The sequence below is a fragment of the Cryobacterium sp. TMT4-10 genome (assembly GCF_004403275.1).
GTDB classification, from domain to species: domain Bacteria; phylum Actinomycetota; class Actinomycetes; order Actinomycetales; family Microbacteriaceae; genus Cryobacterium; species Cryobacterium shii.
This window is the reverse complement of sequence record NZ_SOGU01000026.1, coordinates 1-57671: the sequence shown is the minus strand read 5'-3', so window position 1 is coordinate 57671 and position 57671 is coordinate 1. Positions and strand designations below refer to the sequence as shown.

Below are 57671 nucleotides of genomic sequence, written 5' to 3'. Positions count from 1 at the left end.
CGGTCCAGTGTGTCCAGGCTGGGGATCAGCCAGAGCAGCCCCGTTCCGGCCCCGAACACCAGGGTCAGGGCGGCCAGCAGCATCCCGAAGCCGGCGAGGGGCATCAGCGCGGCGCTCAGCCCGAGGCGGCGCAGCCCGGCCGACCCCAAGAGCACGACGCTCGACACGATCGCCATCAGCCACCACCAGCCGGTGCCGAGCAGCAGGGGGCCGAGAGCCCCCTGGGCGATCAACAGCAGCACCAGCACCGCGATCACGAGCGGCCAGTCGGCGGAGGCGCGGCGCCGGGACGGGCGCGCCGGCAGGGGGGCAGGAGCGGGGCCAGGCGCGCGGGCCGGCAGCCGGGCCTCAGGCGCCGTCATCAGCGGCCTGCCTTTCCCCGACGGCGGCCACCCAGGCGCCCGGGATGTCCCGCGCCGTTTGCAGGCGCACGCAGCGCCAGCCGGCGTCCCGCAGCCGCGCCACGGACTCCGGGTTCATGGGGTCCAGCACGAAGGCGACGGAGGACCGGCTCCGGGAGGCCAGGTGAGCGAGTTCGTCCGTGTCCTGCGCGTCGATGTCGACCAGCACCGCGAAGGTCGGCAGCATACGGCCGAGCGGGGACAGGGGCATCCGTGGCCTCCCCGTCGCCCCGGCCGCATCCGCCGGGCGCGTCGCCCCGGCCGCACTCGCCGGTCCGGGGGTGGCCGCCGGCTCGTGGGTGTCCGCCGGCTCATCCGGGTCCGGCGGCTCATCCGGGTCCGCCGGCTCATCCGGGTCCGGCGGTTCGATGCCGGCCAGCAGGACGAGCAGGGACCGAACCTCCCCCGGTTCGCGGAACACCAGTTCCCGCACGTCGCCGGGGTCGCCGCGCAGGCCGCCACCCGCGCGGGCGCTGGCCGGGGCAAGCCGGCCGGGGCCCAGCTCGATCAGGTCCAGCTGGTAGCCGGCCTCGAGCAGGTGGGCGCCGACGGATGCGACGAGCTCGACGGCCACATCGAAGGCCGGGTCGTGGCGGAGGACCTGGTGCCCGCCCGGGCCGGGCATCCGTTTCCGTCGTCCGTGCAGGGCCGTATCGAACACGAGACGGGCCCGCGGCTTGCTCTGTTCCTCCTCCTGCCGCACCATGATCTCGCCGTGGCGCGCGGTGGCCGGCCAGTTCACCCGGCGCAGCTGGTCGCCCGGCCGGTACTCGCGGGCGATCAGCTGATCCGAGTTGTGGTGCACGTGGCGCAGCCGCTCCGGCACCTCGCCGTCGCCACGGACGCTCTCCAGGCCCCGACCGGCCAGGTCGGTGACGCGGGGCGTGACGACCAGGTCCTGCGGCTCCCCCACCGTCCACTCGCCGACGGTCAGGCCGAAGGGATCGGGCTGCCCGATCAGGGCCGGCCCACAGGGGTAGACGCCCCGGCGCCGGGGCGTCACGCGGTAATCGAGGTGCACGGTGTCGGCCCCGTCGGCCGCGCCGCCCTCGAATCGGTCGAGCCCCGGCAGCGTCGCTCCGGGCGGCACGGCCAGGGCTTCCGGGGCCGCATCCCGCCACCGCAGGCCGGTCACGGCCCGGGACGAGAGATTGCAGAGGGTGAGCGCCACGGTGGTTTCCCCCCCGGCGGCCACGACGGGCGGGTGGAACGTGCGGGTGACCTGGAGCCGCACGGGTCGCACGGAAACGTAAGCGACGGCGACGACCGGGACCACCAGAAGCAGACAGGCGACGAACAGGAGATCGCGTTGATTGCTGACCAGCGAGTAGAGGAGCAGCGGGGCCCCGGTGACGAGGAACATCCCCCCGCGGACGGTGAGCCGGGGGAACCAGACCGGTCGGCCGCGCCGCTGCTGGGCTGGCATCGGAATCAGTGGAGTCCGGCGGGACCGAGCGGCACGGGGGTCTCGGCGATGATCCGCCGCACGATCTCCTCGATCAGAGGCCCACTGTCCTGGTGGTGACCGAGCACGCGACCGCTGGCCATCAGCCGGTGGCTGAGCACGGCCAGAGCCAGCGAGTCGATGTCGTCCGGAAGCACGTACTCACGTCCCTGCAGGGCCGCCTGGGCCTTGGCCGCGCGAATGAGCTGCAGGGTGGCCCGGGGGCTCGCCCCCAGACGCAGGTCGCGGTCGTCGCGGGTGGCCCGAACCAGGCTGACCGCGTATTCCTTGACCGCGGCGGACGCGAACACGGCGCGGGCCGCCGTCATCATTCCCCGCAGCTGCGCGCCGGACACGACGGCCTCGATGCCGTCCAGCGGGCTCGTGGCGTCCCGGGAATCGAGCATCATCAGCTCCGACTCCGTGTCGGGATACCCCATCGAGATGCGGGCCATGAACCGGTCCCGCTGGGCCTCCGGCAGGGCGTAGGTGCCTTCCATCTCGATCGGGTTCTGCGTCGCGACGACCGTGAACGGCACCGGCAGCAGATAGGTGAAGCCGTCCACGGTGACCTGGCGTTCCTCCATGCACTCCAGCAGCGCCGACTGGGTCTTCGGACTCGCCCGCTTGATCTCGTCACCGATCACGATGTTCGCGAAGATGGCGCCGGGCTTGAACTCGAACCGGCGGTCCACCTGGTTGAACACCGACACGCCGGTCACGTCGGACGGCAGCAGGTCGGGGGTGAACTGGATCCGGCTCACGGTGCAGTCCAGCGATTTGGCGAGGGCCTTGGCCAGCATGGTCTTCCCCACGCCGGGGACATCCTCGATCAGGAGATGGCCCTGGGCCAGGAGAACCGTCAGCGCCGTGGTCACGGCCTCGTGCTTGCCGTCGATGACCGTCTCGACATTACGGATGATGGCGCGAGCCGCGACCTCGACCATCGGAAGGTCCATCGGGGTCTCCTCGTCCGGAACGGCGGCGGCGCCGACCGCGATCCCCGCGACCGCCGGGACCGTCCCTATCCGAACGGGATATAAGTTCACACGGGTGCCTTTTGCAGGAACTCCGCAACCGCTTCGGGGACGTACGGGGCGATGTCGCCACCGAGGGCGGCGACCTGGCGCACCAGTGAACTGGACACGTGGGCGTGGGCCGGGTCCGGCAGCAGGAAAACGGTTTCGACAGCGGCCAGGTTGCGGTTGACGATCGCCATCGGGGTCTCGTACGCCACGTCCACCTGGGAACGGATGCCCTTGATCAGCACGCTCGCTCCCACCTCGAGGCAGTAGTCGACCAGGAGTCCCATGCTCCAGGAGGCGACCACGATGTTGCCGGCGATCCCGGCGTCGCGGATCGACTTCTGCAGGAGCTCGACCCGGCGGCTGATCGGCAATAACGCCGTCTTGCCCGGGTTGTGCACGACGAGGACATGCAACTCGTCGAAGAGACCGGCCGCCCGCTCGATCACGTCGAGGTGACCCAGTGTGACGGGGTCGAATGATCCGGGGACGACGGCGATCCTGCGCATGGATTCACCCTAGCCCGAGACCGGGAACCTCGCCCCGCCACGCACCAAGTCGGCGGCAGGCCCCCGCAGATACTCAGCCCGTGCACAGGGAGCGCCGGCCGACACGGCTCGTCAGGCACGGCTCGGTGCACACGGCTCGGTGCACACAGGTCAGCTCTTGGTGAGTGATGCCCGTTCGGAATCGTCGAGGCGCCGACGCACCGCCTCCCGCAGCGCCGGGACGCTCTCGAGGAGCGGGTCCTGGTCGCTCAGTCGCTGGGCGTAGCCGCGGGCCTCGCCGATCAGGACCCCGTCGGTGGCCACCCGGAGCAGGCGCAGTGAGGAGCGGCCGCCGGACTGGTTCAGGCCGAGCACGTCGCCTTCCCGGCGCAGCTCGAGGTCGACCTGCGCCAGTTCGAAGCCGTCCAGGGTGGCCGCGACCGCCTCGACCCGCTCCCGGGCCAGCGACTCGGCCTCCGCGGACGTGACGAGCAGGCAGAGCCCGGGCACGCCCCCGCGGCCCACCCGGCCGCGCAACTGGTGCAGCTGGGACACGCCGAACCGGTCGGCATCCATCACCACCATCGCGGAGGCGTTGGGCACGTCGACGCCGACCTCGATCACCGTCGTGGCGACGAGCACGTCGATCTCCCCGGCGGCGAAGGACCGCATGGTCTGGTCTTTCTGTTCGCTGGTCATGCGGCCATGCAGGGGCTCGATGCGGGCGGACGCGAGCACCGGGTTGCGGCGGAGTTCGGCGAGCACGGTCTCGACGTCGGCCGGTGCCGACACTGACGCCGATGCCGATGCCGACGCCTCGGGGTCGGCGATCTCGCCCTCCTCGAGCTGCTTCGGGGAGATCGCCGCGCAGACCACGAACGCCTGGCGTTTCTGGGCGAGCTCTTCCGCCAGCCGGCTCCACACCCGGGTGACCCAGGCGGGTTTCTCGAAGAGCGGCACCACGAACGTCTCGATGCCCTGCCGGCCCTCGGGCAGCTCCGCGATCGTGCTCACGTCGAGGTCGCCGAACACGGTCATGGCCACGGTGCGCGGAATGGGCGTGGCCGTGAGCACCAGCACATGGGGCGGGAGGGCGCCCTTCTGCCGAAGCGCCTCACGCTGATCGACGCCGAATCGGTGTTGCTCATCGACGACGACCAGGCCGAGGTCGAAGAAGGTGACCTTCTCGCCCAGTAGCGCGTGAGTGCCGATCACGATCTGAGCTTGCCCGGACACCGTGCGCAGCAACGCCTTGCGGCGCTCCGCGACGGGCAGCTGCCCCGTGATCAGGGTGGGCATCAGCTCGACCGACAGTTCGGGGCCGAGCGCGCGCGCGATCGAGCGCAGGTGCTGGGCCGCCAGGACCTCGGTGGGGGCGAGCAACGCGGCCTGACCGCCGGAGTCCGCCACTGCGAGCATGGCCCGCAAGGCCACGACCGTCTTGCCGGAACCGACCTCCCCCTGCACGAGCCGGTTCATCGGGGACGTCTGGGCGATATCGTCGGCGATCTCCGCCGCTACGTTCTGCTGGTCGTCGGTGAGGGTGAACGGCAGCGCGGCGTCGAACCGGTCGAGGAACCCGCCGGGCGCGGGAACGCGCGCGACGGTCTTCTGCGCCCGCGCCTCGTTTCGCTGCTGCACCAGGGCGCTCTGCAGCACGAAGGCCTCCGTGAACCGCAGGGTGTCCCGGGCGCGGCGCCAGTCCGAGTCGGTCTCCGGCTGGTGGATGAGCTCGAGCGCCCGGCCGTGCGGGAGCAGCCCACGCTCGGAGCGCACCTCGGTCGGGATCGGGTCCGGAACGGGGCCGAGGCTGTCGAGCACAAGCTCGATCGTCTGGGCGATCTGCCAGCTGGCCACCGTGTTCGTGGCCGGGTAGATGGCGATGGGCTGCTCGATCCAGAGTTTGGCGGCCGCGGCATCCGTGGGCATCTCGGGCTCGTCTTCGGCACCTGGGCCGAACAGCCGGTAGGTCGGGTGGGTGAGCTGCAGGTGCCCCCGGTAGTCGGTGACCTTGCCGGCGAACATGCCGCGCATGCCGGGCCGGAGCTGTTTAGCCCGCCAGGACTGGTTGAACCAGGTGAGGCTGAGGATTCCGCGACCGTCGGAGATCTTCACCTCGACGATCGACCCCTTGCGGGCCTTCATCGGGCGCTCCTCGACCGTGCGGATCTCGGCGACGATCGTCACGTTCTCATCGAGTGGCAACAGGCTGATCGAGGACAGCTCGCCGCGGCGGGCGTAGCGGCGCGGGTAGTGGCTGAGCAGGTCGCCGACGGTTTCGACGCCGAAGGCCTTGACCAGGGCGACGGCCGTCTTGCCGCCGACCACGTTCTGCAGCTTCGTGTCGAGGGTCACCGGGGGCAGGGCGTTCTCCGCGGCCTCCGAATCGGTCATGCTTCGATCGTAGACAACACTGCCGACACCGGTCACCGGTCACCGGGCCGGCCGGGGGACGGGGACGATAAACTCGATCCCGTTATGACGCGAATCGTTGCCGGTTTTGCCGGTTCCCTGCCCCTGGCGGTCCCCCGGACCGGCACCCGACCCACCAGCGACCGCGTGCGCGAGGCGATCTTCTCCGCGCTCGACGCGCGCGACATCATCCGTGGCACCCGGGTTCTCGACCTCTACGCGGGGTCGGGCGCGCTGGGCCTGGAGGCGGCCAGCCGGGGAGCGCGGATCGTGACGCTGGTCGAGAACGGCTTCGGCGCCGCCGCGCTGTGCCGCAAGAACGCGGAGGCCGTGCTGCGGGCCGCCCCGAAGAAGGACGCCCCGAAGATCAAGGTGACGGCGCAGGCCGTGCAGTCGTTTCTGGCCAGCACCGGCGACGGCTTCGACCTCGTCTTCCTCGACCCGCCGTACGACCTCCCCGAGGCCGAACTCGGCCACAACCTCGCTGCGCTGACGCCCCTGCTGGACCCGGATGCCCTCGTGGTCGTGGAGCGGAGCTCGCGCTCGCCCGAGCCGGAGTGGGGCCCCGGCCTCGAGGCCGACCGGCGCAAGGACTACGGCGACACCACCGTCTGGTACGCGTCACTGGCGCGGCCCGCGACCGACTGAGCGGGTCGCCGGCGTCCGTCACGGGCCTCGCGGCGCAGGTTGTGGCCGGCGGCGCAGGTTCCAGCGTGCGCCCGCGGGCACAGGGTGCGCCGCGACGCGCTCGGGGTCGCGGATGCCCGGGTCGCGCTCGGGGTCGCGGATGCCCGGGGTCGCCGGCTCAGCGGACGGAGCCGTCCCAGCCTCGGTAGGGGTCCCAGCCGCCCTGGCCGTGCGGGCGGCCATCGAGCAGGATCGTGCCGGCGGCATCCGTGACCGTGCCCAGCGCCCGGAAACCGTCCGGAAGGTCGGTGCCGGCCGGGAATGTCGCGAGGAGGCCGTGGTCCTCGCCTCCGCCGAGGGCACGCTCGACGTTCTCGCCGAGGGCGGCGCGGTCGAAGTCGATGCCCACGCCGCTGGCCCGAGCGAGGCGGCCGGCGTCGATCGCGAGACCGTCCGACACGTCCAGCATGGCCGTCGCGCCGGCGAGGGCGGCAGCCGGGCCCCGGTCGATGGGCGGCACCGGGGCGAGCTGGGCGGCGACTTCCTCGGGATGCTGCGCCCGCAGCGCCGCCGCGAGCTCGGCATCCGGGACCCCGTCGGCGTCCACGGCGAGCCGGAACAGCAGCTCGAGGCCCTGTGCAGCCTCACCGAGACGCCCCGCCAGCGCAACGACGTCGCCTGGCCGCGCCCCGGAGCGGAGGACGGGCCCGCGCCCCTCCAGGTCGCCGAAGGCCGTCACGGCGAGCGTCAGGGCGTCCGAGGCGGACAGGTCGCCGCCGACGACCCCGCAGCCGGGCGCCAACGCCTCGCAGCAGTCCCGCAGGCCGTCCGCGATGCCCTCGATCACGCCGATCGGCGTCGACGGGGGTGCGGCGATCGCCACCACCAGCGCGGTGGGGCGTGCGCCCATCGCAGCGACATCGGACAGGTTCGTGGCCGCGGCCTTCCAGCCGAGGTCGTGCGGGCTCGACCAGGCGAGACGGAAGTCCGGCCCCTGGATCATCATGTCCGTGGTGACGACGTAGCGGCCGTCCGGGGCCGACAGCACGGCGGCGTCGTCCCCCGGGCCCAGGAGCTGGGCGGCCGCGCCCGGCAGCCGGGGGAAGATGCGGGCGAGCACCTCCCCTTCGCTCAGATCGGCCAGGGTTTCTCTCGCCGGCGTCTCACTCGTGGGGAGCATCGCGCCCGCAGCATTCGTCATGCATCAAACGGTAGCCTGAATGCAATGACCTCCCGCATCCGCCTCCTCCGTGCCGGCCTCACGATCACCCTCGTGACGGGCAGCGTGCTGCTCACCGGCTGCACCGCCATCGTGCCGATGGAACCGGCGACGGATGCCGTCAACCCCACCTGCGCCGACCTGATCGTGCGCCTGCCGACCACGGTCGCATCCCTGCCGGAGCGGGAGACCAACGCCCAGTCAACCGGCGCCTGGGGCACCCCGTCGGCCGTGCTACTGCACTGCGGCGTGGACGTGCCCGCCCCGACCACCCTGCCCTGCCTCACCGTCAACGGCATCGACTGGATCGAAGACGACACCGACGCCCCCCTGTATCGGTACACCACCTACGGCCGCGACCCGGCCACGGAGCTGGTGATCGACTCGGACAAGGTCAGCGGTTCGACGGTGCTGGTGGACCTGGCCAACGCGGTGGAGAACATCCCCGCGACCGGCAAGTGCCTCGGCGCCGAAGACCTGCTGCTGCCGACCGACGGCGAGACCGCGGCCCCGGCCCAGTAACCGCACGCCCGGCCCGCAGAGCCCCGGCAGCCCCGCCGGCTCGCCGGCTCGCCAAGCCCGCCGAACCGTGAGTTCGGCCCCACTTTCGTGCCGGCGGAGGGGCGGAACTCACGGCTCGACGAGGTTTCGCGACGAGGTTTCGCGGAGCGGCAACGGCACCTTGGCCGCCGCGCCTGCCTCCTGCCTCGGCAACGGGGGCATTGTCAAGTGTTACGTCTCATGCCGTCACGCCGCGACGTCCGGGAGCGCGGCCACCGGTGGGCACGTAACGTCTCCGGGGAGTCGCCGCCGGTTGGCTGCGGCCACTGATGGACGGGGACACGACATGCTTCTGACCGGACTCGGCCTGGGCGTCGCCCTGGGCTTCACCATGCAGCGGGGCAGGTTCTGCGTGACCGGAGCATTCCGGGACCTCTGGATCACGGGCAGCACCCGCTGGCTGACCGCCTTCCTGATCGTCATCGCCGTGCAGAGTGTGGGCGTATTCGCCCTCGACGCGGCAGGTGTCATCACCCTCGACCCCCAGCCGTTCGCCTGGCTGGCCACGATCCTCGGCGCGTTCATCTTCGGTTTCGCCATCGTGCTGGCCGGCGGATGCGCCACGGGCACCTACTACCGCGCCGGCGAGGGTCTGGTGGGCAGCTGGTTCGCCCTGATCTTCTACGCCCTCTTCGCCGCCATCTCGAAAACCGGCGCGCTGTCCGCCCCGGTCGCGGCGCTCCGCGGCATCACCGTGGAGGGTTCCACCATCCACGGTGTCCTCGGCATCTCACCGTGGGTGCTGGTCGCGCTGCTCGTCACCGGCGTCGGACTGCTGGCCCGGTATCACCTGCGTCGGCGGTCGCCCCTGACGCTCGCGTCCCTCCCGGCCCGCACCAGCGGCATCCGTCACCTCCTTTTCGAGAAGAAGTGGGGCGCGTTCACCACGGCACTGATCATCGCACCGCTCGCCATCCTCGCCTGGCCGCTCAGCTGGGCAACCGGCCGCGAGTCCGGGCTCGGCGTCACCGGGCCGTCCTCGAACATCGTCAACTACCTCGTGCGCGGCGATCCCCAGGCGATCGACTGGGGCGTCTACCTGGTGATCGGCATCCTGCTCGGCTCCTTCATCGCCGCCAGAGGCAGCGGCGAGTTCCGCGTGCGGCTGCCCGATGCCACCACGACCATCCGCAGCATCATCGGCGGGGCGCTGATGGGCGTCGGAGCTAGCCTGGCCGGCGGCTGCACCATCGGCAACGGCATGGTCGACACCGCCACCTTCGGCCTCCAGGGCTGGGTATCGCTGGTCTTCATGATCATCGGCACCGGCGCCGCGACGCGCCTCTTCATCACCGGGTCCGCGCGGGTCGGGGTCTCCCCCGTCCGCATCCCGGTCCCCCGGTAGCTACCCGCATCAACCAGCATCACCCCGCATCACCCAAGAAAAGGAAGCCCGACATGGCACAGTACGTACTCGAAACCGACGGTCAGGTCTGCCCATTCCCGCTCGTGGAGGCCGGTGACGCCATCCTGAAGCTCGACCTCGGCGACGAACTCACCATCAACTTCGACTGCACCCAGGCGACGGATGCCCTACCGCGCTGGGCCGCCGAGAACGGCTACCCGGTCACCCATTTCGATCGCGTCGGGGACGCCCACTGGACCATCACGGTGCAGAAGGCGTAGCCCCGGCAAGAGCCCCAAGACCCCGCCGAGCCGTGAGAAGCGCCCCTGAAAAATCAAAAAACGGGGGCGAAACTCACGGCTCGGCGGGACCGAGCCCGGGCCTTTTGGGGGTGGGGGTGGCGGGACGGGCGGGGACAGCGGGACGGGCGGGGACAGCGGGACGGGCGGGGTGCGGCTGGTTAGACCGACAGGCGCAGTGCGGCGGGAAGGGCGCGGCGGGCCAGCGCCACCGCGATCAGCTCGTCGATCAGCTGCGGGTAGGTGTACCCGGTGGCGAGCCAGCAGGTCGGGAACATCGAGATCGGGGTGAACCCGGGCATGGTGTTGATCTCGTTGATGACCCAACCGTCCCCGGTCAGGAAGAAGTCCACCCGGGCCAGGCCGGCGCCGTCGATCGCGTCGAACGCGCGGATGGCGAGGTCCTGCATCTCGGCCACTTCCCCGGCGCCGAGAGCCGCGGGGCAGACGAGTTCGATCCCGTCCGCGCCGAGGTACTTGGCGGCGAAGTCGTAGAAGTCACGTCCGGTGACGCGCACCTCTCCCGGCACGGATGCCCGGGTCGGCTCCCCCGGACGGCCCTGCAGCACGCCGATCTCGAGTTCGCGTCCCGACAGGCCGGCCTCGATCAGTACCTTGCTGTCTTCGGCGAGGCCCACCCGCATCGCCTCGGCCAGCTGGTCCAGGTGCGCCACGCGGCTGACGCCGACGCTCGACCCGGCCCGGGCGGGCTTCACGAACACGGGCAGCCCGAGCTGCTCGGCGGCGGCGAACGCCATGCCGGGCGCCTCGGCCCACTCGGCCGCCGTGATGGTGCGCCACGGGGCCACCGGCAGGGCGGCCTGTTGGAAGACGGTTTTGGTGAAGTGCTTGTCCATGCCCAGCGCCGACGCCAGCACGCCCGAGCCGACGTACGGCAGGCCGACCAGTTCGAGCAGCCCCTGCACGGTCCCGTCCTCGCCGAACGGACCGTGCAGGATCGGGAAGACCACGTCCACGTTGCCGAGCGAACGGTACCCGGCGCCGTCGCTGACGGTCAGCTGGCGGCTGAGGCTGCTCTCCGGCCACCGCACCCGGGTGCCGTTGTCGAACACCTCCGGCAGTTCCGCGGCGTCCAGGGCGAACCGGACCGGGTCATCCGCTTCGAGCACGAAGGCTCCGTCGCGGGTGATCCCGATCGGGATGACGTTGTAGCGGTCGCGGTCAATCGCCGCGAGGACGCCCCCCGCTGTGGCGCAGCTGATCGAATGTTCGCTTGAACGACCCCCAAAGAGCAGCGCTACCGTGAGCTTGTCCATCATTCGTCCTTTCGCCCTGCGGCTCAGCCGAGTCCGTGGTGAGGTGCGGGGCGAGGTCCCGCGGTTTTAGAGTACCGGCCAGCACCTGGCGGACCTGCTCGACGATGGGCATGTCCACCCCCTTGGCACGGGCGAGATCGAGAATAGGGCCGACGGATGCGAGGCCTTCGGTGGTCTGCTGCATCTGCTTGACGACGTCGGCGATGCCGTAACCCTGGCCGAGGAGGCGTCCGGCGGTGTTGTTCCGCGAGAGCGGCGACTGGCAGGTGGCGATCAGGTCGCCCAGGCCGGCGAGGCCGGCCAGCGTCTCCGGATGCGCGCCGTACGCCACCGCGAAGTCGGTCATCTCGACCAGGCCCCGGGTGATGATCGACGCCTTGGTGTTCTCGCCGTAGCCGACGCCGTCGACGATGCCGATGGCCACGGCGATGAGGTTCTTGAGCACGCCGCCGAATTCAGTGCCGATGACATCCGTGTTCACATACGACCGGAAGTAGCGGTTGCGGGCCAGCATGGCGACGGCCTGGGCGGTCTCGAGGCTGTTGGAGGAGACGACGGCGGCCGTCGGCTGCTCCTTCGCGATCTCGAGGGCCAGGTTGGGGCCGGAGATGGCCGCGATCAGGTCAGGGTCGATCGGGAGGAGCTCGGCGATGATCTGGCTCATCCGAAGCCCGGAGCCGCGCTCGACGCCCTTCATCAGCGACACCACGATCGCGCCGGGGGCCAGGAACGGTTCGGCCAGGATCAGGTTCTCGCGCAGCGACTGGCTCGGCACGGACACGAACACCTGCTCGGCGCCGGCCAGGGCCAGGTCGAGCCTGGACGTGGCGCGGAGGCCGACCGGCAGGTTGATGCCGGGGAGGTAGTCACTGTTGCGCCGGGCCTCGGTGATCTCCCGGGCGAGTTCGGGGCGCCGGGCCCAGAGCACGACATCCGCCCCGCCGTCGGTGAGGATCTTCGCGAACGTCGTTCCCCAGCTTCCGGCTCCGAGAACGGCGACGCGTTTGCCTGGCAGGATCTTAGGCTTCAAAACGGCCGGTCTCTTTCTGGTCGTGCTCGGCCGGGTTCCAGCGCTTGGTCGGCGCCGTTTCACCCCGAAGGTCTTCGAGCAGCTGGGTGATGGCGTCCATGACGACCTTGGTCGCCTCGTTCAGGGTGGCCGAATCGAGGTTGCGGCCGCGGAACTCGGCGAGGTCGAGCGGATCGCCGATCTTGACGAGCACGGTCCTGCGCGGGAACAGGCTCAGCTTCTTCGAGTAGCGCGGCATGATCTGCTGGGCACCCCAGTGGGCGACGGGGACGACCGGGATGCCCCGTTCCAGGGCTATCCGCACGGCGCCGGACTTGCCGCGCATCGGCCACAGGTCAGGGTCGCGGGTCAGCGACCCCTCCGGGTAGACCACGACCATCTGCCCGCGTTCGACGAGACGCTCGGCGGCCTTGACCGGCTCACTGCCGCGCACGCTGCCGCCGCGCTGCACCGGGATCTGCCCGGATTTGCGCAGCAGCCAGCCGAGCCCCGGGAGCGTGAAGACGGATGCCTTCGCCAGGAACCGCGGCGCCCGCCCCAGCTTCCAGCTGAGCACGCCCATCAGGACCGGGTCGATCTCACTGAAGTGGTTGGGCGCCATCACGAATGCTCCGGTGCGCGGGAACTTGCCGACATCGGTGACCTTGAACCGCACGGCCAGGTTGATCACCGGGAGGATGATCAGCGCCAGCGCCCAGAACACGGATGGGCGCCGGGTCTCCGAACGCTCCCGGCCCGGGTTCACGGCTGGGGTGGAGCTGTTGTTCCGGGGCGCTGGATCTGATGCTGGCACGGCCCCATTATCCTTCGAGATCGAAGTCAGCTCCCAACAGTTGAAGCTTGGTGATGAAGTTCTCGTAGCCGCGGCTGATGATGCCGACGTTGCTCACGGTGGACGTGCCGGACGCGGTGAGGGCCGCGATCAGGTGGCTGAAGCCGCCGCGCAGGTCAGGAACCTCGATGTCGGCGCCGTGCAGCTTCGTCGGCCCGGTGATGACGGCCGAGTGGTTGAAGTTGCGCTGGCCGAAGCGGCAGGGGTGCCCGCCCAGGCATTCGCGGTGGATCTGGATGGTCGCGCCCATCTCGACCAGCGCGTCGACGAAGCCGAACCGCTGCTCGTAGACGGTCTCGTGCACGATCGAAACGCCGTGCGCGTGGGTGAGGGCGATCACGAGCGGCTGCTGCCAGTCCGTCATGAAGCCCGGGTGGACATCCGTCTCGATGATGACGGGCTTGAGGTCGCCGCCCGGGTGGTAGAAACGGATGCCGTCGTCTTCGATGTCGAACGCCCCGCCGACCTTGCGGAACACGTTCAGGAAGGTGAGCATCTCGGGCTGGCGGGCGCCGCCGACGAAGATGTCGCCGTCGGTGGCCAGGGCCGCGGCCGCCCAGCTGGCGGCCTCGTTGCGGTCGAACAGGGCGCGGTGGTTGTAGCCTTCGAGCCGTTCGACGCCCTCGATCCGAATCACCCGATCGGTGTCGACCGTGATGACAGCGCCCATCTTCTGCAGGATGTTGATCAGGTCCATGATCTCGGGCTCGATCGCCGCGCCCTTGAGCTCGGTGATGCCCTCCGCGCGCACGGCGGTGAGGAGCACCTGTTCCGTGGCGCCGACGCTCGGGTAGGGCAGGGACACCTTGGTGCCCTTGAGCCCGTTGGGCGCGGACATCCGGATGCCGTTGGGCTGCTTCTCGACGACGGCGCCGAACTTGCGCAGCACGTCCAGGTGGTAGTCGATCGGGCGGTCGCCGATGCGGCAGCCGCCGAGGTCGGGGATGAATGCCTCGCCGAGGCGGTGCAGCAGCGGGCCGCAGAACAGGATCGGGATGCGCGAGGAGCCGGCGTGAGCGTCGATCGCGGCGAAGTGCGCGCTCTCGACGTCCACCGGGTCGAGCTGCAGCTCGCCCGGTTCGGCGCCGTCGGTGACCTTGACGCCGTGCACCTCGAGGAGCTGGCGCACGATGCGCACGTCGCTGATGTTGGGCACGTTCTTGAGCACGCTGGGCGTCTCGCCGAGGAGCGCCGCGACCATGGCCTTGGTGACCAGGTTCTTGGCACCCTTCAGCTCGATCCGGCCGACCAGCGGGATGCCGCCGCGGATGGTGATCCGGTCGCCCTGCAGGCCGACGGCGGCGCCCCAGTTCTGGGCGTTCTCCCGGTTCTGGGCGTCGTCCCTGCTCTGGTCGTCGTCGCGGTTCTTGGCGATTTCGCTGATGGTGTTCACTGTGTTACCTGCTTTGCGGGGAGAGTGCGGGGCCGCCAGGGCTCCCGATAGGATTCGAATTCTTCGATCCGCGCCTCGTCGCGCAGGGTCAGGCCGATGTCGTCGAGGCCTTCGAGCAGGCGCCAACGGGTGTAGTCGTCGATCTCGAACGCAACGCTGAGGTCGCCGACGCGGGCCGTGCGGGAGACCAGGTCGACCGTCAGCTCGATGCCCGGGGCTGCCTCGATGATGTCCCACAGACGCTGCGCGTCGGCCTCGGAGATCTGGCCGGCCAGGAGACCCTGTTTGCCGGCGTTGCCGCGGAAGATGTCACCGAACCGGGGGCTGAGCACCACGTCGAAGCCGTAGTCGCGCAGCGCCCACACGGCGTGCTCGCGCGAGGAACCGGTGCCGAAGTCCGCGCCGGCCACGAGCACGCGGGCGCCCTGGTATTCCGGCCGGTTCAGCACGAAGTCCGGATCGGTGCGCCAGCCGGCGAACAGGGCGTCCTCGAAGCCGGTCCGTGTCACGCGCTTGAGGTACACGGCGGGGATGATCTGGTCGGTGTCGACGTTGGAGCGGCGCAGCGGCAGCGCGATGCCGGTGACTTTGGTGAATTTTTCCATTACTGGTTGTCTCCGTCCTGGACCAGGTCCCACGGGCTGGACAGCGTGCCGCGAATTGCGGTCGCCGCGGCGACGAGCGGCGAAACGAGGTGCGTGCGACCGCCCTTGCCCTGCCTGCCCTCGAAGTTTCGGTTGCTGGTCGAGGCGCACCGCTCGCCCGGGGCCAGCTGGTCGGGGTTCATGCCCAGGCACATCGAGCAGCCCGCGAAGCGCCACTCGGCGCCGAAATCGGTGAAGATCTTGTCGAGGCCCTCGGCCTCGGCCTCGATCCTGACGCGGGCGGAGCCGGGCACGACGAGCATGCGCACCCCGGCGGCCAGGGTGCGGCCCTTGACGATCTCTGCCGCGGCGCGCAGGTCCTCGACCCGGCTGTTGGTGCAGGAGCCGAGGAAGACGGTGTCCACCCGGATCTCCTTCATCGGGGTGCCGGCTGCCAGATCCATGTACTCGAGGGCCCGTTCGGCCGCGGACCGTTCGTTGGCGTCGGGGATGACGGACGGGTCCGGCACGGTCTCGCTCAGCGAGACGCCCTGGCCGGGGTTGGTGCCCCAGGTGACGAAGGGCTCCAGTGCGTAGGCGTCCAGGATCACCTCGGCGTCGAAGGTGGCTCCCTCGTCGGTGGCGAGGGTCTCCCAGTAGGCGACCGCGTCGTCCCAGTCCGCACCGGCCGGCGCGTGGGCGCGGCCGTGCAGGTAGTCGTAGGTGGTCGCATCCGGGGCCACCATGCCGGCGCGGGCACCGGCCTCGATCGACATGTTGCAGATCGTCATGCGCCCCTCCATTGAGAGGGCACGGATGGCGCTGCCGCGGTATTCGAGTACGTAGCCCTGGCCGCCGCCGGTGCCGATCTTCGCGATCACGGCGAGGATGATGTCCTTGGCCGTGACGCCGGGGCGCAGGGTGCCGTCCACGGTGATGGCCATGGTCTTGAACGGCGTCAGCGGCAGGGTCTGGGTGGCCATGACGTGCTCCACCTCGCTGGTGCCGATGCCCAGCGCCATGGCCCCGAAGGCGCCGTGGGTGGAGGTGTGCGAGTCGCCGCAGACGACGGTGATGCCCGGCTGGGTCAGGCCCAGCTGCGGTCCGACGACGTGCACGATGCCCTGTTCGATGTCGCCGAGGGAGTGCAGCCGCACGCCGAATTCCTCGCAGTTGCGGCGGAGGGTCTCGATCTGGGTGCGGCTGGTGAGGTCGGCGATGGGCTTGTCGATCGCGAGCGTCGGAGTGTTGTGGTCTTCCGTGGCGATGGTGAGGTCGGGTCGGCGCAGTCGGCGCCCGGCCAGGCGCAGCCCGTCGAAGGCCTGCGGGCTGGTGACCTCGTGCACGAGGTGCAGGTCGATGTAGATCAGGTCGGGGGTGCCGTCTTCGCCTTTGGCGACGAGGTGCTTGTCCCAGACCTTCTCGGCCAGGGTGCGCGGTCGAACGGCGCCCGGGCCGGCCGTGAATGGTGCGACGGTGTTCGATGCGGCCGCGGGCAGTGTTGCTTCAGTCATGGGTGTGCGTCTTCCTCAACAGTGGGTAATCAGCCGACAACAAACCCCACGACGAGAGAGGCCTCAGAACTGGCACTCGTCGCGGCAGAGAAGGAGGATTCGACCGGGCAGCACCCGAACAGGCTAACACTTCGCGTCTGCACGGTTGCAGTGCGGCGCTCATTCGAGGGCGACCTGGACCGTGAATTGGCCCAGCATCAGCACAGAACCCGGCAGAAGATTCTGCGTCGCCCCCGGCTCGAGATCGGTCCAGGCGCCGTCGGGAACCGTCGCCGACACGCCGTTGGTCGAGTCCAGGTCGGTCACCGAGAGGCCGTGGTCCGCGATGAAGACGACGGCGTGGGTCTTCGACACCGACCGGGCCGGGTCCTGCACGGAGACGAGCCGGGCATCCGGGTGCCCGGGGACCGGGGCCGGGCTGCGCCCCAGCACGACGGCCCCGGCCACGTCGACCGCCTGGCCGTCTTCGAAGGTCAGCAGCCAGCGACGTGGCCGCCTCGGTTCCGCCTGGATCGGCCGGAACGCCGGGAAGGAGGCGCGCATCGTGGTGCTGTCGGTCGCGACCTCGTCGTCCGGGTCCGACTCGTCGGCGGCCGGTGCCGGGCTCAGCCACGGCGGCGGGAGGATGAATCCGGGTTTGTCCACCTCGCCACTCTATCTGCGGTGCGCTGCTTCCTGCGGTGGGCTACTTCGACAGGTCGACCCGGCTCCAGTCCCGTCGGGAGCGGATCCGGAACCGGCTGAACAGGCGGCGCAGCCGGCCGACGGACGTTTCCGCGCGGTGCAGCGAGTCCAGCGCCTCGTTCCAGCTGCGCTCCACCAGCTCGTCGTCGATCTGCTCCCCGTTGAAGACGGCGTGGTCGCAGAGCTCAGCGAGCGGCATCAGACGGATGTCCCCCGTGGCCGGTCCGGCCTGGCCGACCAGCTGGGACTCGACCTCGGTGGCGATCAGCCGCCGGGTGGTGCCCCGCGGCACTTGGAAGCCCAGTTCGGCGTAGCCGTCGGTGACCTCGTCCCAGGCCCCGGCGACCCGGGTGTCCCCGCTGCCGCGGGTGCGGCGCCGGCGACGCCGACGGCCCTTGAGTGCGCCGATGACGAGCACCGGACCCAGGATCAGCAGCATCGGGATCCCGACGATCCCGCCGAGCGCCCAGGCCCAGCCGGGCAGGGTGAAGGCCTTGTCCTTGTCGTCCTTCTTCGTGTCGTCGATCTCGACGGCGGTCAGCAGGTCGTCCGACTGGTTGTCGGACCGCGGGGGCTGGCGCACCTGGGGCTGCGGCACGGACTTCGGTTTCGGAGTCTGGTCCTGCGGCACATCCGTCTGGTCGGGGGTCGGGAAGAACGGGACCCAGCCCACGCCCTCGAACGCGACCTCCACCCAGGCCGTGACGTCGGAACCGGTCACCTCGACGCTCGTGGCCCCGTCGGGCACGGCCGGGGCGAACCCCATCACCACGCGCGCCGGGTAGTTCAGGCTGCGGGCCATCAGCGCCATGGCGGCGGCGTACTGCTCCTGGTCGCCGACCATCTGGCTGCGGGTGAACAGCTCGTCGATGCGGTCCGCGCCGTGCCCGGCCCGGGACGGGATGCCGTCGGAGGCGAGGCCGTGGCTGAGGAATCCCTGCGTTTTCAGGGCCTTCTGGATGGCGCGCAGCTTGTCGATCGGGGTGTCGGCACCGCCGGTGTACTCGGTGGCCTTGGCCACCACGACGTCCGGGATGTTCTCCGCCGCCGGCAGGGACACGGTGGCGACCGGGACCTTCTCCAGGTCTTCGTCCTTGTAGGACTGCTGCACGGCGGCGCGGGTGGTGTACGTGTAGCCGTTCTTCACGCCGCTGGTGAGCACGGAGGTGCCGGTTCCCGCGTTGTAGCGCAGGTTCTCGGCCTCTGCGCTGCTCTTCGAGTCGTCGAAGTCGACCGTGGTGGGATAGCCGACGCCGGGGAGCCAGACATCCGCGTAGCCGGAACCGGTGACGGTGACCGTGCTGAACGCGACGCTGGTGACCAGCGGCGGGTCGGGGATGGTGCGGCCGACCAGGCGGAAGCCGGCCTGCCCGCCCTCGGAGCCGGCGACGCCGGCGACGCCGGCCACGTTCCACAGTTTGCCGTCGTAGGAGTCCATGCTGGCCAGGCGCAGGAGCTGCCCGGTCTGCAGGCCCTCGACCGTGAACAGCGGGGTGTCGGCGAGGGTCTTCGTGTACTGGCGGAACCCGGCCAGCGGGCTCGGGAACTGCAGCGGGTCGAACGGGGGCTGGATCTCCTCGCGCAGCACGAAGCGCTGCGCCTGCACGGGGGCGAGCGCAGCGCCGGCGAGGGCGCCGATCAGCACGGTGCCGAGGATGAGCGTGCCGGTGCCGACCAGCTTGCGCCGGAGCAGCCGGGAGGAGCCCACCCGGTCGGCGGTCGCCAGCTGCGACCGACGCCAGCCGAGCCAGATCAGGGCGATCACGGCGAAGGCGACCCCCCGGATGCCGGCGTAGTAGGCCTCATCCGTTCCCATCAGGATGCCGGCCAGGTAGAGGAGCACCGGCCCGGCCAGGAGCGCGCTCGAGCGCCAGACCGTGCGGGGGCGCAGCGGCAGCCAGCGGGAGGCGAGCATGGTGCCGACGAGGGCGATCAGCCAGGCCGCGAAATAGGGCAGCACCGGCATGTAGTACGGCGCTTCGACCGGGGTGCCGAGGGTGACGATGTCGGCCCAGCCGAACACCGCGCCGAGGGCGAGGCCGGCCGAGGAGGCCAGGCTCGGGAACAGGAGGAGCAGCCCCTGCTGCGGCATGGTGAAGGGCGTGCCGAGCAGGAAGTAGGCGAGGACCGCGGCGAGGACGCTGACCAGGGTGCCGAGGCGGAGCAGGTAGGCCAGGACAGCGATCCCGGTTCCGACGAGGAGTCCGCCCAGGCCGGCGAGGAGGAAGTTGTAGTCCCCGAACGAGGTTTCGAAGCCGAGCACACCGAGCAGGGACAGGGCGCTGAGCACAGCGATGTCGGACCAGGCGCGGGCGGGCAGTCTCTGGGCGGGCACCGAGCGGAGGCGGCTCATCCGTTCACCCGCCGGAGCAGTGCGGGCAGGTCGGTGAGCTGGCCGAGGGTGATCACGGTGAGCCCGGACACGCTGGTGAGCCGGGGGGTCGAGCCGAGTTCCATCCGGAAGGCGAGCGTCTTGGTTTCGGGCCCGAAGAGCGTCTGCACCGCGCGGAACTCGCGCAGTTCGAGCAGCGACCCGGCCACGATCATCACGACGCTGGGGGCCGGCAGCCGGCGGGTGGCGTCGCGGGCGAAGTCGCGCAGCGTCGGGTACAGGTCCGTCACCGGGGCGATCCGGCAGGAATCGTCGAGGAGGGCCACCGCGGTCTTGGTGGTGAGCAGCCGGTCCTCGGTCACCACGCTGACCCGGGTGCCGTCACGGATCACCTGCAGCGCCAGCGAGGCCGTCGCCGACACACCGAGCTCGAATTCCTCGTCCGAGGCGTAGTGGGCGGTTTCTGAGGTGTGCACGATGGTCAGCTGGGACCGGCGGGTCTCCTCGAACTGCCGCACCATCAGCTGGCCGGTGCGCGCCGAGGTGCGCCAGTGCACGTTCCGGAGCGCGTCGCCGGGCACGTAGGCGCGCAGCGCGTGGAAGGAGATGTCGTTGTTGGTGATCTTGCGGGTGATCTCCCCCTCAAGGTCGCGCACCAGGCCCGCCGCGGAGGACTGCAGCCGGGTGGTGACCGGGTGCACGAACAGTTCCACCGGGTCGGTCCACCGCACCGTGCGGCGCAGCAGCCCCAGCTGGTCGCCGCGTACCGACACGGCGGGGCCGGCCACGATGACGGCGCGATGGTGGGTCGGCACGGCGAACAGTTCCTCGTGCCGGACCGCGGGTGCCAGCCCGGGGATCACGAATTCGGCGACCCCGGTGCCGACCGACAGCTCCATCCGCACCGGGAGCAGACTCTTCTCCCCCGAGTTGGCCACGGTCATCTGGCCGAGGGCACGCTCCCCCGCGACGACCCGGTGCGGGTTCAGCGCCACGTCGACGGCGTAGGTCGCGCGTCCGAAGATGAAGACGACCGCGACCAGGAGGGCCGCCAGCAGGGTGGTGGCGAGGTAGGTGAACTCGGCCCACCCGGACAGGCCGCTGATCAGGAAGGCGGCCACGGATGCGGCGAGCGTCAGCCAGCCGACCGGGCCGACGAGATCCGTGACCGGTTTCGCGGCCTGCCAGGCGCGCCGGGCCAGCTGGCCGAGCAGCCGGAAGACCGTGCGCCGGGAGTCGCCGAGGGCTCGCCGGAGCGACACCACGGCGTGTTCCGCCGGGGACACGGGGCGGGGAACCTTCTCGGCGACGCGGGTCATGCGGCGCGGTAGGCGGGTGGTGCGACCTCGACCAGGATCCGGCTGACGATGTCCTCCGCGGTGACGCCGGCGAAGTCGGCCTCCGGGTCGACCATGATGCGGTGCGCGAGCACGGGCACGGCCAGGTCGCGGATGTCGTCGGGGGTGACGTAGGTGCGGGCCTGGGACAGCGCCCACGTCTTCGCGGCGCGGGCCAGCGAGAGCGCGCCGCGCATGCTGACCCCGAGCGTCGAGGACGGATCGGTGCGGGTGGCCGTGACGATCTCGTTCAGGTATCCGAGCACCGATTCGTCGACGAAGACCTCCGAGGCCAGCTGCACCATCGAGTTCACCGAGCTGGAGGCGATGATGGCCGAGATCTTCGAGTCCCTGGCCCGGTTGGACGAGTCGAGGAGCAGGGCGACGGCCGTGTCGTGGTCGGGATAGCCGAGCGAGGTCTTGATCAGGAACCGGTCGAGCTGGGCTTCCGGCAGCGTGTAGGTGCCGGCCTGTTCGACCGGGTTCTGGGTGGCGATGACCATGAAGGGGCTGCCGACCTCGTGGCTCACGCCGTCGACCGTGACTCGTCCCTCCTCCATCACCTCGAGCAGGGCGGACTGGGTCTTCGGGCTGGCCCGGTTGATCTCGTCCGCCAGCACGATCGATGCGAAGATCGGGCCCTTGTGGAACTCGAAGAGTCCCTTGCCCTGGTCGTAGATGGTCACTCCGGTCACGTCGGAGGGCAGCAGGTCCGGCGTGAACTGGATGCGCGAGTTGGTGCCGTCCAGCGTCTTGGCCAGGGCCTTGGCCAGCACGGTCTTGCCGGTTCCGGGGAAGTCCTCCAGCAGCACGTGCCCGCTGGTGAGCATCGCCGCCACGACGAGGCGCACCACCTGGTCCTTGCCGAGGATCGCCTCGTTGACGTTGCCGACGAGGCGTCCGAAGGCCTCGGCGAACCAGTCGGCCTGCTCCTGTGTTACTGCCATTGTGTCTCCTAAGTGCGTACGTGATGAGCTCGTGTCGGCGAGGCGCCTAGGGAGCCGTGGCCCACCGTTGCCAGGGGCTGTTCAGACTGATCGGACCGGATATCTCGACTCGGACGTCCTGGTTGCCGTACTGTCCGGCGACGGCCGTCGACCGGTCCATGTAGCTGCCGGTGCGTTGGGTGCCCGCTCCGGAGAGGGTGAAATTCTGGGCCGTGAAGCGGTAACCGCTTCCCGTGACGATCTGCACCGTGTACGTGCCGTTCGGAATCCGGGCGTAGTCGAACGCGATCCAGTTCCCGACCGGCGCTCCGCCGCCGCCGTCACGAATGGCGAGCGTCGGCGGCGCCGGCGGCGGGGGCGGCGGCGCGGGCTGGGGCGTGGCCACGTTCGACTGGGTCCACCCGCTGCACCCGCGCGCGTTGCAGGCCTGCACCTGGTACTGGTAGGGGGTGTTCACCGTGCCGGTGGCCGAGGCCGTGCGAGCCCCGCCGGTGGACCCGGTGCCGTTGCTGCCCTGGATCCACTGGTAGTTGTAGCTCGTGACACCGCGGCCGCCATCGCTGGACGGGGCGGACCAGGCCAGGCTCAGGGCCCCGGTGCCCTGTCCCGGCGCGTCCAGGTTCGCGCTCGCCGGTGCGCCCGGCACCCCGAAGGGCGTGACCGTGTTGCTCGCCCCTGAGGCGCTGCCCTGGCCGATCGCGTTCCAGGCGGAGACGGTGAATAAGTAGTTCGTCCCGTTCCGGAGGCCGCCGATGGCATGGGTGCCTGCCGACATCACGTCGAGGCTCCCGCCGCCGCCGGCGGTCCAGCTGATGGTGTACCTGGTGATCGGCGAGTTGTTCGACGGCGGAGCGGCGAACTTCACGGTGGCGCTGCCGTCGCCCTCGACCGCGGTCGGGGTGTTGGGGGCATCCGGAACGTTACGGATGACGAGCGTGACGCGTCCCTGCGTTTCGCGGCCCGGGTCCCGCGTGGCGTCCTGGATCCGGTAGACCACGGTCAGGGTTCCGGTGGCGCCCGAGCCGGTCTTCACCGTGACCCCGGAGGCGGTGTGGCTGACCGTCGCAGTGCCGACCTGCTGCTCGATGGCGGCCGAGATCACCGTGAGGGGCTTCCCGTCCTGCGCGTAGGGGTTGTAGTCGTTGTCCAGCACGGGGATGGCGACGGACTGGCTCGGCCGGGTCTCGATGCCGGTGCCGTTCGGCCCGGAATCGTCGACGGCCTGCGGCTTGGCCCGCGTGGAGGACACGACCGTCACGTTCACCGACCCCGGAATCGTGAACTCCTTGTAGGTGACCGTGAACGAGAGGGTGACCTTCTTGCCCGGCTGCACGCCGAGCGGCGCCGAGATCGAGAGGTCGGCGCCGCTCAGGGTCGCCGCGACATCCGCCGAGGTGCCCCCGGGCGGACCGTAGCTGAGCTGCTGCACGATCTGGGGGTTGGGGTGCCCGCTGGAGGTGCGCAGGTTGACGACGAGCGCCGGCTCCCCGGCCTGGATCGTCACGTTCGGGGGTGTGAAGGTGGGCGGCACATCTTCGGAGTTCGGGTCGCCCACGGTGACCGGGATGGTCAGGGTCGCCTGGTTTCCCTTCGGGTCGCCGGCGGAGGTGCCGTCGGTCACCACGAAGGTGACGGAGGCCGGTCCGCGGTAGTCCTGAGCCGCGGCGAAGGTCAGGGTGCTCGGGTCGACCAGGGGCGAGGACCCGGACGCGTTGGTCGCCGTCGCGGAGAGGATCAGGGCGGGCCGCCCGGAGGGGACCTCCACGATGTCGGCCAGGTTCCAGGTCTTCGAACCGTTCATCCGCACGAGCTGCTCCGGCAGCGCCTTCAGGAAGGGCGGCGGGAAGGCCTGCTCGGCGGCCGGCTTCTCTTTCTCGTCCGGATCCGGTTTGGCGGGAACGATGATGAAGGCCGTGGCGCTGAGCTTGTCGACGTCGTTGGTGAGGCGGTAGGCGATGGCCTGCCGCACGTTCTTCGGGGTGACGGTGACGGTGCCATTGGGCAGGATCGTGCCGGATGCCGCGTTCGGGCCCTCGAGGCTGATCACGAGGTCTTCGATCAGGCCGCTGGGGTTCTCGGCCTTGTCGAGCACCTTGACGTCGACGCTCTTCTCGGTGAGCACGTCCTTGGGCTCGATGACGTGGTCGATGGCGCTCGGGTACTGGGCCTTGGCGTCGGCGGTCACCTTGACCTGCACGAACGCGGTCGCCGCGCCGCCGTGGCCATTGGTGATCTCGTAGCGCAGGGTGTAGCTGCCCTCGACCGCGGGGGCATCGATGATGATCCGGCTGCCGTTCACCTTCGCAGTGATGCCCTCCTGGACCTCCGGCAGCTTCTTCGAGAGGGTCAGCTTGTACCCGTTCGGGTCGGAGTCGTTGAGCACGACCGGGATCGATCCCGCGCGGCCCGGTTTGATCTCGATCGCGTCGTCGACGGCGTTAGGCGGGAGGAGGGCCACCGGCCGGGGGATCACGCCGATCCGAACGGTCCCGGTCGCCGTGGCGCCGTAGGTGTCCGCCACCTCGTAGGTGAAGGAGTCGGTGCCGGCCGTGCCGGGGTAGGCCTCGTAGACGAAGAAATCACTGCCCCGCTTGGTGATGCGCCCGAGGGCCGGCGGCGTCGTCACGTCGGTCAGGTAGACGGAGTCGCCGTCGGGGTCGATGCCGTCCAGGGGCACCTGCACCTTGATGATCGAGTCTGCGAACGTGCGCATGGTCAGCGGCAGCGGCGTCGGCGCCCGGTTATTCGCCTTGTCCGGCCCGATCACGGTGAAGCGCACGACCGCGGTCGCGGTCTCCAGGTACGGGTCGGTGATGGCGTAGGCGATGCTGTACGCGCCGGGTTCCTTCGGGGCCTGGTAGCGCACCTGCTTACCGGTGACGAACGCGAGCCCCCCGGCGTTGGCGGTGTCCACGAGGTCGGGCGAGAGCGTCATCGTTCCCGAGTCCGGGTGGTAGTCGTTGTCCAGCACGGGCACGCTCACGATGTCGCCCGCGCGCACGCTGACCGAGTCGTCGACGGCCACCGGGGGCTGGTGCTTCACAAGCGGCGGCACCGGGACGATGGTGATGCCGGCCGTCGAGGTGCCCTGTCCGTCGCTGATCGTGTAGGTGAACTGCACCTGCTGGGTCAGCGCCGCCGAGGCGGTCACCCGGAGCACGGTGTTGGTGAGGATTTCGACCGAGACCAGGTCCTGGGCGCCCGAGGTGTCCACGGATTGCACCGCCAGCACCCGGCCGCTCGGGGACACGTCGTTGCCCAGCACCGGCACCGTGAGCGGTTCGCCGGCGCGCAGGTAGGCGGTGTCCTTGACCGCGATCGGCGGTAACACCTCGGTTGGATTCTCGGTCACGTCCACCCGGATCAGGCCGACGCTCGACGCGGCCCCGGCGCCGAGGCTGTAGGTGAAGACGTAGCTGCCCGCCTCGGGAGCGGAGACGGCGACGGTGCCGCGGTCCAGGTTCGGCACGGCGGTCACGTTTTCGGGCACATCGTTGACCCCGATCAGGGCCAGGGGCTCGCCGGACGGGGACACGTCGTTGGCGAGCGGTTCGACCAGCACGGTCTCGCCCACGAAGGTGGTGGCGAAGTCGGGGGTGCCGACCGGGTTCAGGCTGCCGGGGGCCTTGACCTCGACGGTGAGCACGCCGGTCGAGGTGAGCGTGCCGTCCGACACGACGAACTGCACCTCCTTGACCCCCAGCTCTGAGGTCTTGCTCTCGAAGGTGATGAAGCCCTCCGGTCCGAACCGCACCCCGTCTCCGGTGGTCGGCGAGGCGGATACGAGGTAGATGTCGTCGCCGTCGGGGTCGATCCAGTCGCTGAGCACGTTGTAGCTGACGATCTGCCCCTGCTCGACGGAGATCGCGCCGGCCCGGTTCGACACCGGGGCCTCGTTGAGTTCGAACGGGCGCACGGTCAGGTTCACGCTCGCCTCGGCGACGGCCCCGCGGCCGTCGGCGACCGTGTAGCGGAAGCTGACGGTTCCGGCCAGGTCGGCGGCCGGGGAGAACTGCAGCGCCCGGCCACCGTCGATGTAGTCGAGCCGCCCCTGCGCCTCGTTGAACCCGTTCGTGTTGACCACGGTGAGCACGTCGCCGTCGGGGTCGGTGTCGTTCTCGAGCACGGGCAGCACGGTGGTCTTGCCGGGTCGGATCCCGTAGTTGTCGTCGTGGGCGAGCGGGGCCCGGTTCTGCGGGGTGCGCTCGGCCAGGGTGTCTTCGAAGGACTGCTGGGACGCCTTCTCGTCGCCCTCCTCCGAGTCCTCCTCCTGGGGCGGTGTCACCTCATCCCAGTTCTCCACCAGTCGCATGTTGGCGTCGACGAGCCACACGTTCCCGTTGGACAGGTTGTTGAGTGCGATGACGTTCCGGTTCACCCGGAATTCCAGCGTCGAGCCCTGCGTCGCCTGGGCGATGGTCTGCCGATTCGGTTTCTTGTCGGTGCAGGCGGCCAGGTACTGCTGGGCTCCGGCCCAGGCGCCGTGCGCGCATCCGTTCAGCCAGACCGGTGTCGACACGTCCTTCGGGTCGGTCAGGGGGGTCTTGATCCCGGCCGGCACCGTGGTGATGTCACCGCCGCCGAGGGGGACCTCGAGCAGGGAATCGCCGGTTGCGACCACGGCGAAGGCGTTCTCGGCTCCGCTCTGCTGCAGCTTCAGCGCCTGCCCCGGGAGGTCGATCGGGGCTCCGCCGTCGACGATCAGCCGGTCCTTCTCGGTGTCGAGCACGACCGGCGTCTCCCCCACCGCGGCCAGTTGGTGCGCGCCGAGGCGGGGCAGGTCGCTGCGCTGTGGCTCACTGCCGGGCTCGGCGATGGTGACCAGCTTCTTCTTCGCCGGCGAGGTGCCGAACACGGCGCCCGCCCGGGAGACGGCGATGTGAGCGCCCTTGCCGAGTTTGAGAACCGGATCGGTTTTCTTGGGGTCGAAGCTCAGTTCCTGCGCTGCGTTGATCACCCAGACCTGGCCGGTCCCGGGCGCCAGGACCGCGATCGTGTCGCCGCCGTAGGCGATCTCCGAGCCGACCGGCACGTCGACGCGCTGGCCGAGGGTGGTGAAGGAGGGGTCCACCCGCTCGAGGGAACCCACGCTCTCGTCGTAGAGGAAGACGTCGTCGCCGTCCTGCAGCACGGTGAAGGCGTTGGATGCCGCGTTCACGGAGCCGTTCAGCTCTTCGATCTGCCGGTTGAGCCGACCCGCGAGCAGCTGTTTGCCGTTGGTCACCCAGACGTCCCGGGCGGTGAGGTCGACGTCGGTGACCGGGAAACCCTGGTGCAGCACCGCGAACGTCAGCGGGATGCCCGCCATGACGGCGATGGCGACGACGGATGCCGCGGCCTTGCGGGCACGAAGCCACCGGCTGAAGGACCCCACCCTGTTGCCCCTCGCCCAGTTCGTTTCGCCTCGCAGAAGTCCTCGACGGACCTCTCCCCGGGGAATACGCTAACACGCCGGAGGCGCATTCTCACCCCACACGGGTCAGCGGTTGCAGACCCGGTTGGCCTCGGAAAGTTTGCCGTCGCCGCGTTGCAGATACAGGTCGACGCACACCCGTTCGCCCGGGGTCACCTCGTCGACGGCGATGTCCGCGGTGGAGCTCAGTTTCGGCTGGTTCGGCGTTTCTGCTCGCGCCCACCGGTACACGTCGCCTTCCTCGGGGTCGGGGCTGGCCACGGTGAACGTCACGACGGTGCCGTCGACGGAGGTGGCCGTGCCGGTGAGCGTGAGAACGGGCACGCCCGACTCCATCGCGGCGTCTCCGCTGTCGCTGGACGGCGTCTTGACCGGGGCCACTCCGGGGGTGGTCTGGCTTCCCGTGACGACGACCGCGGCAACGACAGCGCCGATCAGTGCCACGCCGGCTGCTGCCGAAATCAGCAGGACCAGGCCGCGCCGGCAGCGAGCGGCGGGCTCGGCCGGGTCCGCGTTCGACGCGTCCGCGTTCGGCGGGTCCGCGTTCGGCGGGTCCGTCTGGTGCGGCAGGCTCTCCCCCGTCGGCACGACCGGTTTCCGCGGCCGCAGGACGGTGTCGGACGCCCGCCCGCGCATCACGGTGGCGTCGCCGGACTCGGGCGTTGCCGGGTTGCGCGGGGACTGGGGGCGGATGACGACGGCCCCCCTGACCCGCGTTTCCCCGCCGTCCGGGGAGGGAGCAGAGGGGACGGGTGCTACGCCGGCCGGCTGGGCGGCGATGCTGACGACGGAGCGCGCCCGGGTCTCATCGGCACCGGCCGGTGAATCCGCCGACGCGCGCGCCGGACGGCCGGAGGGGTCCGTCCCGGACGGGGCCAGGCGCGGGACCTCGATCGCGGTCGCCGAGTAGCCCAGCTCGAGCTCGATTCGCTGCAGGGCCCTGGCGAAGTCCACGGCGCTCGCGTAGCGGGCCGCCGGGTTCTGCGCCATCCCCTTCGCCAGCACGGCTTCCAGCGACCGGGGCACGTCCCCCCGCCCGATCGGCGTGATCGCGCCGCGTTCGATCCGGCCGATCAGGTCGAGCGTGCCGTTGGACCGGCCGCGGATTTCGAAGGGCGTGCGGCCGGCGAGAAGCGTGTGGATGGTGGCGGCCAGTGAGAACACGTCGCTGCGGACATCCGGCACCGGGTCGTCTTCGAACATCTCGGGCGGCGACCACGGCACGCTCATCCCCACCGACTGGGTTTCGGCGGCGGCGCCGGCAGCGAGCACGGCTGCCGGGCCGCCGGCCTGCGCCTGCACGGGGAGGTCGCTCTCGAGCGTGGAGGAGATGCCGAAGTCGGTCAGCGCGGGCCCGCCGAAGTCGTTCGTCAGGACGTTGCCCGGTTTGATGTCGCGGTGCAGGATGCCGGCGGCGTGTGCCGTGGCGACCGCGCCGGCCAGGCGCACTCCGATGTGCAGGGAGTCCTCGACCGTGAACGGGTCGCGCTTGTACCGCTCCGACAGGCTCGGGCCCGAGCAGTACTCCATCACGAAGTAGGGGCGCCCGTCCCCCGCGACGCCGGCGTGGTAGATCGTGACGATCGACGGATGCGTGGACAGCCGGGCCATCAGGTTCGCCTCGTCGACGAACCGGGCCCGGGTGGACTCGTTCAACTGCTCGGTCAGCAGCACCTTGACGGCCACGCGGCGGCGCGGCAGCTGCTGGTCGTAGAGGAAGACGTCAGAGAAGCCGCCGGAGCCCAGGGTCTGCACGTAGTCGTAGCCGGGCAGTTCGGGTGGGAGGGATACGGCGCGGCCCATCATTCCTCGCTCACGGTGAGGGTCAGGCCACTGCCCAGATCGATGACGGTCCCCACCAGGACCGACGCCGATTCGCCCCTGCGCAGTTTCTGCGGCGGCCGGCCGGGAAGCACGATCACGGTGCCGTTGCGGGACTGGAGGTCGGTGACGACGACGGTGTCACCCTCCACCGTGACCCGCACGTGGTTGCGGGAGATGTCCTGGTCGCGTCCGCCGAGGCTGACCAGGCGCGGCAGCCGGCCGCCGGGCACCTGGCTCACGCTGGGGGCGCGTCCGATCAGGACCGGCTGCGGTCCGAGCGGTTCGCGGCCTCCGCCGGGCAGAAGCAGGAACAGTGCGGGAAGGGCCGGCGCGGGCACGACCGGCGCTGACAGGACCGGCGCGGGCGGCCCCGGCTCGGGCCGGGCCACGCCCGAGGCGCTCCTCAGCTTGTGGAGGTCGCCGCTCATCACCGTCAGCCCGTCATGGTGGTCGGTGTCCACGGAGGATTCGGGCGCCCCGCCCGGCGGCCGACCCACGGATCGACGGAGATTCACGACCGTCTCATCGCTGATGGCCTCGTCCGGGACGGGGATCACCGGAGCACTGACCGGCGGGACGATGATCTGCGGATCGCTGATCTGCGGAACGCTGACCTGCGGAACGCTGACCGGCGGGGCCGCGACCGTTGCCGCCACGGGCACGACCGGCACGACCGGTGCGACCGGCACGACCGGTGCGACCGGCACGACCGGTGCGACCGGTGCGACCGGGACGACCGGAGCGGTGGGCGCGATGGGCGCTACCGGCGCAACCGGGACAACCGCCACGACCGGTGCGCCGGGCCGCGATGCGGCTCCGCGCGGGTTCAGGACGATCCAGCGGGACCTCACCATCCCGCAGGAAAGGGGAAGCGCGGCGCGCTCGAGACGCCCGTTGAACTCGTCTGTGGCGGGTCCGCACTCGAGCAGGAAGGCCGTCACCGAGGCGACGGACTGTTCCCGCCAGGTGGCCACGCCGGCGCCCGACAGCAGCACCTCGCCGGCACCGGTCGACAGCCGCAGTGCCACGTCGCCGCGCACGATGGCGTGCACGGTCGCCCCGTCGCCGAGGTCACCCTCCCACGTCAGCAGCACGAACGGAGGCGCCGTGAACACCCCTTCGGACGTCAGGGCATCGAGAACGCCCTGCACGCCGCCGTCGAGGCCGGACCACAGCCGGTCCACCGTCCGCTCGGAATCCTCCGTGCGCACCACAACCAGCCGCCCGGCCTGCGTCGCCGCCAGCCAGTCCCCCGACTCATCGTGTTGATACGAGAGCATGTGTCATCTACCCCTGGCTTCTCGGCCTCGTGTCCTCGAGGTGCTCGTGCATCCCCGTCGCACGGTCCCGTGTGCTGTCGTCGTCCGCATCCTGCCCCGGATCATCCAGGACCGACTCGATGTATACGACCGTAACGTTATCGTGTCCGCCCCGTGCCAGCGCCGCGTCGACGAGCACGTCCGCCAGGGACCTCTCGGTCTCGGCGGTCCCGTCGTAGGCGGCCAGCAACCGGGCGATCTCGGAGGTGCCCAGTTCCTTGGTCAGCCCGTCGGAGCAGATCAGGAAGGAGTGCCGGCCCCGGGCCGGCAGCAGCCAGACGTCCGCGTCGACTGACTCGTCGGCGCCGATCGCCCGGGTGATCACGTTGCGTTCCGGGTGGTGTTCGGCTTCCACTGCGGAAATGAGTCCGGCATCCACCATTTCCTGCACCGCCGAGTGGTCGACGCTCAGCTGGGTGAGCGTGCGCCCGTCCCAGGTGTAGACGCGGGAGTCGCCGATGTTGAATGCCATCCAGTGGAAGCCCACATCGTCGCCCGCGTCCACGAACGCGACGCCCGCGAGGGTGGTCCCGGAGACGGCTGTGCCGTAGTCGTCCACGGCGCTGAGATCCCGCACCGCGTCGTTCGAGGAATGGATGGCGTCCAGGATGCGTTCCGGCGTCGACGGCGTGTCACGGGCGATGTGTTCGTCGAATACCCGGACGACCGTTTGGCTGGCCACGTCACCGTGGGCGTGGCCGCCCATGCCGTCGGCCACCAGGAAAATCGGCGACTGCGCCAGAAAGCTGTCCTCGTTGATCTTGCGCTCACGGCCGACGTCGGTTCGGGCGCTGAACACGAAGCGCGCGCGACTTGCCGGGAGCACGATCTCGATCTCACTCTGCATGGCCACGTCTGCTCCAGTGTTCAGTTCCGATTGCCGCACGTCGACGGGGTCACTCCTCGGCGAGGTGGGGGATCTCTTCGGCGAGGGTGTGTCCGCGCCGGCGGGCGTCCCGTGACGCCTTGATCACGCTGGCAATAGTAGCGACAGCCATGGAGACCACGATCACGCCGAGGGAGGTCCAGGTGTCGATTTCCGGCGCCCACTCCACGCCCTGGCCGCCGTTGATGAACGGCACCTCGTTGGTGTGCAGGGCGTGCAGGACGAGCTTCACGCCGATGAAGAAGAGGATGAACGCGATCCCGTACTTGAGGTATTCGAGGCGTTCGAGCAGGCCGCCGAGCAGGAAGTAGAGCTGGCGCAGCCCCATCAGGGCGAAGACGTTGGCGGTGAAGACGATGAACGGGCTCTGGGTGATGCCGAAGATCGCCGGAATCGAGTCGAGGGCGAAGACCAGGTCGGTCGTGCCGATCGCGAGGAGCACGATCAGCATCGGGGTGAAGACCTTCTTGCCATCGATCAGGGTGCGCAGCTTCGAGCCGTCGAAGGTCGAGGAGACGTTCAGGTGGGTGCGCAGGAAACGGATGAAGGCGTTGTCCGCCTCGTCCTCTTCCGGTTCCTTGGCCAGCGCCTGATGCACGGCGGTGTAGAGCAGGAACGCACCGAAGATGTAGAAGATCCAGCTGAAGTTCTCGATCAGCTGGGCGCCCAGCAGGATGAAGATGCCGCGCAGCACGAGCGCGATGATGATGCCGACGATCAGTACTTCCTGCTGGTATTTACGGGGCACCGAGAACCTCGCCATGATGATGACGAAGACGAACAGGTTGTCGATGCTCAGGCTGTATTCGGTCAGCCAGCCGGCCAGGAACTGGCCCGCGTGCTCGGCGTCGGCCAGGAGGAGCATGAGCAGGGCAAAGACCAGGGCCAGGGCGACGTAGAACACCACCCACAGGGTGGCTTCCTTCATGGATGGCACGTGAGGGCGTTTGAAGACGATCAAGAGGTCGGCGAGCAGGATCACCGTCAGGATGACGAGGGATCCGACTTCGAACCAGAGCGGGAGAGCAAGTTCCATGGGGGCGGGGGGCCTTTCACTAGCGGGATGCTGACGGAGTGCAGCACGAAACCCGAAAGTCTCTCCCGCATCGATCACTCGATGCTGCCGCGCCGGGGCCCCGGCACCGCGGCCCGTGTTGACGTTCACGGCACAGGACCCGAATCGGGCCCACAGGGATACTCCCCTTCACTTGGAGGAGTCTACCGGGCCGCGGCGGCTTTCTCGTCCCGTTGCACGCCGTCTGCCACCGGTCACCGGCCGACGGGTGCCGGGTGCCGGGTGCCGGGTGCCGGGGCCGTTAAAGCAAAAACTCCCCCGGGGTTGCCGGGAGAGTTTCAGGTTGTGACCCCAGCGGGATTCGAACCCGCGTTACCGCCGTGAGAGGGCGATGTCCTAGGCCGCTAAACGATGGGGCCGTTTGCAACTCGTCGAGTATGCCACACGGATGAGCGGGAAACCAAACTGAGCGCCTCAGGCGCAGACGAAGAGGGCTCCGGGCACCACGTCGACCTGCACGGGAAGGGCCCCGATCCGCTCCCCGTCGGCATACGCGAACACGCCCTCGGCGTCCATGCGCACGCTGCGGCAGCGGGTGATCTCGACCTGCGGCAGGCCTGTATGCGTTCCGGAGAATACCTTCGGGAACACGCGCAGGAAACCGATCCGGGACAGCGGGGTGACGACGAACAGGTCGAGCAGACCGTCGTCGATGACCGCGTCCGGGGCGATCCGCATGCCGCCGCCGATCGAGACGTTGTTGGCGACGGAGATCAGCATCGCGCGTTGGGTGCGCTCCACGCCGTCGACCGTGAGGCGGTAGGTGAGGGGCTTGAACGTGGCGAGCACCAGCAGCATGGCCAGGGTGTACCGGCTCTTGCCGCGGGGGCGGCGCATCCGGTTGGCCCGTTCGTTGACGACGGCGTCGAACCCGGCCGAGAGCACTCCGGCGAACCAGGTCGTGACGTCCCCGCACGTTGCCCGGCCGCAGTCGATGGCGCGCGGCGCCCGGGCGAGGGCGGCGAGGAGGTGACGGATGGCGGCATCCGTGTCGTCGACGGGGATGCCCAGCCCGCGGGCGAGGTCGTTTCCCGTGCCGCAGGGCACGATGGCCAGCGGTATCGTCCGTCCGGCCAGGAGGTTCGTGCCCAGGCTCACCATCCCGTCTCCGCCCACGACGACGAGCACGTCGACCCCGGGGACCAGCAGCGCCAGGACCTCGAGGCGCAGCAGCTCGAAGCTGACCTCGCTCCGGACGGTCACGTCGTGGCCTGCCGCTCGAAGGGCGACGACGACCCGCGGACCGACGTCGCTCCGGCGGCCGAAAGAGGCGTAGGCGTTGATCGCGACGACGAGGCGGAGAGTCGGGCTGGGGGGTGCGGCCCGGGGAGGAACAGAATTCACCGCTCCAGTATCGCGCCTCGCCAAGTTGCAGCGCGCCGTAATTGGGTATTAGCTCGACCCATGAAACTGACGAAGCTGGAGCATGCGGCACTCATCGTGGACAAAGCCGGTCACAAGTTGTTCATCGATCCCGGCTCGTACACGAGCCCGCTGACCGAGACGGCGGGCGCCGTGGCCGTCGTGATCACCCACGAGCACCCGGATCACTGGACTCCCGAGCAGCTCGACCGCATCCTGGCGCTGAACCCGGAGGTTCCGATCTTCGCTCCGGCCGGGGTGGCCCACGCTGCAGCCGGGTATCAGGTGACCGTCGTGTCGGCCGGTGACACGGTCGAGGTCGGGCCGTTCACCCTGAGGTTCTTCGGCGAGAAGCACGCGGTCATCCACGAATCGATCCCGGTGGTCGACAACATCGGGGTGCTCGTCGACGATGAGCTCTACTACGCCGGAGACTCGTTCACGGTCCCCGACGGAGTGGCCGTGGACACCCTCGCCGTTCCGGCCGGGGCCCCCTGGCTGAAGATCAGCGAGGTGATGGACTACGTGCTCGAGGTCAAGCCGCGACGCGCCTTCCCGACGCACGAGATGCTGCTCTCCCGAGCCGGCAAGGAGCTGTCGAACGCGCGCATCCGCTGGGCCACCGAGCAGAACGGCGGCGAGTACTTCCCGCTCGAGCCCAACGAGTCCCTCGACCTGTAATACATCGCACTCCTTTCGGGGGTAGCTCTGTAGGAATCCCACAATGTTCACGGGGCCAGCCCGGAATGTGTTGGCCTCAGTCCTGAACTTTTTCGCGCCTTCGATTCTGCGTCCGGCCCACTGCTACGTTCGTGACACTCCGGCGCGCCACCGTGCCGTGCGGCCTTCGACCAGCGGCCGCCACGCCGGAGTCAGTCCGCGCACCGCACACACACCACGCGAGTTCCGGTATGCCCGCATGCCCGCTCACGTCTTTCGAGGAGCCTCAATGATGAGATCTGACCGTGCCCTGTCCCGCCGAAGCACTCTGGGCATCCGTTCCACCCTGACCGGGCTCACCCTGCTGCTGGTCTTGCTGCTGACCTTCTTCTTCCTCACCACGGGGCGGCTCGCCAGCGGCGCCGGAGAGCTCTCCGCCGGTGCTGTCCAGGTGCAGAACGGCTCCGTGAAGGTCGCCGGTGGCGCGGCGAAGCTCGCCGAGGGCGCCGAGGCCCTGTCGGTGGGCGCGGCCTCCGCGGCATCCGGAGCGACCGACCTCCAGGCCGGGGTGAGCCGGGCCAACACGGGTGCCGGCAGCCTGGCGACGGGCGCGGAGAGCGCCTCGGCCGGGGCAGGCACGCTCCTGGAGGGAGCGCTCACGAGCGTCAGCGGCAGCACCAGGCTCATGCTCGGCGCCGAGTCCGCCGCACGGGGCGCGGAGAGCCTGTCCACCGGCGCCGCCAGCGTCGCCACCGGAGCGAGCACTCTCGCCACCGGTGCCGGGGCGGCTGCGACCGGTGCGGCGACTCTCGCCGCCGGCGTCACCGCGGCCGGTACCGGCGCCACGAAGGTCTCCGCCGGCGCGACGACAGTCTCCGCGGGTGCGGCAAGCCTGGCCGGCGGCGCCGGCCAGGCTGCCGCCGGCGCAACGACGGCTCGTGACGGTTCGATCCTGCTCGCCGCCGGCACGGCATCCGCTGCCCAGGGCGCGGACCAGGCCCGGCGCGGGGCCGAGGCACTCGCACAGGGAGCAACCGGGCTCTCTACCGGGGCCGGCAGCGTGGCCGCGGGCGCCACGAAGCTGGATGCCGCCCTCGCCACCCTCGCCGGCCAGGTTGAGGCGGACACGATCAGCCGGGACGCCCTGCTGGCCACCCTCAAGGGACTGAGCTCTGCTGCCTCCACCCTGCGCACGGGCACCACGGGACTCGAGTCCGGGGCCGTGGCCCTTCGGGACGGTTCCGCCGCCCTCCGCGACGGATTGACGCCGCTGAGCGCGGGCACAGCGGTTCTGCAGACGAAATCCGCGGAACTGCGGGACGGACTCACCGCCCTCGCCAGCGGCATGGCCCAGGTGTCCGGCGGAGCCGCCCGACTGGCCACGGGCGCCGGCGCCCTCGCCACGGGAGCCTCCGAACTCCAGGTCGGCACGCAGGCGCTCACCGTCGGATCCGAACGGGTCGCGGCAGGCACCAGCGCGGTTTCCACCGGTGCGAGTTCCCTTCAGGGCGGCGTCGGCCGAGTGGCCGCCGGCGCCTCATCGTTGTCCGAGGGAGCGACGACCCTGGCAACGGGCGCCGTGAGCCTCGCCGACGGCGCAACCCGCATCTCGGTCGGCGCCGGATCACTGGCCGAGGGCACGCAGACCCTCGCGGCGGGGGCATCCACGCTGGTCCTCGGAACCACCGCACTCGAAACCGGGTCCACCGCCCTGGCCACGGGCACCGAGAAGGTATCGGCCGGATCCGGGACGCTCCTCGAGGGCGCGAACACGCTCGCTGCGGGCACCGCCGAGCTGAGTGACGGCAATGAGAAGGTGGCCGCGGGTTCCGGCCGGCTGGCCGATGGTGCCGAGACGGTGAGCTTCAATCGTGCGGCACCCTGGATCATCATCGTGGTCGGACTGGCCCTGGCGGGAGCAGCCGTCTGGCTGCTCCGCCGCCTGAGAATGGCTCGCCTCGGAATGGCGCGCTGACCGACGACAGGCAGGCGGCGGGGCCCGGATCAGTCGATCCGGGCCCCGCTCTGTTCGTTCCGCCACGATTTCGATGCAGTTACTGTATTTTTGTCTGTGTACCCACGGAATGCCCACCTCTCCCCCAAAAGGATCCCGACTCCCATGACAGTTCCCGTTCTCTCCGCCCAGAACATAGGCAAGTCCTATGGGAGCGGGTCCAACCGGTTCGACGCGCTCAAGGGCGTCTCCCTGGACATCCACGCGGGCGAATCGATCGCCATCGTGGGTAAGAGCGGGTCGGGCAAGTCCACGTTGATGCACCTCCTCGCACTGCTGGACAACCCCGACAGCGGCGCACTCCTGGTCGAGGGCACCGACGCCAGAAAGCTCAAGGGCAAGGAGGTGAACCGGCTGCGCAATCAGGACTTCGGCTTCGTGTTCCAGCAGTTCTTCCTCACCGCCAATGCCACCGTGCTCGAGAACGTGGTGCTGCCGCTCAAGATCGCCGGCGTCAGCCCCCGGGAACGCAAGGCTCGCGGAATGGCCGCGCTCGAGCAGCTGGAGCTGGCCGACAAGGCGAAGAACAAGGCGATGAACCTGTCCGGCGGACAGAAGCAGCGTGCCGTCATCGCCCGCGCCCTGGTCAACAACCCGAAAGTGATCTTCGCAGACGAACCGACCGGCAACCTGGACACGGCCACCGGAGCGGTCGTCGAGGACATCCTCTTCTCGCTGAACCAGGACAAGGGCATCACCCTCGTCATCGTCACCCACGACATCGAACTCGCGGCGCGCTGCGACCGCCGAATCTTCATCCGCGACGGACTCGAAGACACCGCCGCCCGACCGACCGGCCGCAGATCAGCAGGAGCACACGCATGAAGTTCATCGACATCGTCAAGACCGCGATCGCCAACAGCTTCCGCAGCAAGCTCCGCACCGGCCTGACCGTGATCGCGATCTTCATCGGCGCGTTCACCCTCACCATCACCAGCGGGATCGGAACCGGGGTCACGAGCTACATCAACACCCAGGTCTCCTCGATCGGGGCCGCGGACGTGCTGACCGTCTCGAAGACCAACGACGCCGCGGCGTCGGGCACGGGTCCCGCCCCCTACGACCCGGAGAAGGCCACCACGGTCAGCCTGGGCAACGGATCACGCCCGGGCAGCACCATCCAGGCCCTCACCACCAAGGACCTCGAGGCCATCAAAGACACCAAGGGAATCCTCGGCGTCGACCCGTCCGTGCAGGTGACGCCCGACTACATCCAGCACGACGGCGGCGGCAAGTTCGAGTTGACCGTCAATCCGACCGCCACGCTCACCACGGCCGATCTCGCCGCCGGCGCGCAGCTGGACAACGACAGCAGCACTGACCAGATCCTGGTGCCCACGACCTACCTCGACACGCTCGACTTCTCTTCCGCGAAGGCCGCCATCGGCCAGACCGTGACCATCGGCATCCGGGACTTCGCGGGGACCGTGCAGGAAGTCCCGGCGACCGTCGTCGGCGTGCAGAACGAAACCCTTCTCGGCGCCGGCGCCGGCCTCAACCAGCCGCTGACCGACCGGCTGCACGCCATCGAGGTCGACGGCGCACCGGAGGCTTCCTCCCAGAGCTACGCGACCGCGACCGCCCGGTTCGACCCGAAGGCGTCCGAGGCGAAGATCACCGCGATCAAGGCGGACCTCGCCGACCAAGGCTATGCGTCGCAGACCGTGGCCGACCAGATCGGGTCATTCGAGACCGTGATCAACGTCATCATCGGCGTGCTCAACGCCTTCGCCGTGATCGCCCTGATCGCGGCCGGCTTCGGCATCATCAACACGCTGCTGATGAGCGTTCAGGAGCGCACCCGCGAGATCGGCCTGATGAAAGCCATGGGCATGAACGGCGGCCGCGTCTACACCCTCTTCAGCACCGAAGCGGTGTTCATCGGGTTCCTCGGCAGCGCACTGGGCGCACTCGTGGCGGTGGGCGTCGGTTCGCTGGTCAGCAACATCCTCGCGGACACCGTCTTCTCGAATCTCCCGGGCCTACAGGTCGTGCAGTTCGCGCCCAGTTCGATCGCGATCATCATCGGCGTGGTCATGCTGATCGCCTTCCTCGCCGGCACGCTGCCGGCCAGGGCCGCGGCCCGGCAGAACCCGATCGACGCTCTGCGGTATGAGTAGTCCCGTGCCCGATGGCCCGGCCGGGGCCGACGAGGGGCTGCGCGCCCGCAAGCGCGCAGCCACCCAGTCGGCCCTGGAACGGGCGGCGGTCTCGCTCGCTCTGGAGCACGGCTACGACAACGTCACCGTCGACATGATCTGCGAGGCCGCCATGGTCTCGCCGCGCACGTTCTTCAACTATTTCGGCACCAAGGAAGGCGCGTTCCTCGGCGGCACTCCGCCCGCGCCGACGGATGCCGAACACCAGGCGTTCGTGCACGGCACCAGCCGTGATGTGCTGGGAGACCTCGTCGGAATGATCGCCGACGCGATGGCCGACCACTCCCCCGACACGGACCTGCTCCGCCGGCGGAGGATGCTGATCGAGCGCACCCCGGAACTCCTCACCGGCGAGACGTCCCGCATCGCGGAGCTGGAGGAGCACCTGGTGAAGCTGGTGTTGGAACGCTTCGCGGTGCAGGGGCGCACCGAGGCCCGCACCCCCGACCTGGCCGACGAGGCGCGGATGGTCGTCTCCCTCGCCGGCAGCGTGATGCGCTACTCGATGCAGAAGTGGTTCTCCGGCGGTTTCACCGGCACCCCCGTCGAGCTGCTGCACCACTCCCTCGCCCTGGTGCGGCGCGTCGCCGGATCGATCGCTCCCGCCGCCCGTTGACGCCACCTCCCCACCGGACTCCCGGCGTGGAAGGTTCGTGGCGCACCCTGTGGACGCGGGCGCAGGGTAGAACCTGCGCCCGCGTCACCAGGGTGCGCCACGACGGATGCCGGCACCACGGCCGAGCCCCGGGGTGGCGAGGCTACGCGGTGACCAGCTCGCGCCAGTCGGCCAGGGGCAGGCCGTGCGCTTCGGAGACGGAACGGTTCGTGACCCGCCCGGCGGCGATGTTGAGGCCGAGGGCCAGGGCCGGATCGCGCTCGAGGGCCGCCTTGACGCCCAGGTTGGCCAGCGCCAGCGCGTAGCGCAGGGTGACGTTGGTCAGCGCGTAGGTCGAGGTGTTCGGCACCGCGCCGGGCATGTTGGCCACGCAGTAGAAGATCGAGTTGTGCACGCGGTAGGTCGGGTCCTCGTGGGTGGTCGCGTGGGTGTCCTCGAAACAGCCACCCTGATCGACGGCGATGTCCACCAGCACGGAGCCGGACTTCATCCGCGCCACGAGCGCGTTGGTGACCAGTTTCGGGGCCTTGGCGCCGGGGATCAGCACGGAACCGATGACCAGATCGGCATCCGTCACCGCGATCTCGATCTCGTAGCTGTTGGACGCGACGGTCTTCAGCCGGCCCTGGTACTGCGCGTCGAGCTGGCGCAGGCGGTCGATGTTGATGTCGAGGATGGTGACGTCGGCGCCGAGGCCCATGGCCATCGCTGCGGCGTTCGTGCCGGCCACGCCGGCGCCGAGCACGACGACCTTGGCGGGACGCACCCCGGGAACGCCGCCCAGCAGCACCCCCTTGCCGCCGGCGGGTGCCATCAGGGACTGCGCGCCGACCTGCACGGCCAGCCGGCCGGCGACCTCGCTCATCGGTGCGAGCAGCGGCAGGGCCCGGTTGGCGGTCTGTACGGTTTCGTAGGCGATGGCGGTGACGCCGGCCTCGGTCAGGGCGCGGGTCAGTTCCGGCTCAGCGGCCAGGTGCAGGTACGTGAAGAGGATCAGGCCCTCGCGGAAGCGGTGGTACTCGGCCTCGACGGGCTCCTTGACCTTCATCACCATGTCGGCGCGGGCCCAGACCTCGTCGGCGGACGCGACCAGCTCGGCGCCGGCGACGTGGTACTCGTCGTCGTTGATACGCGAGCCGAGACCGGCACCCATCTCGATCAGCACGGTGTGGCCGTTTGCCAGGAACTCCTGCACGCCGGAGGCGGTGATGGCTACGCGGAATTCGTTGTTCTTGATTTCCTTGGGTACACCGATGATCATGATCGACTCCGTTGCTCGGGGAACGCTGTGGCTGAGGCCGCCGGGCCCGGTTTCGACGTCGGACCAGCGGCGGGGTCAAGACTAGAACCACGTTCACTCCCCCGGCCGGCCGGCGTCCGGCCCGGACCGAGTGCGGAGCCCGTCCCAACCGGCCCGATCCGCGCGGAAAACAGCGAATTTGCCTTTTTGTTCAGGGGTTTTTCTGTCATCTCCGCTGGAAGGGAACGGCCGTTCCGGCGCAAACCGAACGACCGCCCGGATTGTCACTCGACAAATGTCGAACGTCGGGACGGCAAACGTCGCCTGATGTCCGTTCCACGCCCCGTCGGGCATCTAGCATTGACCCACATGAACAGCGCGGAGATCGAAGACCTGGTGGAGGCCCTCGCGGCCGCGCTCGACCGCGCCCTCTCGCTGGAAGACCTCGACGGCGGCCTGCTGGCCTACAGCCGGGACCAGCCGCTCGCCGACAGTGTGCGCGTCAACTTCCTGCTCAGCAAGAAGGTCCCGGCGGACGTCAGCGCCTGGCAGCTGCACCACGGCATCGCGACCGCGGTGCGCCCGGTCGTGGTCCCGGCCAACGTCTCATTGGGCATGCTGGGGCGGGTCTGCGTGCCCCTGATGGTGCGCGGGTTCCGCGTCGGCTACCTGTGGGCGATGCAGGGCTCGCACGACGAGTCCCCGGCCGAGATCCTCGGGGCGTTGCCTGCCGTGCGCGGCCAGCTCGACCGGCTGGCCGAGACGCTGCTGGACACGAAGACCGCCGAATCCGAGCACCGCCGGCAGCGCGAGGCGCTGTTCCTGGCGGCCTGCGACGCCGACACGGCCGCCATCGAGGAGCTCGCCGGCTGGCCGCAGGTGCATGCCGCCGGGCCCTGGCACCTCGCCACCCTGTTGCCGCGACCCGACGAGCCGGCGACAGCACGGGACGGCACGGCGGTCGACCCCGCCGCCGCGGTCCTGCTGCAGCGCATCTCGGCCCTCCAGGCCACCGTGGGCATCGACGCGGCCCGGTTCAGCGCCGGCACCGAGACGCATACCGTGGTGCTGCTGCGGGATTCCCCGGGAAGGGTGGTGCACACCGAGATCCTGCACCGGTACCGGGCCGAACTGGCCCGGCGCGGCGGCCGGGCCCAGCGCCCCGACCTGCTGGGGTTCAGCGAAGCGTTCCACGACCTCCGACGCTTTCCGGATGCCTACGTCCAGTCCCGCAAGGCGGTGCAGGCCGCCGCCGTTGACGCCCGACTGGGCACGATCGCCGACTTCCGGCAGATCGGCGTGTACCAGTTCCTCGCGGCCAGCAGCCGCAACCTCTCCCCGGTGGAATCGGTCTACTTCGCGGAGCTGCGGGACTTCGACGCCAACCATGAGCTCCTGCCGATGCTTGAGCTGCTCTACGACACCGACGGTTCCGTGCAGGATGTCGCGGCAACGCTGCACCTGCACCGCAGCAGCATCTACAACCGGCTTGCGAAGATCCGCACCCTGATCGGGGTCGACCCGCTGGGCGGCCAGGTGCGGCTCGAACTGCACCTGGCCATGAAGGCCGCCCGCTGGTCGCGCCGGCCCCGGATCTAGCCGACGAGCGCCGCCTTCTCGGCGCGGGCCTCCGCCCGCCACTCCTCGATCCGGGCCTGCTGCAGCGGAGCCTTGCGGTTCACGTACCAGGCGCCGCCGAGCCCGAGGAACCAGAGCGGGGCCACGACCAGGGCGAGGCGCGTGTCATCCGCCTGACCGAGCGCCCAGAGCATGAAGGCGAAGAACGCCAGCACGACCCAGGGCATGAACCGGGCGCCGGGCATCCGGTACGTCGAGGCGGCGTGCAACTGGGGACGGCGGCGGAGGAAGGCGAGGTAGCTGACCATGATGATGGACCAGACGAACATGGTCAGCACCGAGGCCACCGAGGTGACGAGAGTGAAGGCGCCCATGAACGAATCACCGGTGTAGAGCAGCACCAGCCCGGCGAGCAGGAAGATGCACGAGAACAGCAGCGCGTTCCGGGGAACCTGGCGGCTGCTCAGCGTGCCGAACGCCTTCGGGGCGTTGCCGTCCTGCGCGAGGCCGTAGACCATCCGGGAGGTCGAGTAGATGCCCGAGTTGGCGCTGGAGGCGGCAGAGGTGAGCACGACCAGGTTGACGACGATGGCCGCGACTCCCAGCCCGGCCAGGGCGAACATCCCGATGAAGGGACTGCTGCCGGGGTCGATCGTGCGCCACGGGTTGACCGCCATGATGATGACCAGGGCGCCCACGTAGAACAGCAGCAGGCGCACGGGGATGGTATTGATGGCCCGGGGCAGGTTCTGCTCCGGGTCCTTCGTCTCCGCCGCCGCCGTGCCCACGAGCTCGATGCCGGCGAACGCGAAGATGGCGATCTGGAAGCCGAGCACGAAGCCGGCCACGCCGTGCGGGAACATGCCGCCGTCGTTCCAGATGTTGTCGAGGCCGGCGACCGCGCCGGAGGGCGAGGTGAAGTGGGTCGCGATCATGACCACCCCGGTGCCGATCAGGGCCAGGATGGCGAGCACCTTGACCAGGGCGAACCAGAACTCGGCCTCGCCGAAGGCCTTGACGCTCGGGAGGTTGAGCAGGATCAGCACGACCGGTGTGAGCAGCGCCGGGATCCACAGCGGAGTGCCCGGCGCGAGCACGTCGACGTACCCGGAGATGGCCACGATGTCGGCGACGCCGGTGACGACCCAGAACGCCCAGTACGACCAGCCGGTGAAGAAGCTCGCCCACGGCCCGAGCAGGTCGCCGGCGAAGTCGCTGAAGGACTTGTAGTCGAGGTTGGACAACAGGATCTCGCCCATCGCCCGCATCACGAAGAACAGCATGAAACCGATGGTCATGTAGACGAAGATCACGGATGGCCCGGCGAGGGAGATCGTCTTGCCCGCCCCCATGAACAGGCCCGTGCCGATCGTGCCGCCGATGGCGAGCATCTGGATGTGCCGCCGGCTCAGGGAGCGGGCGAGGTGGGGAACGCCGTGGGAGTCAGGGGCTTCGTTGTCGGTACGTGTGGTTGCGCCTGGCGCGGCGGTGCGTTCGGTCATGTGGAGCAACACTAGGGCCTTTCGGGGCACCTCCGGTGCACTTCGTGTGCCGGACGAGTCCCTACGAGAGGATGTCCTTGGTGGCGAATCGGCTGTAGGCGAGCGCCCCGAACACGGCGATGTACCCGGCCTGGAGCAGCGCGTTGTCGCCGAACGATGACAGGTCCATCGGCTGCCGCAACAGGTCGGCGAAGCCCAGCCAGTAGTGGCTGAAAAGCCACGGATGCAGCCACGCCAGCTGCGGCAGCACGTCCAAGATCTGGGCGAGAACCGACACCACGACGGTGGCGGCCATGGCGCCCACGGGCACGTCGGTCAGGGTCGAGATGAACAGCCCGATCGCGGCGAACCCGAGCAGCGACACGGTCACGTACAGGGCGATCAGCGCCGAGCGCAGCAGCGAATCGGCCACACCGATGGTGTCTCCCGACAGGAGGGTCACGGGGCCCACGGGGAACAGGGCGGCACCGATGAGCGTGCCGGCCACCGCCAGGGTCAGGGTCGCGACCAGACAGAACATCGCGACACCGGCGTATTTAACGAGCAGCAGCCGCACCCGGCCGGCCGGGGCGACGAGCAGGTACCGCAGGGTGCCCAACCCGGCTTCGCCCGCGATGGTGTCCCCGGCGACGACCCCGATGGTCAGCGGCAGGAACAGCGGGATCGCCACGATCATGGCGGTGAACGCGACGAACAGGCCGTTCTGGGTGACCCGGTCCAGGAACGGCGGCCCCTCCCCCGGCGCCAGCGTCTCCGACGACAGCCGGACTGCCACGGCGAGCAGGATCGGGATGAGGGCGATGGCGACCAGCATGGCCCAGGTTCGGCGGCGCCGGAACAGCACCGTCAGCTCGGAGCCGAGCAGGTCCCAGCCGGCGGAACGCGGCGCACTACTGGACGACATCGAAACCCTCCCCGGTCAGTGCGACGAATCGTTCTTCCAGGCTCGGTTCCTCGATCGAGAAGGCACGGATGCGCACCCCCGCGGCCACGAGGGCCGAGACCAGGGATTCCGGCTCGTTGATCAGGTTCTCCACCGTGTCACGCTCGAGCGGGGCCATAACCCAGGGGTCCTCGTCCGGCACGTCCGTGCGCCGGGGTACGAGTCCGAGGCGCGACAGCACGCCCTGCGCCGCCGCGGCATCCGGGGTGCGCAGCCGCACCAGGGTCTCGCCGACGTGGCGGAGGTCGGCCAGCGTGCCCTGGGCGACGAGGGTGCCGGCGCTCATCACGGCGGCGTGGGTGCACATCTGCTCGACCTCCGCCAGCAGGTGGCTGGACACGAACACCGTGGTGCCCTCGGCCGCGAGCGACCGCACGAGACTGCGCACCTCACGGGTGCCCTGCGGGTCGAGTCCGTTGGTCGGCTCGTCGAGCATGAGCAGCTCCCGCGGCTGCAGCAGGGCGTTGGCGATGCCGAGGCGCTGCTTCATGCCCAGCGAATAGGCGTGCACCTTTTTGCCCGCCGCGTGGGTCAGCCCCACCCGGTGCAGGGCCTCGTCCACCCGGACTCGCCGGGTGCGCGAGGGGGCGTGGCGGTCCGCGGTGTCGAACCGGCGCAGGTTGGCCGCCCCGGACAGGAACGGGTAGAACGCGGGGCCCTCGACGAGCGCGCCCACCCGGGGCAGCACCTCGTGCAGCCGGGACGGCATGTCCTGGCCCAGCACGCTGATCTGCCCGCTGGTGGCCTGGGTCAGGCCCAGCAGCATCCGGATGCTGGTGGTCTTCCCTGACCCATTGGGACCGAGGAATCCGAAGACGGACCCCCGCGGCACCGCCAGGTCGATGGCGTTGACGGCGATCTGCTCGCCGAAGCGCTTGGTGAGGCCCCGGCTCTCGATGGCAAGGTCGAGGGCCGGGGTGACGGGCGTCACTGTGCGCTGGTCACTGTGCGCTGTTCACTGGGCGCTTGCGGCGGCCTGGAGCTGGTCCACGGGGACCGATCCGGCGAAGAACCGGCCGTCGTCGGCCAGGAACACGTTGACCAGCGAGGTGGACAACAGCCGCCCGCCGTCAACCTTGGTGGCGACTTCGGACATCAGCGGGTTGTCGCCGAGTTCGGGGGGAACGGATGCCGCGGGAATCTCGACGATGGCGTCCCAGCCGGTGCCGGTCACGACGGGCAGTCCCTCGGTCGGGACCTCGGGCCTGGCCGTGTCGGGCGCGGCAACATCGGGCGCGGCGTGGTTGGCGGGCGTCTGCGGCAGCGCCAGTTCCTTGACGGTGGCGCCAGCCGGCGGGGTGAAGTCGAACAGGTCCGCGGAGGGAGCGCCGTAGTCCACGCTGCTGAAACCGACCTGGAAGGCCGGGTCCTTCTGGCCGGCGGCCCGCACGCTGACCTGAAGCGGCATTCCGGTCTCGGAGTCGACCGAGATCGAGACGGACTCCACCAGGGTGTCCGTGGCCTTGGGCGTGAGTACGAGTTCGTAGACGGTGCGACCGGCGACCCGGCCGTCGGTTCCGACCGTGACCACGGTGCTCGGGTCGATCTCACTCAAAAAGCGGTCCGCCAGCTGCGACGGCGTCGACACGTCGGCCGGGGCCTCTGCGTCGAGGGCGGCCATTTTGTCTTTCATGCTCGCTGCGGCGCCGGCGGGAATGGCCAGGTGAGCGGCGGTGTCGGTCTCGGAGTCGTAGAGCCAGGCGTCGCTGCCGTTGCTGACGATATTGCGCTCCGCCATGCGGTCCTGGATCTGGACGCGAACCTTGGCGGGCCCGTCAGTGCTTCCGTCAGTAACGCTTCCGTCAGCGGCGCTTCCGTCCACGTAGACCCGGGCCGTGTGCGAGCCGCTGAGCAGCTCCAGCACGGAGGAGAGGGCGCCGCTCGCCGCGTCTCCGGAACCGGACGCGCCCTGCTTTCCCGCCTGTCCGGACATCTCGGCCCCGAGGTCGATCGCGGGCAGACTGAGGTTCGCCGTCTTCTCCACGGTTCCGGAGAACGCCGTAACGGTGCTGTCGCTGACCATCAGGAGCACCTGCTGGGCCGTCTTGTCGGGCAGGTCTACGGCGGCGCCGGCCTGGAGCGGCACAGCGATCACGCCCACGGCGATCACGGCCGGAACGACGACGGCGGGAAGCCACTTGATGGATTTGTGCGACATGATCAACGATCTGTTCCGAGACGAATCATGCCTCGATGCTACGCCGCTGCGCTACCGATCCGGCCGGTTCCGCGCTGAGAGGTTGCCCACAAAGCGCGGCGAGCACGTCGAATTCGTCGGGCTAGGAGAGCCCGGCGCCGCCCTCTGCGAGGAACGAGAGTCGGCGCAGCGTCTCCACGTTTCGCACCCCGATGACCGAGTCGCGCAGGAACAGGGGCACAAACCGGCCGGGGCCGGCGGTGGCATCCTCGGTGAGGCGCACGACGCATCCGTCGCCTCGGGCCTTCACGTCCAGAGCCACGTGGGCCTCGCCGATCGGCCAGCCCCGGGCCTTGAAGAGCGCGTGCCGGGGCGGGTCCCACTCCAGAGCAGATGTGGTGTCGTCAATCAGGGCGGGCCAGACTCCGACGGAGTGATGGATGGCGCTTCCCTCTTTGGGCCACGTGGCGTCGACGTCCCGCATGCGGGAGGCTCCGACGACCCAGCTCGGGTACAGCCATCCGTCTGCCAGAACGGCGAAGACGTTCTCGGGCGGGCAGCTCATGGTGCGGTAGTTCACGGCCACGGTGTCACCTTTTTCGGTTGGATGGGGAGAGATCGGGGGCGGTGCGCACCCCGAGGTCATGTCGCAGGGCGCTCAGGGCCGCGTGCCAGCCGGCCAGGCCGTGCACGCCGGGGCCAGGCGGCGTGGACGACGAGCAGAGGTACACGCCGTTCAGGGGCGTGCGCCACGGGTCCGGGGAGAGGACCGGGCGGCGCACGAGTTGGGTCAGACTCACCTCGCCGGCCGAGATATCACCGCCGATGTAGTTGGGATTGTGCTGTTCCATCTGCGTGGCGGTGCGGCCGGCGCTGGCCAGGATGGTGTCCCGGAAACCCGGGGCGTATCGCTCGATCTGGCGCACGGTCGCTTCGGTTTGGTCGATGGTGGAGCCGCGCGGAACATGGGTGTACGCCCACAGGGTGTGCCGACCGGCCGGTGCGCGGCTGGGGTCGATGACGCTGGGCTGGGACACGAGCACATACGGATCCTCGGCGTGCCGACCGCGGGCGACGGTGTTCTCGGCTCGCCGGATCTGCGCCCGAGTGCCGCCCACGTGTACGGTGGCCGCCGCCCGCAATCCGGCCGCCTGCCAGGGCACCGGATCCGACAGGGCGAAGTCGACCTTGGCGACGCCGTTGCCGTACCGGAAGGCGCGCAGCCGTCGCGCGTAAGCGTCCGGCAGCTCGCCCTCGGCGAGCCGCAGTAGCGCCCGAGGTGTGAGGTCGAGCATCACCAAGCGGGCTGGCGGCAGGTCGCTCAGCCGACGCACCTCGGTGGACGTGACGATCTCGCCACCGTGAGCGAGCAGGTCGTCGACCAGCGCGGTCACGATCGCCCCACTGCCGCCGACCGGGATCGGCCAGCCGCCGGCGTGCGCATACGTGGCGAGAGTGAGGCCGGCACCGGCGGTGGCGATACTGGGCAGTGCCCTCATCGTGTGTGCACTGACGCCGGTCAGGAGGGCGGGCGCGGTTTCGCCCGAGAAGCGCAGGTCCCAGAGCGGGCTGCCCTGCTCGAGGGAGCGCACGCCGAAGCGCAGTGCGGTGGCCGGATGCTTCGGCAGACGCAGAAGCTGCCCCCCGGTGAACTCCGCCACCTGCCCGGAATGCGCTACGAGAGGCGCGAAGAGCCGGTTCCAGGCCGCGCCGTCCCGGCCCAGCTCGGCGACGGTACGGGACAGGCTGCGGTAGGCGAGGCCGGCGCTGCCGCCCGGCAGAGGATGCCCGTAGGAGACCTCCGGGACGGCCAGTTCGATCCGGTCCGCGAGCCCGAACCGCTGAAAGAACTCCGAAGCCAGCGCAAGCGGGTGCACGGCCGAACAGACGTCATGGTGGAAGCCCGGCAGGGTCAGCTCCGCGGTGGCGGCGCCCCCACCGACGCTGTCGGACTTCTCGTAGACGCGCACCGAGAGTCCGGCCCGGGCAAGGGTAACCGCGGCGGCGAGGCCGTTGGGACCGGAGCCGACCACGATCGCGTCGACCTCCGGCATTCCCCGCTGCACGGTCCCCATGTCACTCTCCACTCGTCATGGCCACAGTCTCCCCCATTACGGCGAGAATCGCGTGTACGGCCTTCCAGAGCTCTGGCGTGCGCTTCTCCAGATGTTGTTCGGGGTGTTCGTGACACGCAAAAGAAGGTGTTCACACGGACGGCTCTGGCGGCTCAGCAGAACAGGATCAGCGCCTCGCCCTGCCCGCCGCCACCGCAGAGCGCGGCAACGCTGCGTCCTCCGCCGCGGCGCCGCAGCGCGAGTGCGGTGTGCAGCGCGAGGCGCGCGCCTGATGCGCCGACGGGGTGGCCGAGAGCGATCGCCCCGCCCTCCGTGTTGATCGCCTCCGGGGACACCCCGAGGTCGTCGGCCGATTGAAGCACAACGGAGGCGAACGCCTCGTTGATCTCGATGACGTCGAGGTCACCGACGGCCAGGGATTGGCGCCGAAGGGCCTGGGCGATGGCTCGGGAGGGCTGGGAATGCAGCGAGCCGTCCGGCCCCGCCACCTGACCGGCGGCGCCGATCTCGGCGAGCCAGGGAATCCCCGCGGCCAGGGCCCACGCCTTGCTCGCGACCACGACCATCGCGGCGCCGTCGGTGAGCTGCGACGAACTGCCCGCTGTGACGTTGCCGCCCTCCGCGAACGCGGGCCGCAGGCGTGCGAGCGTCTCGATCGTCGTGTCGCGGCGGATCCCATCATCCGCCGCGACGAGGACAGGGCCACCACGACGCTGCGGGACCGAGAGGGGAACTATCTCCTCGGCGAGGATCTCCGCGTCCTGCGCCGCGGCAGCGCGCGAGTGCGAAAGCGCCGCGAAAGCATCCTGGCGCTCCCTCGGGATCCCCCGCGTCACGTTGCCCCGGTCCGTCGCCGTCCCCATGAGCAACCGATCGAACGGGTCGACCAGGCCGTCGTGATTGAGGGAGTCGACGAGGGCGCGGTCGCCGAGCGGAGCCGCCCGGCGGGAGCCGAGAAGCAGGTGCGGCGCGTTGCTCATGGATTCCTGGCCACCGGCGACGACGACCTGGGCCTCACCGGTGCGGATGAGTCTGGCCGCGTCGATGATCGCGGTTAGGCCCGACAGACACAGCTTGTTGACTGTCACGGTCGGGACGTCCCAGCCGAGGCCCGCCCCGATACTCGCCTGGCGTGCGGGCCCCTGGCCCGCCCCGGCCTGGATCACCTGGCCCACGATGACGGCGTCGATCGCCGCAGCGGGGACGCCCGTTCGATCGAGCGCGGCCCGGATGGCATGTGCGCCGAGCTCGGCGGATTGAAGGGAAGCGAAGGCGCCATTGAAACGCGCGAACGGGGTTCGGGCGCCTCCGATCAGGACGGGAGTGGTTGCGGGGTCGCTCATGGTTGTTCCTTTGCGAAGAAGGGGTGAGAAGGTGGCGGGAGACGCTGGCTAGGCGAAGGCGGAAAACCCGGTGATGTCGCGACCGATGATGAGAGCCTGGACCGTCTCGGTGCCTTCGTAGGTGTGCAGTGCCTCGATGTCGGAGAAGTGCCGCGCTACGTGCTCCAGTGCTCGATCGGCACGCCCCGCGCAGAGTCACGAGGAATTGTGCAAGCCTGCTATGAAATGGCGTGCCATGTCAAGACACTCCGTCCCAAACGGACGCGCCGACGTGAGCAATGGTCCAGTGACCGGCTTGACACGGGGCACAAAGACTCCGAAACTTAGTGCTCGGAGTTGACACTCCGTGTCACACAGCGCCCAGTTCAACCCCATGACACACAACAAAGGAGTTGCAGCCATGTCCTCGACCGCATCACGTCCCACGACAATGTCCGTCGCCACGATCGTCTCGGAGTCCGCACGCCGCCAGGGCGGCAAGACGGCGCTGATCGTCGGCGACGAGACGGTGAGCTACGCCCAACTGTGGGATCAGGTTCGCGCCTATGCGGGAGGACTCCGGGATCACGGTGTCGGCAGGGGCGACCGGGTCGCCATCCTGATTCCTAACGTCGCCGACTTCCCCCGCGCCTATTACGCCATTCTCGCCCTCGGGGCGACGGTCATCCCGATCCACGCGCTCCTCGGCGCCGACGAGATCGAATATGTGCTGAGGGACAGTGGTACTCACACCGTCGTCGTCCATGCCGGGCTCCTCGCTGCGGGCTCTCGCGGCGCGGTCCAGGCGGGTGTCCACGTGCTGTCCGTCGGAGAGGCTCAGGGCAACGGCACGCAGACGCGGCTCGAAGACCTCGCGGCGAAGGCGACGCCCATCGACGACATCACCCCGACCGACCCCGGTGACACCGCGACGATCCTCTACACGAGCGGGACGACCGGCACCCCCAAGGGAGCGGAGGGCAGCCACTTCTCGCTGATCGAACAGGTCAACGCTCTTCTGATCTCAACCTTCGATTTGCGATCCAGCGACACCATTCTCGGCACCCTCCCCCTCTTCCACACTTTCGGGCAGACCTGCGTCCTGAATGCGGGTCTGAGAATCGGCGCAACCATCGTCCTCGTCCCGAAATTCGACGGAGACACGGCACTCACCCTCCTCAATCAGCACGAGGTCGACGTCTTCTTCGGCGTCCCGACCATGTACATCGCCCTTCTCGACGCGGCGACTCGCAACCACGAGCGCCCACGACGGCTGCGCTATGCGGTCTCAGGGGGTGCCTCTATCCCGCTGGCCGTCATGGAGCGCTTCAACGACGTCTACGGCGTCGAGATCCACGAAGGATACGGACTCACCGAGACGTCCCCCGTCGCGACCTTCAACCACGTTGGCGTCGCGCCGCGGCCCGGCTCGATCGGAACGCCGATCTGGGGCGTCGACGTCGAGATCGCCCGCGCGGATGTGGAAGACACGATCGAGCTGCTTCCGCGCGGCGAATTCGGGGAACTCGTCATCCGCGGCCACAACCTCATGAAGGGATACCTCAACCGTCCGGAGGCGACGGAAGCGGCAATCGTCGACGGTTGGTTCCGGACCGGCGATCTCGGGGTCAAGGACCAGGACGACTACATCCGGATCCTCGATCGAAAGAAGGACCTGATCATCCGCAACGGATACAACGTCTACCCGCGGGAGGTCGAAGAGATGCTCTCCCGGCACCATGAGGTCGCGGCAGTCGCCGTCTTCGGAGTCCCCGACGAGGTTCGCGGCCAAGAGATCGCGGCGGTCGTCGTCCGCGTCCACGGTGGCACCGTGACCCCCGAAGGAATCATCGAGTACGCCAAGGAACGAATCGCGCCCTTCAAGTTCCCGAGGTTCGTCGAGTTCGTCGACGCGTTCCCCCTGAACTCCAGCGGCAAGGTCCTGAAGCGAGAACTCGTCGCGCGGTACGCGGACAGGCTCCGCCTGGACGCGTGATAGCTTCAACGTCATGGTCGATGACCCGATGAGACGACAGAGGCCGTCCGATGCGACCACAGTCGCGATCGCCCTTCTCTCGACGAGGGGATACGAGGCGACGACCGTCGAAGAGCTCGCCGACGCCGCCCAGATCAGCCGGAGCACGTTCTTCCGCCGTTTCGGTTCGAAGGAAGACGTGGTCTTCGCCGATCACGACTACCTGCTCGAGCGCCTCTCCGCCTATCTGGACGCCGCCTCGGGCGACCCACTCGAGGCGCTGAGGCATGGTGCACGAATCGTCCTGGACCATCACCTCTCCCGCCGGGAGGCGTCGCTCACCAGACATGAGCTCCTGCAGCGCAATCCCACTCTACGTGACCGGGAGCTTGTGAGTTCCCATCGGTATGAGCGGGCTTTCGCGAGCTACCTCCGCGAGGTCGTCCCGGGCGCATCCGAACGCGGCTGGGCGATCACGGCGCTCGCGGCGGGAATCGTTTCCGTGCACAACGACATGCTGCGGGCGTGGCTCAAACGCGCCGAGATCCCCGCGACCGAAATACTCGACACGCAGCTGCGCAGCCTGTGCGGCCTGTTCAGCCCTGTGCTCTTCCCGGATCCGAATGAGCGCGCCGCGTCGTCGCGTGTCGTTGTCGCTGTCTTCGATCGCGACATCGGCCCGGGCCGGGTCCTCGCCAGAATCCAGTCGGCGATCGACGGAGCGGTTGCGTTCTGACGGGCTGTTTGCGGGCCTCGGTCCAGGCCGCCCCATCCGCGGAAACATGCGCGATCAGGGCGGATCGTTCCTAGCCGAGGGCATCGAAGAACGTGCCCAGAGTCGCCTTGTCCGTTAGGGGCGGGCGTATCGAGCCTTCGATCGGGAGGGGAAGGCGGAACACGTGGCGCGGACTCGCGGTTATACCCTGCAACTGACGAACAAAATACCCCAGGGGGTATGTTATTCTCGATTCCGTCGAGCAAGATCAAACGAAAAGGAAATTGCCATGTGCTACCAGATCACGTGTTCAAACTGCAAAAAGGCGACGTGGGACGGCTGCGGCCAGCACATCGAGGACGCGCTCTACGGAGTTGCGCAGTCCGATCGCTGCACGTGCGCAGATGGCTCCTGACGGACCTGATTCATCAGGCCGTTCCACAACCCTGTCCCGGGCGGCCATCGTGCGCGCCCGGATCCGGGCGGCCTACGAGTGGTCGGCGCTGCTCGGCGACACGTCTTCGTGTGCCCTTGCGAAGGACGGCCGCTCGCACCCCGCAGCAAAATTCGCTGAGGGAAAGGCGGCAGCTCTGGGCGAACTGTTGCGACGGGTTGCCGACGACACCGATCCCGGCGGGATCGTTGCCTCAGCCACTGCCGTGAAAATCCGCTGGTCAAACCAGCCGATACCCGTCACCCGACCGGACCGTGACTGGGAAGCCTACCGCGCGGGCGGAATCCAGGCCCTGACGGAGCTCAGTTCTCAGAAGGAGCTTACCGAACATCAGGGAACAGCCTCATGACCAGCGAGGAACGGCCGGTCATCGGCGAACTGGTCGATGGAATCGACATTCCCGTCGTCAACGAACGCGCAGTTCGGGCATCCGCCGGTCTGCTTTTTCTCGGCGGCATCGTTGCCCTGCGAAAGAGCATCGGGAACTGGGATCACACCATGAATCCTCACTCGAACAGAGGTCAGAACATGCGCCGTTTCGCGAAGCCAGGCTCGTGTTCGGTCTCGGCTTGGCCGTCGTGCTGGGGTGCACGTTCAACGCTCCCAACACGGAGAGGACAGTCGCGCAGATCCGAGTGGTTCCCATTCTCAACGATCCTCCCCCCGGTGGTGATCGGCTCGGCCGAGCCGAGTACCTCGGAAACGACCCACCGGGGAAAGCGCAGGACGCTGGCGTCACAGCCGTTTTCTCCGCTCCGGGCAGTCCCTCCGCGATTCTGGATTACTACCAGCCGGCCTACCCTCAATTCGAATTTCCCACAGGATCAAGCAGCGCGGACGCCATCGACATCAGCGGTAGAGACGGGTGGGGCTATGTGTCAGTGAATATACAAGTCAGCGCCCCGTACTTCGGACCGCAGCTCAACGTTACGTTGAAGCCGGCGCCGCCGCGTTCGACATATGTAACAGTGATCATCAACGGGCAAACTGAGAACAGTGTTGACGCCGACCCAAAACAGGGCCAATAGTGCCGTTTGAAAACAGGACCACTATTGATATTTCTACTATGCCGTATCGGCGGGGGCCGGTGGCTGTTCATCCGATAACTGGCGCCTTTGAGGCTGAGAACGTCGGCGTGGTGCACGATGCGGTCGATCATCGCGGACGCGACGGTCTGGTCGCCGAAGACCTCGCCCCAGCGCCCGAAGGATAAGTTGCTTGTCAGGATTAGGGACGCGTGTTCGTAGCGGCTCGCGACGAGTTGGAAGAACAGGTTCGCGGCGTCCTGATCAAATGGAATGTAGCCGACTTCACCGCACTATGCCGATATCGGCATAATCACAATGTCGGCATAAATCGCAGATCAGCACGTTGTAGCGGCGCAGCTTCGTGAGCTCGGTGGCGAGCTTTCCTCGCGAGTGCGCTTCCTGCAGCCGGGCGACCCAGCCGGTGGCGGTGTCGAAGAGGACACGGTGGCCATGCTTGGCCGCTTGAACGCCCAGCGCGACGGCGAGGTGGGTCTTGCCCGTGCCGGGCGGACCGAGGAGCACGACGTTCTTGGCTTCGGTGACGAACGTGCTCGTGCTGAGGTGAGCGAGCAGGTTCCGGTCCGCGGAGGGCTGATGATCGAAGTTGAAGTCCTCGAGGGTCTTGTGGCCGGGGAACCGGGCCGCTTTGATCCGCAGGGCTGCACCGGAGGCTTCGCGTTCGGAGACCTCGCGGGAGAGGACCGCGGCGAGGTATTCCTCGTGGGACCAGCCCGCAGTGCGGGCCTGGTCGCCCAAGCGCCGGAACGCGTCCCCGATGCGAGGCGCGCGGAGTGCCCGGGCGTAGGACTCGATCTCGGCTTCCGCGCCGCTGCTGGCGCTCATTCGACCACGTCCAGGTCGGTCAGGTCCGGGCCGATATCAACGCCGAAGAGGGCGTCGTAGGACGCCAGGCTGGCCGTCTCGACGAACGCGACCGTCGCTTGCGGTCGGTAGCGCCGGTGGGTCTGGAACTGCCTGCGCAGCACGCCGGCCTGCTCGACGTGGTTCGGGTCTGTGACCGTCAGCGCGCGGGCCCATTCCCGCTCGTGCGTGGTGATGTTCACCCCGTTGTGGGTGACGTTGATGGTATCGAGGCTGGCGGTGACGTCGACGAGCCGGCCGATCATCGCCGGCGCGACGGAGTAGTCGTTGGAGAGCACCCGGACGTAGTAGTCCCTGGGCAGGCGCACGGTATTGCGAAAGAGGACGTCGGTCGCCACCGGCGAGAGCGGGCGCATCGCGGCGCGGTCCTGCTCGATCAGATCGATCGGGCGGGCCCTCCGCGACCGGGAATGGCGCGCATTGGCCAGCGGTAGCCACTGGTCCATCTGTTCGTTGAAGTCCTGCGGTGATGCGAAGTGACGCCCCGACATGAACGAGGACCGGAAGAACCGGTTTCGGCGCTCGACCATGCCCTTGGACTCCGGGTCTCGGGCCTTGAGGAGCTTGATCTCGGCCCCCAGCGTGCCCGCGAACGCGGCCGTGCGTTCGGTGAGCTTGCCCTTCCCGATCCCGGTCTCGTTGTCCCAGAGCAGCCGCGGCGGCACCGCGGCGGCGACTTGGAGCAGGGACCACATGCCGCCGAGCAGGTCCGACGTGGTTCGAGAGGGCAACATAAGTGCTTGGAAGAAGCCGGAGAACGTCGACGTCATCACCAGAACCGGCGGCATGCCCGCCTGGCCGTGTCCCAGCGGCAGGGGCTCGTGCGGGAACCACAGATCACACTGCACCTGCTTACCCGGCTCGTGCACCAGACGATCCGCAGGGTCCGGCGGCACATACTCGGGACGAATCAAGGCGACCTTGTCCCGGAACACCGACGCTGACCCCGACCAGCCCACCCGCTCCGCCAATGTTGTCGCGGCCATGCGCGGCGTCGCGGCCAGCAGCACCCGCACCTGCGCCGCATACGCGTCAAAACTCGAGCCTGTCGCGGCCCGCTGGTACTTCGACGCCGGTCCGTTTCCAACGCCCGATCAACCGTTCCGCGCGACACCCCGACCAGCCGCCCGATCTCCCGCTTCGAATGCTGCCCCGTTGAAAACAGCTGGCGTATCTTCGCCCAATCGTCCATATTGATCACCCTTCATAGTGCTGGGTGGCCCTATTTTCAATCGGCGATACTGGCCCTGTTTTCAGTCGGCGTTAACACACAGTGGTCTGATTGATCCAAAGTGAACTATACGGATGGTGGTCAGTGGTCGGCTTGCGGTATTTGTTAACCGCAGCGGCGCGGTTGTCTCTGCCTGCCGTTGGCGTCATGGGCGTCCAAATGCCCTGCATGAAGTTGAGAACGGTTGACGATAATAACGCTGCGCGTGTGCGAACTCCGTGACCCAGACGTTCGCGCAAAAAGACACTGAGCGCGTCTGGCGGCGGGTCCATGTGCGCAAGTTTGGCCCCGACTTTGCCAGCGAATCGCGAATCGAAAGTTACTGATAATGGACGCCCCGGAGACCATCAAAGACCTACGTGTGCCACCGGGGAACCGTCTCACCTTGCCGCTGCGTGGGGGAAGATTAGCCTGTAGATCCACGATCCGAGACACCAATGGGTCGTGGTGAGGATTGTGCCGCCGAGAGCGACCGCTCCTCCCAGCACGATTCCCAGCGCTGATAATCCGTAATAGAAGGATAAAGCCGCACCTGCAAGTAGCACGGTGGACAGCAGATAGGAAAAGCGTCGTGGACTCGGCGTGGGGGGAAGCGCGGGAGTGCGAAACAAATGGCGAACGCCCAAATTATAGACCAGATCAAGAATCATGCCACGGGGGAAAAGTGCGCCGGTGAGAGGAACGATTGCTCCCAATCCAAGAAAAATAGGCGACTGCAAAATCAATCCGACAATGATCAAGACGGTGCCTACTGCCGGTGTGAATCGTAAGGGCCCTGCGTAACAAGACTTGGCGTCATCATCGAGGCCTCCGAATCCCTGCTTGTCCAGGTTGGTCTTCGTTAATTCTCTCAGTGCCGCCATCTTCAATTCCTTAATGCTGGCCTTGGGCAACCCCATTTCGCAGACAAGGGGCAATTCGTCTTTTCTTGAAAGTCTGCAATGTTCCTAGGATATCGAACCCATGCCTCCGGCCTGGCGATGAGTGTTCACCCCAAACGGTGAAATGAATGCTGGGAGGCCCTGCTGCAGCCTGACCCTCGTAGATTGAAGTGTCGGTTGATCGAGATCCTCGACCGCACCCTGAGTCGAACGTTTCCAAAGCGNATCCGGGCCGATTTGGCCGCAGCGGGCGGGGCGTTGCTGTGGCGGTCGTCGTGGACTTCGGGGTCTGCGTTGTTCTCGTGCCGACTGAAAATAGGGCCAGTGCCGCGTTGGCGGCAGTAGGTCGAGGCCGCTGGCGCCCGGCAGGGCGGCTCTGCCCTGGACCTTAGGTTGCCGGGCGGGCTGTCAGTGCGGCTTGCGTGGCGAGGAGAGCCATGGTGTGCACGGTGTGCAGCTTCATCAGGTTGTGGCAGGCAGCGATCAGGTCCCACTCGTGGGCTGCTTGCTCCAACCCGCGTAGCAGAACAAATTTTCCTTGTCGGGTGTGGATCTGACCGAACACGGGCTCCACGATTGCCTTCCGCCGCGCATAGGCCGCGCGGCCCTTCTTCGTCTTCAGCTTCCGT

General features: G+C 69.0%; 48 protein-coding genes and 1 tRNA gene (1 of these 49 running past the window's edge). 13 read left to right on the top strand and 36 right to left on the bottom strand.

Annotated elements, in window-relative coordinates; all coding sequences use genetic code 11:
• From E3T42_RS03460 to E3T42_RS03440, 5 genes are all read right to left on the bottom strand, one after another.
• On the bottom strand, nucleotides 1–362 hold part of the coding region annotated (locus E3T42_RS03460) for a transglutaminaseTgpA domain-containing protein (RefSeq protein WP_241975803.1) (this coding region is incomplete at its 3' end). 365 nt of the annotated region lie to the left of the window's left edge; 362 of 727 annotated nt are visible.
• Nucleotides 349–1827 (bottom strand): DUF58 domain-containing protein, encoded by a 1479-nt coding sequence (locus tag E3T42_RS03455; RefSeq protein ID WP_134402448.1) that lies wholly within the window; start codon nucleotides 1825–1827, stop codon nucleotides 349–351. The genes E3T42_RS03460 and E3T42_RS03455, both read right to left, overlap by 14 nt.
• A gap of 5 nt (nucleotides 1828–1832) precedes the next feature.
• Complete coding sequence (locus tag E3T42_RS03450) at nucleotides 1833–2894, bottom strand: AAA family ATPase (RefSeq protein ID WP_370261616.1); 1062 nt, start codon at nucleotides 2892–2894, stop codon at nucleotides 1833–1835.
• A complete protein-coding gene (gene coaD / locus E3T42_RS03445) occupies nucleotides 2891–3379 on the bottom strand; it encodes a pantetheine-phosphate adenylyltransferase (protein WP_134368228.1) in 489 nt (162 codons plus the stop codon). Before coaD ends, E3T42_RS03450 begins: the two co-directional genes overlap by 4 nt.
• Before the next feature lie 150 nt (nucleotides 3380–3529).
• Nucleotides 3530–5752: an ATP-dependent DNA helicase RecG gene (locus E3T42_RS03440; RefSeq protein WP_134368227.1), complete on the bottom strand. Its 2223-nt coding sequence runs from the start codon at nucleotides 5750–5752 to the stop codon at nucleotides 3530–3532.
• An 84-nt stretch (nucleotides 5753–5836) separates the two neighbouring features.
• Between E3T42_RS03440 and rsmD the strand changes: the two genes are divergently transcribed.
• A complete protein-coding gene (gene rsmD, locus E3T42_RS03435) occupies nucleotides 5837–6418 on the top strand; it encodes a 16S rRNA (guanine(966)-N(2))-methyltransferase RsmD (RefSeq protein WP_134368226.1) in 582 nt (193 codons plus the stop codon).
• Nucleotides 6419–6575: 157 nt separating this feature from the next.
• On the opposite strand, the gene thiL is transcribed toward rsmD, so the two are convergent.
• Nucleotides 6576–7598: a thiamine-phosphate kinase gene (thiL, locus tag E3T42_RS03430; RefSeq protein WP_241975802.1), complete on the bottom strand. Its 1023-nt coding sequence runs from the start codon at nucleotides 7596–7598 to the stop codon at nucleotides 6576–6578.
• A 24-nt stretch (nucleotides 7599–7622) separates the two neighbouring features.
• Here thiL and E3T42_RS03425 point away from each other — a divergent pair, with 24 nt between their 5' ends.
• The 3 genes from E3T42_RS03425 (at nucleotide 7623) to E3T42_RS03415 (ending at nucleotide 9803) form a co-directional block, all read left to right on the top strand.
• Nucleotides 7623–8138, top strand: coding sequence for a DUF3515 domain-containing protein (locus E3T42_RS03425; protein WP_134402447.1), 516 nt, complete (start codon nucleotides 7623–7625; stop codon nucleotides 8136–8138).
• A gap of 325 nt (nucleotides 8139–8463) precedes the next feature.
• Complete coding sequence (locus E3T42_RS03420) at nucleotides 8464–9522, top strand: YeeE/YedE family protein (protein WP_134368224.1); 1059 nt, start codon at nucleotides 8464–8466, stop codon at nucleotides 9520–9522.
• Between the two features lie 53 nt (nucleotides 9523–9575).
• On the top strand, nucleotides 9576–9803 hold the full coding sequence (locus tag E3T42_RS03415) for a sulfurtransferase TusA family protein (RefSeq protein WP_134368223.1): 228 nt from the start codon (nucleotides 9576–9578) through the stop codon (nucleotides 9801–9803).
• Between the two features lie 179 nt (nucleotides 9804–9982).
• Here the strand turns inward: E3T42_RS03415 and E3T42_RS03410 are convergent, their stop codons facing one another.
• From E3T42_RS03410 to E3T42_RS03325, 17 genes are all read right to left on the bottom strand, one after another.
• Nucleotides 9983–11101, bottom strand: coding sequence for a D-alanine--D-alanine ligase family protein (locus E3T42_RS03410; protein WP_134368222.1), 1119 nt, complete (start codon nucleotides 11099–11101; stop codon nucleotides 9983–9985).
• Nucleotides 11004–12128, bottom strand: coding sequence for an NAD(P)H-dependent glycerol-3-phosphate dehydrogenase (locus E3T42_RS03405; RefSeq protein WP_241975801.1), 1125 nt, complete (start codon nucleotides 12126–12128; stop codon nucleotides 11004–11006). Before E3T42_RS03405 ends, E3T42_RS03410 begins: the two co-directional genes overlap by 98 nt.
• A complete protein-coding gene (locus tag E3T42_RS03400; protein WP_370261610.1) occupies nucleotides 12118–12921 on the bottom strand; it encodes a lysophospholipid acyltransferase family protein in 804 nt (267 codons plus the stop codon). The genes E3T42_RS03405 and E3T42_RS03400 overlap by 11 nt, the downstream gene beginning before the upstream one ends.
• A gap of 7 nt (nucleotides 12922–12928) precedes the next feature.
• Nucleotides 12929–14251 carry a UDP-N-acetylglucosamine 1-carboxyvinyltransferase gene (gene murA, locus E3T42_RS03395; RefSeq protein ID WP_241975804.1) on the bottom strand — a complete coding sequence of 441 codons (1323 nt, stop codon included), beginning with the start codon at nucleotides 14249–14251 and terminating at the stop codon, nucleotides 12929–12931.
• 98 nt (nucleotides 14252–14349) lie between these two features.
• Nucleotides 14350–14958, bottom strand: a complete 609-nt coding sequence (gene leuD / locus E3T42_RS03390; RefSeq protein ID WP_134368221.1) for a 3-isopropylmalate dehydratase small subunit — start codon at nucleotides 14956–14958, stop codon at nucleotides 14350–14352.
• Entirely contained in the window at nucleotides 14958–16451 is a 1494-nt protein-coding gene (leuC, locus tag E3T42_RS03385; protein ID WP_134402446.1) for a 3-isopropylmalate dehydratase large subunit, read from the bottom strand. Before leuC ends, leuD begins: the two co-directional genes overlap by 1 nt.
• Nucleotides 16452–16610: 159 nt before the next feature.
• Complete coding sequence (locus E3T42_RS03380; RefSeq protein WP_134368219.1) at nucleotides 16611–17096, bottom strand: FHA domain-containing protein; 486 nt, start codon at nucleotides 17094–17096, stop codon at nucleotides 16611–16613.
• Between the two features lie 40 nt (nucleotides 17097–17136).
• A complete protein-coding gene (locus tag E3T42_RS03375) occupies nucleotides 17137–19488 on the bottom strand; it encodes a transglutaminase domain-containing protein (protein ID WP_134402445.1) in 2352 nt (783 codons plus the stop codon).
• On the bottom strand, nucleotides 19485–20786 hold the full coding sequence (locus E3T42_RS03370) for a DUF58 domain-containing protein (protein ID WP_134368217.1): 1302 nt from the start codon (nucleotides 20784–20786) through the stop codon (nucleotides 19485–19487). Before E3T42_RS03370 ends, E3T42_RS03375 begins: the two co-directional genes overlap by 4 nt.
• Nucleotides 20783–21751: a MoxR family ATPase gene (locus tag E3T42_RS03365; protein WP_134368216.1), complete on the bottom strand. Its 969-nt coding sequence runs from the start codon at nucleotides 21749–21751 to the stop codon at nucleotides 20783–20785. The genes E3T42_RS03370 and E3T42_RS03365 overlap by 4 nt, the downstream gene beginning before the upstream one ends.
• A gap of 46 nt (nucleotides 21752–21797) precedes the next feature.
• Complete coding sequence (locus E3T42_RS03360; protein ID WP_134368215.1) at nucleotides 21798–27125, bottom strand: Ig-like domain-containing protein; 5328 nt, start codon at nucleotides 27123–27125, stop codon at nucleotides 21798–21800.
• A gap of 105 nt (nucleotides 27126–27230) precedes the next feature.
• Nucleotides 27231–28967, bottom strand: a complete 1737-nt coding sequence (locus tag E3T42_RS03355; protein WP_134402444.1) for a serine/threonine-protein kinase — start codon at nucleotides 28965–28967, stop codon at nucleotides 27231–27233.
• Nucleotides 28967–30268 carry an FHA domain-containing protein gene (locus E3T42_RS17205; RefSeq protein ID WP_241975800.1) on the bottom strand — a complete coding sequence of 434 codons (1302 nt, stop codon included), beginning with the start codon at nucleotides 30266–30268 and terminating at the stop codon, nucleotides 28967–28969. The genes E3T42_RS03355 and E3T42_RS17205 overlap by 1 nt, the downstream gene beginning before the upstream one ends.
• Before the next feature lie 7 nt (nucleotides 30269–30275).
• The gene (locus E3T42_RS03340) at nucleotides 30276–31154 is read right to left on the bottom strand and encodes a PP2C family serine/threonine-protein phosphatase (protein WP_134368231.1); all 879 of its coding nucleotides are present in this window, start codon (nucleotides 31152–31154) and stop codon (nucleotides 30276–30278) included.
• Nucleotides 31155–31203: 49 nt separating this feature from the next.
• Nucleotides 31204–32229, bottom strand: a complete 1026-nt coding sequence (locus tag E3T42_RS03335; protein ID WP_134368211.1) for a TerC/Alx family metal homeostasis membrane protein — start codon at nucleotides 32227–32229, stop codon at nucleotides 31204–31206.
• 325 nt (nucleotides 32230–32554) lie between these two features.
• Nucleotides 32555–32627: transfer RNA gene (locus tag E3T42_RS03330), tRNA-Glu, on the bottom strand.
• 55 nt (nucleotides 32628–32682) lie between these two features.
• Nucleotides 32683–33612 (bottom strand): diacylglycerol kinase family protein, encoded by a 930-nt coding sequence (locus tag E3T42_RS03325; protein WP_134368210.1) that lies wholly within the window; start codon nucleotides 33610–33612, stop codon nucleotides 32683–32685.
• A gap of 60 nt (nucleotides 33613–33672) precedes the next feature.
• On the opposite strand from E3T42_RS03325, the gene E3T42_RS03320 reads away from it, so the two are divergent.
• The 5 genes from E3T42_RS03320 to E3T42_RS03300 all read left to right on the top strand — a co-directional run bounded on the left by E3T42_RS03320 (nucleotide 33673) and on the right by E3T42_RS03300 (nucleotide 39079).
• Nucleotides 33673–34311, top strand: a complete 639-nt coding sequence (locus E3T42_RS03320; RefSeq protein ID WP_134368209.1) for an MBL fold metallo-hydrolase — start codon at nucleotides 33673–33675, stop codon at nucleotides 34309–34311.
• Nucleotides 34312–34579: 268 nt separating this feature from the next.
• On the top strand, nucleotides 34580–36265 hold the full coding sequence (locus E3T42_RS03315; RefSeq protein ID WP_134368208.1) for a hypothetical protein: 1686 nt from the start codon (nucleotides 34580–34582) through the stop codon (nucleotides 36263–36265).
• Between the two features lie 144 nt (nucleotides 36266–36409).
• Nucleotides 36410–37129, top strand: a complete 720-nt coding sequence (locus E3T42_RS03310; RefSeq protein WP_134368207.1) for an ABC transporter ATP-binding protein — start codon at nucleotides 36410–36412, stop codon at nucleotides 37127–37129.
• A complete protein-coding gene (locus tag E3T42_RS03305) occupies nucleotides 37126–38424 on the top strand; it encodes an ABC transporter permease (RefSeq protein WP_134368206.1) in 1299 nt (432 codons plus the stop codon). Before E3T42_RS03310 ends, E3T42_RS03305 begins: the two co-directional genes overlap by 4 nt.
• Nucleotides 38417–39079 carry a TetR/AcrR family transcriptional regulator gene (locus E3T42_RS03300; RefSeq protein ID WP_134368205.1) on the top strand — a complete coding sequence of 221 codons (663 nt, stop codon included), beginning with the start codon at nucleotides 38417–38419 and terminating at the stop codon, nucleotides 39077–39079. The genes E3T42_RS03305 and E3T42_RS03300 overlap by 8 nt, the downstream gene beginning before the upstream one ends.
• A 142-nt stretch (nucleotides 39080–39221) precedes the next feature.
• On the opposite strand, the gene ald is transcribed toward E3T42_RS03300, so the two are convergent.
• The gene (ald, locus tag E3T42_RS03295) at nucleotides 39222–40340 is read right to left on the bottom strand and encodes an alanine dehydrogenase (protein WP_134368204.1); all 1119 of its coding nucleotides are present in this window, start codon (nucleotides 40338–40340) and stop codon (nucleotides 39222–39224) included.
• Nucleotides 40341–40688: 348 nt separating this feature from the next.
• On the opposite strand from ald, the gene E3T42_RS03290 reads away from it, so the two are divergent.
• Nucleotides 40689–41918: a CdaR family transcriptional regulator gene (locus E3T42_RS03290; RefSeq protein WP_134368203.1), complete on the top strand. Its 1230-nt coding sequence runs from the start codon at nucleotides 40689–40691 to the stop codon at nucleotides 41916–41918.
• Here E3T42_RS03290 and E3T42_RS03285 read toward each other — a convergent pair.
• From E3T42_RS03285 to E3T42_RS03255, 7 genes are all read right to left on the bottom strand, one after another.
• The gene (locus E3T42_RS03285) at nucleotides 41915–43399 is read right to left on the bottom strand and encodes an amino acid permease (protein WP_134368202.1); all 1485 of its coding nucleotides are present in this window, start codon (nucleotides 43397–43399) and stop codon (nucleotides 41915–41917) included. The two genes, E3T42_RS03290 and E3T42_RS03285, sit on opposite strands and share 4 nt — an antisense overlap.
• 61 nt (nucleotides 43400–43460) lie before the next feature.
• Nucleotides 43461–44303, bottom strand: coding sequence for an ABC transporter permease (locus E3T42_RS03280; RefSeq protein WP_134368201.1), 843 nt, complete (start codon nucleotides 44301–44303; stop codon nucleotides 43461–43463).
• Nucleotides 44290–45273 carry an ATP-binding cassette domain-containing protein gene (locus tag E3T42_RS03275; protein ID WP_134368200.1) on the bottom strand — a complete coding sequence of 328 codons (984 nt, stop codon included), beginning with the start codon at nucleotides 45271–45273 and terminating at the stop codon, nucleotides 44290–44292. The genes E3T42_RS03280 and E3T42_RS03275 overlap by 14 nt, the downstream gene beginning before the upstream one ends.
• Nucleotides 45274–45297: 24 nt before the next feature.
• Nucleotides 45298–46500 carry a DUF2092 domain-containing protein gene (locus tag E3T42_RS03270; protein ID WP_134368199.1) on the bottom strand — a complete coding sequence of 401 codons (1203 nt, stop codon included), beginning with the start codon at nucleotides 46498–46500 and terminating at the stop codon, nucleotides 45298–45300.
• Nucleotides 46501–46621: 121 nt separating this feature from the next.
• Entirely contained in the window at nucleotides 46622–47065 is a 444-nt protein-coding gene (locus tag E3T42_RS03265; RefSeq protein ID WP_134368198.1) for an SRPBCC family protein, read from the bottom strand.
• 4 nt (nucleotides 47066–47069) lie between these two features.
• On the bottom strand, nucleotides 47070–48533 hold the full coding sequence (locus tag E3T42_RS03260; protein ID WP_134368230.1) for an NAD(P)/FAD-dependent oxidoreductase: 1464 nt from the start codon (nucleotides 48531–48533) through the stop codon (nucleotides 47070–47072).
• 173 nt (nucleotides 48534–48706) lie between these two features.
• Complete coding sequence (locus tag E3T42_RS03255) at nucleotides 48707–49897, bottom strand: acetyl-CoA C-acyltransferase (RefSeq protein ID WP_134368197.1); 1191 nt, start codon at nucleotides 49895–49897, stop codon at nucleotides 48707–48709.
• Between the two features lie 400 nt (nucleotides 49898–50297).
• Here E3T42_RS03255 and E3T42_RS03250 point away from each other — a divergent pair, with 400 nt between their 5' ends.
• The 3 genes from E3T42_RS03250 to E3T42_RS03240 all read left to right on the top strand — a co-directional run bounded on the left by E3T42_RS03250 (nucleotide 50298) and on the right by E3T42_RS03240 (nucleotide 53369).
• Nucleotides 50298–51872 carry a long-chain fatty acid--CoA ligase gene (locus E3T42_RS03250; protein WP_134402442.1) on the top strand — a complete coding sequence of 525 codons (1575 nt, stop codon included), beginning with the start codon at nucleotides 50298–50300 and terminating at the stop codon, nucleotides 51870–51872.
• A 28-nt stretch (nucleotides 51873–51900) separates the two neighbouring features.
• Nucleotides 51901–52587 (top strand): TetR/AcrR family transcriptional regulator, encoded by a 687-nt coding sequence (locus E3T42_RS03245; protein WP_160141139.1) that lies wholly within the window; start codon nucleotides 51901–51903, stop codon nucleotides 52585–52587.
• A gap of 443 nt (nucleotides 52588–53030) precedes the next feature.
• Nucleotides 53031–53369 carry a hypothetical protein gene (locus E3T42_RS03240; RefSeq protein ID WP_134402441.1) on the top strand — a complete coding sequence of 113 codons (339 nt, stop codon included), beginning with the start codon at nucleotides 53031–53033 and terminating at the stop codon, nucleotides 53367–53369.
• Between the two features lie 522 nt (nucleotides 53370–53891).
• On the opposite strand, the gene E3T42_RS17555 is transcribed toward E3T42_RS03240, so the two are convergent.
• From E3T42_RS17555 to E3T42_RS03220, 5 genes are all read right to left on the bottom strand, one after another.
• Nucleotides 53892–54293: an ATP-binding protein gene (locus E3T42_RS17555; protein ID WP_370261619.1), complete on the bottom strand. Its 402-nt coding sequence runs from the start codon at nucleotides 54291–54293 to the stop codon at nucleotides 53892–53894.
• A gap of 37 nt (nucleotides 54294–54330) precedes the next feature.
• The gene (locus E3T42_RS03235; protein ID WP_370261596.1) at nucleotides 54331–54891 is read right to left on the bottom strand and encodes an ATP-binding protein; all 561 of its coding nucleotides are present in this window, start codon (nucleotides 54889–54891) and stop codon (nucleotides 54331–54333) included.
• Nucleotides 54888–55946 (bottom strand): DDE-type integrase/transposase/recombinase, encoded by a 1059-nt coding sequence (locus tag E3T42_RS03230; protein WP_198418088.1) that lies wholly within the window; start codon nucleotides 55944–55946, stop codon nucleotides 54888–54890. Before E3T42_RS03230 ends, E3T42_RS03235 begins: the two co-directional genes overlap by 4 nt.
• A 595-nt stretch (nucleotides 55947–56541) precedes the next feature.
• Nucleotides 56542–57024: a DUF4395 family protein gene (locus E3T42_RS03225; RefSeq protein WP_160141104.1), complete on the bottom strand. Its 483-nt coding sequence runs from the start codon at nucleotides 57022–57024 to the stop codon at nucleotides 56542–56544.
• Nucleotides 57025–57430: 406 nt separating this feature from the next.
• Nucleotides 57431–57671 (bottom strand): transposase (locus E3T42_RS03220; RefSeq protein WP_174776674.1); only part of this gene is annotated, 241 nt, incomplete at its 5' end.

What these genes read in the sequence shown, in the direction of transcription:
- E3T42_RS03455 (WP_134402448.1), bottom strand. Translation starts at nt 1,827, where the DNA reads ATGCCAGCCCAGCAGCGGCGCGGCCGACCGGTCTGGTTCCCCCGGCTC.
- coaD (WP_134368228.1), bottom strand. Translation starts at nt 3,379, where the DNA reads ATGCGCAGGATCGCCGTCGTCCCCGGATCATTCGACCCCGTCACACTG.
- E3T42_RS03440 (WP_134368227.1), bottom strand. Translation starts at nt 5,752, where the DNA reads ATGACCGATTCGGAGGCCGCGGAGAACGCCCTGCCCCCGGTGACCCTC.
- rsmD (WP_134368226.1), top strand. Translation starts at nt 5,837, where the DNA reads ATGACGCGAATCGTTGCCGGTTTTGCCGGTTCCCTGCCCCTGGCGGTC.
- thiL (WP_241975802.1), bottom strand. Translation starts at nt 7,598, where the DNA reads ATGACGAATGCTGCGGGCGCGATGCTCCCCACGAGTGAGACGCCGGCG.
- E3T42_RS03425 (WP_134402447.1), top strand. Translation starts at nt 7,623, where the DNA reads ATGACCTCCCGCATCCGCCTCCTCCGTGCCGGCCTCACGATCACCCTC.
- E3T42_RS03420 (WP_134368224.1), top strand. Translation starts at nt 8,464, where the DNA reads ATGCTTCTGACCGGACTCGGCCTGGGCGTCGCCCTGGGCTTCACCATG.
- E3T42_RS03415 (WP_134368223.1), top strand. Translation starts at nt 9,576, where the DNA reads ATGGCACAGTACGTACTCGAAACCGACGGTCAGGTCTGCCCATTCCCG.
- E3T42_RS03410 (WP_134368222.1), bottom strand. Translation starts at nt 11,101, where the DNA reads ATGATGGACAAGCTCACGGTAGCGCTGCTCTTTGGGGGTCGTTCAAGC.
- leuD (WP_134368221.1), bottom strand. Translation starts at nt 14,958, where the DNA reads ATGGAAAAATTCACCAAAGTCACCGGCATCGCGCTGCCGCTGCGCCGC.
- leuC (WP_134402446.1), bottom strand. Translation starts at nt 16,451, where the DNA reads ATGACTGAAGCAACACTGCCCGCGGCCGCATCGAACACCGTCGCACCA.
- E3T42_RS03375 (WP_134402445.1), bottom strand. Translation starts at nt 19,488, where the DNA reads ATGAGCCGCCTCCGCTCGGTGCCCGCCCAGAGACTGCCCGCCCGCGCC.
- E3T42_RS03370 (WP_134368217.1), bottom strand. Translation starts at nt 20,786, where the DNA reads ATGACCCGCGTCGCCGAGAAGGTTCCCCGCCCCGTGTCCCCGGCGGAA.
- E3T42_RS03365 (WP_134368216.1), bottom strand. Translation starts at nt 21,751, where the DNA reads ATGGCAGTAACACAGGAGCAGGCCGACTGGTTCGCCGAGGCCTTCGGA.
- E3T42_RS03355 (WP_134402444.1), bottom strand. Translation starts at nt 28,967, where the DNA reads ATGGGCCGCGCCGTATCCCTCCCACCCGAACTGCCCGGCTACGACTAC.
- E3T42_RS17205 (WP_241975800.1), bottom strand. Translation starts at nt 30,268, where the DNA reads ATGCTCTCGTATCAACACGATGAGTCGGGGGACTGGCTGGCGGCGACG.
- E3T42_RS03340 (WP_134368231.1), bottom strand. Translation starts at nt 31,154, where the DNA reads ATGCAGAGTGAGATCGAGATCGTGCTCCCGGCAAGTCGCGCGCGCTTC.
- E3T42_RS03335 (WP_134368211.1), bottom strand. Translation starts at nt 32,229, where the DNA reads ATGGAACTTGCTCTCCCGCTCTGGTTCGAAGTCGGATCCCTCGTCATC.
- E3T42_RS03320 (WP_134368209.1), top strand. Translation starts at nt 33,673, where the DNA reads ATGAAACTGACGAAGCTGGAGCATGCGGCACTCATCGTGGACAAAGCC.
- E3T42_RS03315 (WP_134368208.1), top strand. Translation starts at nt 34,580, where the DNA reads ATGATGAGATCTGACCGTGCCCTGTCCCGCCGAAGCACTCTGGGCATC.
- E3T42_RS03310 (WP_134368207.1), top strand. Translation starts at nt 36,410, where the DNA reads ATGACAGTTCCCGTTCTCTCCGCCCAGAACATAGGCAAGTCCTATGGG.
- E3T42_RS03305 (WP_134368206.1), top strand. Translation starts at nt 37,126, where the DNA reads ATGAAGTTCATCGACATCGTCAAGACCGCGATCGCCAACAGCTTCCGC.
- E3T42_RS03300 (WP_134368205.1), top strand. Translation starts at nt 38,417, where the DNA reads ATGAGTAGTCCCGTGCCCGATGGCCCGGCCGGGGCCGACGAGGGGCTG.
- ald (WP_134368204.1), bottom strand. Translation starts at nt 40,340, where the DNA reads ATGATCATCGGTGTACCCAAGGAAATCAAGAACAACGAATTCCGCGTA.
- E3T42_RS03290 (WP_134368203.1), top strand. Translation starts at nt 40,689, where the DNA reads ATGAACAGCGCGGAGATCGAAGACCTGGTGGAGGCCCTCGCGGCCGCG.
- E3T42_RS03285 (WP_134368202.1), bottom strand. Translation starts at nt 43,399, where the DNA reads ATGACCGAACGCACCGCCGCGCCAGGCGCAACCACACGTACCGACAAC.
- E3T42_RS03280 (WP_134368201.1), bottom strand. Translation starts at nt 44,303, where the DNA reads ATGTCGTCCAGTAGTGCGCCGCGTTCCGCCGGCTGGGACCTGCTCGGC.
- E3T42_RS03270 (WP_134368199.1), bottom strand. Translation starts at nt 46,500, where the DNA reads ATGTCGCACAAATCCATCAAGTGGCTTCCCGCCGTCGTCGTTCCGGCC.
- E3T42_RS03260 (WP_134368230.1), bottom strand. Translation starts at nt 48,533, where the DNA reads ATGCCGGAGGTCGACGCGATCGTGGTCGGCTCCGGTCCCAACGGCCTC.
- E3T42_RS03255 (WP_134368197.1), bottom strand. Translation starts at nt 49,897, where the DNA reads ATGAGCGACCCCGCAACCACTCCCGTCCTGATCGGAGGCGCCCGAACC.
- E3T42_RS03250 (WP_134402442.1), top strand. Translation starts at nt 50,298, where the DNA reads ATGTCCTCGACCGCATCACGTCCCACGACAATGTCCGTCGCCACGATC.
- E3T42_RS03245 (WP_160141139.1), top strand. Translation starts at nt 51,901, where the DNA reads ATGAGACGACAGAGGCCGTCCGATGCGACCACAGTCGCGATCGCCCTT.
- E3T42_RS03235 (WP_370261596.1), bottom strand. Translation starts at nt 54,891, where the DNA reads ATGAGCGCCAGCAGCGGCGCGGAAGCCGAGATCGAGTCCTACGCCCGG.
- E3T42_RS03225 (WP_160141104.1), bottom strand. Translation starts at nt 57,024, where the DNA reads ATGGCGGCACTGAGAGAATTAACGAAGACCAACCTGGACAAGCAGGGA.